Raw genomic sequence first — 57,671 nt, 5'->3', positions numbered from 1 at the left:
CGCCTTCGGCGCCGATACGGTGCCCGGGACCTATGAGGATATCGAACTTGCGGATCTGGTGATCCTGACCGGCTCCAACCTTGCCTGGTGTCATCCCGTCATCTACCAGCGGCTTGCCGCCGCAAAGACGGCGCGGCCAAATATGCGGATCGTCGTCATCGATCCGCGCCGGACGATGACCTGCGACATCGCCGACTTGCATCTCGCCATCCGTCCTGATGGCGACGTTGCACTGTTCATGGGGCTGCTTGCCCATCTCGTGACAAGTCCGGCAATCGACCAGAATTATATCGGCGCCCATACCGAAGGTTTCGGCGACGCTTTTGCGGCCGCCGCCGCGCTTGATATCAACGATCTCCTGGAACGGACCGGCCTGCCCGCCATGCAGATCAGGGAGTTCTTCCGCCTGTTCGAGACGACGCCGAAGGTCGTGACCTGCTACAGCCAGGGCGTCAACCAATCCTCCTCCGGCACCGACAAGGTCAATGCGATCCTCAACTGCCACCTGGCGACCGGCCGCATCGGCCGCCCCGGCATGGGACCGTTTTCGCTGACCGGACAGCCGAACGCCATGGGCGGGCGCGAGGTCGGCGGTCTCGCCAATATGCTTGCCGCCCATATGGCAATCGAGAATGCCGAAGACCGGGATCGCGTGCAGCGCTTCTGGAACTCGCCCGTCATCGCAGCAAAGCCCGGCCTGAAGGCGGTCGACATGTTCCAAGCCGTAGCCGACGGACGCATCAAGGCGCTGTGGATCATGGCGACCAATCCCGTCGTCTCGATGCCGGATGCCGATAGCGTCGAAAGCGCGATCGCCGCCTGTCCTTTCGTCGTCGTGTCGGACATCCTGAAAGAGACGGATACGACCCGGCACGCAGATGTGCTTTTGCCCTCGCTCGGCTGGGGCGAGAAGGATGGCACCGTCACCAATTCCGAACGGCGCATTTCAAGGCAACGGCCGTTTCTCGACATCCCCGGCGATGCAAGGGCCGACTGGTGGCAGCTTGCGGAGGTCGGACGCCGCATGGGATTTGCCGCCGCCTTCGATTTTGATGCGCCGGACGCAATCTTTGCGGAGCACGCCGCGCTTTCCGCCTTCGAAAATAACGGCAGCCGCGATTTCGATATCGGCGCGCGCGCAGGCATAAACGGCAGCGCCTATGACGAGCTGTCGCCCTTCCAGTGGCCGCAGGCGGCAGGGACAGAACCCAGCATCACCCGCTTCTTCGCCGAGGGTGGTTTCTTCCATCCTGATGGCAAGGCGCGGTTCGTCGCGGTCAAACCGCCCGCAACCGATCGCACCAATGCCGAGTACCCCTTCACGCTAAATACCGGACGCATCCGCGACCAGTGGCACACGATGACCCGAACCGGAAAGAGTGCGCGGCTTTCCGCCCATATCGCCGAACCCTTTGCCGAGATCCATCCGCGCGACGCGATCGAGACCGGCATATCAAGCGCGGGCCTGGTCGAGATCGACAGCCCGCACGGCAAGGCAATCGTCAGGGCGCTGGTCACCGATCGCCAGGCACGCGGCGGCATCTTTGCGCCGATGCACTGGAACGACCAGTTTGCTGCAAAAGCGCGGATCGACGCGGTGGTCGCGCCGATAACCGATCCCGTTTCCGGTCAGCCGGCGTCGAAGAACGTTGCCGTCGCCGTCCGGCCCTTCCGCGCCACCCATTACGGTTTCGCCGTCTCTGCCACAAAACCCGCCGCGCCTGATGCCGCCTATTGGGCGCTGGCGAAAGCCGCCGGCGGCTGGCGGCTGGAGCTTGCCTTCGGCGAAACCGTCGAAGACTGGACGGCCTGGTGCCGCGCGGTTTTCGCCATTCCGGCCGAGATCGAACCGCTTGGTTATGCCGACCGGCAATCCGGCGACCTCAGGCTCGCCTTCTTCGACGGCGAGGTCCTGCTTGCGGCGCTGTTTCTGGCACGCGAGCCCGTCGCCGTCGCGCGCAACTGGGCGATCTCGCAGCTTTCAGCCTCGCATGGCGACCTCAGGAAACGCTTTGCGCTCGTTGCGGGTCGTCCGGGAGCAGGCAGGCCAGATCCGGGCGCCACCGTCTGCTCCTGCTTCAGTGTCGGGGTCAACCAGATCGCGGCTGCCGTGCGCGGCGGATGTCACAGCGTCGAGGCGGTCGGCAAGGAAACCAGCGCTGGAACCAATTGCGGCTCCTGCCGCAGCGAAATCGGCAGCATCATCGATCGCTGTCTTGCCGCAGCCGCGGAGTGAACCGCGCAGAAGCAAGCGGGGGAGCACTGTCAGGCCGCGTTCGGGACGATCAGCATCCTGTGATCGGAGGAGATGCGGACCGAGATCTCGTCATAGGATGAAAGCGTCGGGTGCGGCGTCTCCATCTTTTGGTGATGTGTTGCCGTGATGACCATGACATCGGCCCCCGCCGCCTCGCCGGCGGTAATGCCGGCTGCGACATCTTCGAACACCAGGCAATCCTGGGTACTGACGCCGAGGCGCTCGGCGCCCAGAATATAACATTGCGGGTCTGGTTTTCCGACCTTCACGTCCTCCGCCGTCACCATGAATCTCGGCACCGGCAGACCTGCTGCCTCCAGTCGCCGGTGAGCGAGGCGCAATGGCGAGGAGGTGACGATCGCCCAGCGATCCGGGGGCAATGAACTCAGAAAGGTCGCGGCGCCGGAAATGGCAACGACGTCGCCGACATCGACGATTTCGGCTTCGGTCACCAGCTTCGATTCATGTTCGGGATCGACTCCCGGCAGGTTCAGCCGGGTGATCGTATCAATGCCGCGCGACCCATGCATCTTCGGCAAAAAGGTGGCGACATCGAGCCCATGGCGCCTTGCCCAGTCACTCCAAACACGCTCGGCCGCATGGATCGAATTGAGGATGGTGCCGTCCATATCGAACAGGAAGGCGGCATAGGGCTTCTCGAAGCCACGGGGCATCGGCATAGACAAAAGGCTGAATCCTTCAGGGAAAGAGTCGGACGGTGGTCGCTATCGCGATGAAACGGCAAATCATTGGGTTTTGCAAGCTTTCGGGGATGGCGGTGACGCCTCCCGACCGCCTTCACCTAAAAAGCCGCCGTACCGGAGGTCACGATCAAGTCGCAGGAAAGCCGCAGGCCGATCGGGTCGTGGCAGAGGTCGTCGGCACCATCGGCGAGTTCCAGTGCGGCCGAAACATCGGCGCGCAGGTAGGCTTGCGTCGCCGGATCGACGCGCATCGGAGCGGCGGTCCAGAGTGAGGGACGGCTGACGTCGATTGCCGAAATTTTAGCCTTGTCATTCCTGACGGCGTAGGAGGCGACCGCCATGCCACTCAGCGTCAAGGTGAGTGCAAGTACGATCTGGAGACCGAGATCTGCGGCTTCGCGAAAGGAGATGAACATAGCGGCCTCATGCCACGGTTTTTTAGTATCTCCGCATGCAAGTAGGGCATGCGCCGGCGCCGATCCAGCGACATCGCCCGTTAAGGTTTACGCATAACCATGCCGTACAGGCCGCGCGTGAATGCAGGTTTTTAGCAAATTCGGAACAATGATTCCATCAGGCAGTTACCCCAGGGTCATCCAAGATGAAAATCCAAGGAGGATATCCCATGTCTAGATCCCTTATTGCCGCTTCGCTGCTCGCGATCGGCATGGCGTCGTCGGCTTTTGCCCAGTCTAACCCGAGTCCCATCGGGCCAACGAATGGCGGCTCGACCGATCCCGGTTCCGGCACCTATTCATCCGACTACACCAACGATGACAACGGCATTCGTCCGGTACCCGCCTCGCCGGTCGATCCGACGACGACACAGAGCATCGGCCGACCGCAGACGATGGAATGCCCCGGCATGCCGCAACAGATGTCCGGCGTCGACACGCGCGGCGGTCAGAGCGGCGCATCGATCAGCGAAGCCTGCCGCGAATACGACAACTAAGCGACAGACTTCCGCTTTCAGAAAAAGGCCGGTTCACACCGGCCTTTTTCATGCCGCCGACAGCCGTGAAAGCTTTTTTCCACCGGATGAAACTTTTGATCCGGGCGTTCCGTACATGCGTAGCGGGTTGAAAAGAACACAAGCGGGGAACGGCTTCATTGGCAAAGGACGCGGCAAAACCGGTCATCCTCTGGTTTCGCAAGGACCTGCGCCTTGACGACAATCAGGCACTCACCGCCGCCCATCGCTCCGGGCGGCCGATCATCCCGCTCTATATTAGAGAACCGGCGGCAGCAGGCACCGGTCCGCTGGGTGCTGCACAGGCCTGGTGGCTGCATCATTCACTGGAAGCGCTCAACAGGTCGCTGCAAAAGCTGAATGGACGGTTGGTGTTGGCAAGCGGCGAGGCGCTCGAAGTGCTTTGCGCCTTTATCAAGGAAAGCGCTGCCGAAGCCGTCTTCTGGAACCGGCGCTACGATCCAGCCGGAATCTCCATCGACGCCCGTATCAAGCACGAACTGGAAAAGCAGGCGATCGAGGCAAGAAGCTTTGGCGGCCAGCTGCTGCACGAACCTTCCCGGCTGATGACCGGCAACGGCACGCCCTATCGCGTCTACACGCCATTCTGGCGCGCGCTGGAGGGCGGCGGCGAACCGGAGCCGCCGCTGGACGCGCCGGCAAAACTGCGGCTTGCGTCGCAACCGAAATCAGAAGTGCTGGGGAGCTGGAAGCTGCTCCCGACGAAGCCGGACTGGGCAGGCGATTTCGTTGATCTCTGGACACCCGGCGAAGAGGGTGCCCAGCAGAGACTCCACGTCTTCGTTGAAGACGCGCTCGAGGGCTACAAGGGAAACCGAGACTATCCAGCGAGGCCGGCGACGTCGATGCTGTCGCCGCATCTGGCGCTGGGCGAGATATCCCCTGCCCGCATCTGGGATGCCACACGCGGCCTGTCGCAACGCGTGCCGGCGGCTGACATCGTGCATTTTCGCAAGGAGATCGCCTGGCGCGAATTTTCCTATCACCTGCTTTTCCATTTCCCGCGTCTTGCCTCTGCCAACTGGAACGATCGTTTCGACGGCTTCGAATGGCGCAACAACAGCGGAGATTTCGAGGCGTGGCGCCGCGGCATGACCGGCTATCCGATCGTCGATGCCGGCATGCGCCAGCTCTGGCGCCATGGCTGGATGCACAATCGCGTGCGCATGATCGTCGCCTCCTTCCTCATCAAGGATCTGATGATCGACTGGCGCCGGGGCGAGGCCTGGTTTCGGGATACGCTCGTTGATGCCGATCCCGCCAACAATGCCGCAAGCTGGCAATGGGTGGCGGGCTCGGGAGCCGATGCCTCGCCATTTTTCCGCATCTTCAATCCGGTGCTGCAGGGCGAAAAGTTCGATCCCGACGGCGACTATGTCAGGACCTACGTGCCGGAGCTTCGAGAACTCGGGCCAAAATACATCCACCGGCCGTTCGAGGCGCCGAAGAGCATGCTCGACGAGGCCGGCATCACGCTTGGCCAAACCTATCCGAAACCGATCGTCGATCACGCGAGCGCCCGCAACCGGGCGCTTGCCGCCTACAAAGCAATAAGGGATGCCGCATGAACGCGCACTTCTGTCCCGCTCCCCGCCGGCTGAGGATCGCCGTCATCGGCTCTGGCATCTCGGGCGCCTCCGCAGCCTGGGCACTGTGTCAGGTGCATGACGTTACGCTGTACGAAAGCCAGGCGCGGGCGGGAGGCCATACGGCGACGGTGGACGTGGAATACGACGGGGTTCAGATTGCGGTCGATACCGGCTTCATCGTCTATAACGAACAGAATTACCCCAATCTGACGGCGCTCTTTGCCGAACTCGGCATCGCGACGCATGCAAGCGATATGAGCTTTTCGCTCTCGCTCGACCGCGGCAGACTGGAATGGAGCGGCGGCGGGCTGTCCTCAGTCTTTGCGCAAAAGCGCAACCTGCTGCGGCCCTCGTTCTTGTGGATGATCCGCGAGATCCTCCGCTTCAACCGCACCTGCCTCGAAGATCGCACCGCCGGTCATCTCGCCTCGCGCTCGATCGGCGATTATCTCGACTGGCGCGGCTTCTCGCCCGGTTTCACCAACAACTATCTCGTGCCGATGGCGGCGGCGATCTGGTCGACACCATCAGCCCGCATGCTGCAGTTTCCCGCCGAGCAGTTCGTCAATTTCTTCGATAATCACCGGCTGATCTACCGCCGGCAGCACCAGTGGCGCACAGTGACCGGCGGCAGCCGCACCTATCTCGACCGGCTGCTTCAGCCGCTCGGCGAACGCGTGAGACTTTCCTGCGGCGTGCGCGGGGTCATCCGCTCCGAACGCGGCGTCACGATCATCGACGAAACGGGCGGCGAACACCCGTTCGACAAGGTGATCTTCGCCTGCCACAGCGATCAGACAGCCCGCTTGCTTGTCGATGCCACCGATCGGGAAAGCAGGCTGCTCGCCGCCATCCCCTATCAGCCGAACCGCGTCGTCCTGCACCGCGACCAGTCGCTAATGCCGCAGCGACGCAAGGTTTGGGCCTCATGGAATTATCTCCGTTCCAGCCGTGAAGATGGAAAGGCCGACGTCGCCGTGACTTACTGGATGAACCGGCTGCAAGGCATCGACAACAGATTCCCGCTGTTCGTGACCCTCAATCCCGACCGCGAGCCGGACCCCCATAAGATGTTTGCCGAATTCACCTACGAACATCCGCAGTTCTCGGCGGACGCCATGGCTGCGCAACAGGCGCTTGTCACCATTCAGGGACAGAACAATTGCTATTTCGCCGGTGCCTGGACGGGATACGGATTTCACGAGGATGGACTGGTTTCCGGTCTGGCGGCGGCAGAAGCCTTGGGCGGGATCATACCCTGGCGGACGGCCCGAACCTGGGAACCTCAACCGGACGTGGCGGCATGACAGGGCTCGGCGAAAAGCGTGGCATGAACGCGGTGGCCAACGGCCCTCCACCGGATGCCGCCGCAGGTCTCTATGTCGGCGAGATCATGCATCAACGCATGAAACCCTTCGGCCATCGCTTCCGCTACCGTGTCTTCTCGCTGCTTGTCGATCTCGACAGGCTGGACGAGGCTGGCCGGCTATCGATGCTGTTTTCCGTCAACGGGCGCAATCTCGTCTCGTTCCAGGAAAAGGACCACGCCGAAACCAGAAATACGTCGCTGCGCGCCTATGCCGACCGGCTGCTCGCCGAGGCGGGGCTCGACCGCGCCGACAGGATCCTGCTTGTCTGTTATCCCCGCATTCTCGGCTATGTCTTCAATCCGCTTTCCGTCTATCACGCCTATGATGCCGCTGGCGCAGTCATCGCGATGATCTACGAGGTGCGCAATACTTTCGGCGAGCGGCACAGCTATGTCTGTCCCGTCGGCCGTGGCGAGATGTCGGAAAGCGGGCTTCGCCAGAGCTGCGACAAGCTCTTTCACGTCTCGCCCTTTATCGGCATGGCGGCGCGCTATCATTTCCGCATGCTGCCGCCCGGTAAAGAGATCCGCTGGCGCATCCTTGAAACAGATAGTGAAGGACCGCTGCTCTCGGCGACATTTTCCGGACGGCAGGTGCCTTTGACAAACGCTTCGCTGCTGGGCTTGACGGCGCGCATACCCATCCTCACTTTCAAGATCATGACCGGAATTCATTGGGAAGCACTCAAATTGTGGCTGAAGGGCGCGCGGTATGTCAGGCGTCCTGCGCCCCCACCTGAAGTCAGCGTCCGCCAAACCCGCCCGCTTGCGGAAGCGGCGGAATGACATTAGCGTTCGATGCAATGGCCGGGGGGCGGCTGCGTGTATCATCAAGGGTGGCTTCGTCCCTAACCGGCAGGAAAATGCTGGAGGAGGAAGAGAAATGAGCAAGGCGCAGGACTGGAATCTGCTGGCTCGTGATGCTGTGACGCTGACGGCCGAAAACATGTCCCGCATGGTGAAGGGTCTGCCCTTCAAGGCAAAGCTGGCGCTGCGCGGACTTCTGCATATGCAGCACGGTTCGCTTGCCGTTACCCTTCCCGACGGCCGCAGGCTGCTGGTCGAGGGCAAGAAGGCCGGGCCAAAGGCGGCGCTCAGCCTCCACAACTGGAACCTTGCCTATCGAGCGCTGACGAGCGGCACGATCGGGGTCGCCGAAACCTATATGGACGGCGATTGGGACAGCCCTGATATCGCCGCCTTCCTCGAACTCTTCCTCGTCAACGGCGAGGCCGTATACAGCTATGCGCATGGCAAGGGCGGTCTTGGCCGCCTGTTCGAGCGCGTCCGCCATTGGATGAACACCAACACCAAGACGGGCTCGAAGCGCAACATTTCCGCTCATTACGATCTCGGCAACGATTTCTACAGGGAATGGCTCGATCCGAGCATGACCTATTCTTCTGCACTCTATTCGACCGGCGCCAACGATCTGCAATCGGCCCAGAACGCCAAATACCGGGCGCTTGCCGAGGCGACCGGCATCGGGCCCGGCGATCATGTGCTGGAGATCGGCTGCGGCTGGGGCGGGTTTGCCGAATTTGCGGCGAGTGAGCTGAACTGCAAGGTGACGGGGCTGACGATCAGCCGCGAGCAGCTCGCCTTTGCCGAGGAGCGCATTCGCAAAGCCGGCCTCGATGACCGCGTGGAATTCCGCTTTCAGGATTACCGCGATGAGGCAGGGCTCTACGACCGGATCGTCTCGATCGAGATGTTCGAAGCGGTCGGCGAGAAATACTGGCCGTCCTATTTCTCCAAGCTCAGGCAATGTCTGAAGCCGGGCGGCAAGGCTGGGCTGCAGATCATCACGATCAAGGACGAGTCCTTCGACCAGTATCGCAGCAACCCCGACTTCATCCAGAAATATGTCTTTCCCGGCGGTATGCTGCCGACGCGCAATCATCTGGCCGAACTTGCCGGCAAGGTCGACCTGTCGCTGGTCAAGGACTTCGGCTTCGGGCTCGATTACGCCCGCACGCTGGCCGAATGGCGCGAGCGTTTCTGGTCGGTCTGGGAACGCATCCGCCCGATGGGCTTCGACGAGCGTTTCAAGCGGCTCTGGGAATTCTATCTGTTTTATTGCGAGGCCGGCTTCCGTGCCCGCAATATAGATGTGCGCCAAGTCGTGTTCTCGCGCCGTTGATCATTCCGCCGCATGCGGTGTCACCGGGTGGCGACCAGCCGATGGCGGTCGCTCCCGCCAGCCGGTCACGCGGTTCACCAGCGTGAAATAAGCGCTGTAGGGGAGCAAGCGCGCGAGCTTCAGCATGGTGGTGAAGCGCTTCGGAAACGTGATCTCGAAGGCCTGCGATTTCAACCCGGCGGCAATCTCCCGGGCGGCCTCCTCGACCGATACCAGCGACGGCATCGGAAAGGCATTCTTCCTCGTTGCCGGCGTATCGACAAAGCCCGGGCAGACGAGCTGGATGCGGATGCCCATCTTGTCGAGATCGAATTTCAGGCTTTCGGCCATATTGATCAGCGCCGCCTTGGTAGCACCATAGGCAGCCCCCGTCGGCAGGCCGCCATAACCGGTGACGGAGGAAACGATGGCAATTTGTCCCTGCCCCTTCGCCTTCATATGGCGGATCGCCGGCAGCAGACAGTTGACGACGCCGGAGAGGTTGACGGCAAAGCTCTTCTCGAAATCGGTGCGATTCAGATCCTCGGCATGGACAGGCAGGTAGACGCCGGCATTGAGGATCGCCATGGCGAGCGTGCCGTGCTCATATTCGATGGAGGCCATGACATGTTCCATGTCCTCGGCATCGGTGACGTCGCCGTCGAGCACAATGATACTGCCCGAGAGGCCATTGGCTTCGGCTTGCAGTTCGACAAGCTTTTCGTGGCTTCTGGCCGTGACGGCGACCTTGTATCCTTCGCCGACGAGCCTCAGTGCAAGCGCCCGGCCGATGCCTGAGCTCGCGCCCGAAATCCAGACGATTCCATGTTCGGGATGGGCAATGAAGTCACGCATGACATGTTCCTCCGGGCTGCCTGATCAATGCGAAAACAGGTCCGGAAGTTCCTCAACCCCGCCGGATTTACGGCTCTATCACACCATTGTGGCTGCTTTCAGCCGATCAAGTCGCCGATCATCTGACGAAAGGATCCGGTGAGCTTGACCGGTCCATCCGAGACGGCAAAGGCGATGCAAGGCCTGTCCTTTTCGGCTACCGGCCGGTGGTCGACCGTCTCGTCGGCAATGGAGATGTCGCCGGGACCGAAACGGCCGCGTTCATCGTTGAAGGCGCCGTCGAGAATGAGGATCAGTTCCATGCCTTTGTGGGTGTGCGCCGGCAAGGCTCGGCCCGGCCGGATCCACATCAGGCTGACCTCGCAGCCGTCCATGTCGAGCGAATATTCCCTGAAACCGGGCAACCGCCGACGCCAGCGAACGTCCTCGGCCTCGAAGCCCAAGAGATTGCGCAACGCTTGGGGAAACAGCGCGTTCTCTGGCCGCGCGGCCGTCTGCGGCGCCTTGACGGGAGACGCAGAGGAAAAGATCGCCGCAAGCCGCCCGTCGCGATCGGCAATGGCGACTTCAGGCGCGTTTTCCAGAGCTTCGCCGGCCAGCAGCTCGAGGCTGTTCACCAGGCTGCGATTATCCGGTTTCATTTCGAGATGAGACTGCACCAACACACGCGCCGGCTCGGGCAAGGAGCCGGCAACATAATGCGCCATCAATGCATCGATCGTGTCGATCTGCTCGTGAACCATGTCGGTTTTGGTCACGCCCTGTTGCCGCGCTCCGTTTTCGCTTTGTCGTCATCCGTACGGGGAAAGTCAATCTTCGGATCACCTCTCACACCGCTGGATTGCCAGCCATGCGTCATTTCGGGGGAGGAAAGCCAAATTTTATCGCGTCCGACAGAGGTGTGGAATAGCTTTTCTTGCCAACTCAGCCTTGTGAAGGGAAAAGACCGTTCCTAAAGTAAGAGTTTGAATAGAGGCAGATTCCATGACCTTCCACCCCTCCGTCCTTGAAGCCATCGGCAACACGCCCCTAATCAAACTCAAGGGCGCCTCAGAGGTGACCGGCTGTACCATTCTTGGCAAGGCGGAGTTCCTGAACCCCGGCCAGTCGGTGAAGGATCGGGCCGCGCTCTACATCATCCGCGACGCAGAGCGGAAGGGATTGCTTCGTCCGGGCGGCGTCATCGTCGAGGGTACGGCCGGCAATACCGGCATCGGGCTGACGCTGGTCGCCAAGGCGCTCGGTTATCGTACCGTCATCGTCATCCCGGAAACGCAGAGCCAGGAAAAGAAAGACGCGCTGAAGCTGCTCGGCGCCGAACTCGTCGAAGTACCCGCCGTTGCCTACAAGAACCCGAACAACTACGTGAAGGTGTCCGGGCGGCTGGCAGAGCAACTGGCGAAGACCGAGCCGAACGGGGCAATCTGGGCAAACCAGTTCGACAACGTCGCCAACCGTCAGGCGCATATCGAAACAACCGCCAAGGAAATCTGGAAAGACACCGACGGCAAGGTCGACGGCTTTGTCTGCTCGGTCGGCTCCGGTGGCACGCTGGCAGGTGTGGCGGCCGGCCTCAAGGCTTTCAGGTCTGCCGTCAAGATCGGCATCGCCGATCCCGATGGCGCTGCTCTCTATGAATTCTACCAGAACGGCGCGCTGAAATCCGAGGGATCCTCGATCACCGAGGGCATTGGCCAGGGCCGCATCACCGCCAATCTCGAGGGTTTCACGCCTGACTATGCCTATCGGATCTCGGATGCCGAAGCGCTTCCCTATCTCTTCGACCTTGTCGAGAACGAGGGCCTCTGCCTTGGCGGCTCGACGGCGATCAACATTGCCGGCGCGGTCAATCTCGCCCGGGACCTTGGACCTGGTCACACGGTGGTGACGATCCTCTGCGATTACGGCAACCGCTATCAGTCCAAGCTCTTCAACCCGGACTTCCTCACCTCGAAGGGGCTGCCCGTTCCGGGCTGGATGGCCAAGTCGCCCGATATCCACGTTCCCTACGAGCCCGTGTGAGACCCCATGTCCGTCAATGCCCTCTATCGTGACGACTTCTATCTCTCGACGTGCGATGCGGTCGTCACCGCCGTTCACGAAGACGGGGGCATCGAACTGGACCAGACCTGCTTCTATGCGACATCAGGTGGCCAGCCTGGTGACACCGGAGAGCTCGAACGCGCCGACGGCAGCAAGATCGCGCTCGGCCAGACGAAGCATGGTCCAAGCAAAGATGTCATCATCCATGTGCCGCTCGAAGGTGCGCCGCGGCCCGTGGTCGGCGAGACGCTGGTGCTGCATGTCGACTGGCCGCGCCGCTACAGGCTGATGCGCATGCACACGGCCTGCCACCTGCTTTCCGTCGTCTGCTCCTATCCGATCACCGGGGCTGCCGTCGGCGAAGAGGAAAGCCGCGTCGATTTCGACATGATCGAGACGATCGACAAGGACGCGGTGACGGTCAAGCTGATGCAATTGGTCGAGCAGAATCATCCGGTCACTCTGCAATGGATCACCGACGAGGAGCTTGTGGCCAATCCCGATATCGTCAAATCGAAGAACGTGCGCCCACCGATGGGGCTCGGGCGCGTCAGCCTCGTCTGCATCGGCGAGAACTCCTCGATTGACAGCCAACCCTGCGGCGGCACACATGTCTCCGAGACTCAGGAAGTCGGCCGGATCCATATCGCCAAAATCGAGAAGAAGGGCAAAGAGAACCGGCGCTTCCGCATCCGCTTCGGCACGCCCGGCGACGAAGCCTGACCATCAAGGGAGACCATCATGAGTGAGACCAAGAGCCGTTTCGTCGTTTCGGCCGACTGGCTGCAGTCCGAGCTCGGCAAAGCTGACCTTCGGGTGCTGGACGCCTCCTTCTATCTGCCGGCGCAGAAGCGCGATGCCGATGCCGAATATGCTGCCGGCCATATTCCCGGCGCCATCCGCTTCGATCAGGACAAGATCGCCGACCATTCGACATCGCTGCCGCACACGATCCCCTCGCCCGATTATTTCGCCGCCGAAGTCGGCCGGCTCGGCATCAGCGAGAATGATCGGATCGTCGTCTATGACGGTATCGGTCTGTTCGCCTCGCCCCGCGTCTGGTGGCTTTTCCGGGTGATGGGCGCGAAAAACGTCTTCGTGCTCGATGGCGGTCTCGACGGCTGGAAGGCCGAGGGCCGTCCGCTGGAAACCGCAGCACCCAATCCTGCGTCGGCGACCTTCACGCCCAATTTCGATGAAAGCCGCGTGGTGACGCTCGATAGGATGCGCGACATCGTCTCCAGCGGCGCGATGCAGATCGCCGATGCCCGCAGCGCCGGCCGCTTCGCAGCCGCCGAGCCCGAACCGCGCGCCGGCATGCGCTCCGGCCATATGCCCGGCGCCCGCAGCCTGCCCTCCGGTGTCTTCGCCAGTCAGGGCCGTTTCAAGTCGCTGCCCGAACTCAGGCAGACGATCGAGGATGCCGGCATTGATCTTTCAAAACCCGTCGTCACCTCCTGCGGCTCGGGAATCACCGCCGCGATCATCACGCTGGCGCTGGAATCGCTCGGCCATCACGACAACAAGCTTTATGATGGCTCGTGGAGCGAATGGGGCAGCCGTGACGATACACCCATCGTTACCGGTCCGCCGACGCCGGTCAAAGCCTGATCGCCATGGGAAAGGCACCCGCTTCGCTGAAAGCTCACATCACCCGGCTCGAAATGACGGCGCCGCCAAAGGCAAGCATGCCGGTGCCCGTCAATATCCAGACGGCGATCATGCGCGCTCCCGAGATCCCGCTGCCCTTCTACCGCTATCTCTACCGGCAGGTGGGTGCCCGCTGGCAATGGGTGGATCGGTTGCGCATGAGCGACGAGCAGCTTGCCGAGACGCTGAACGACAAGCGCAACAATATCAGCGTTCTCTACGTGAACGGCGCGCCCGCCGGCTTCTACGAATATTTCTGCGAAGACGAGGATATGATCGAGCTCAGCCATTTCGGCCTGATCGAACATGCGCTCGGTCTCGGCATCGGCAAGTGGTTCCTGCTGCAGGCGCTCTATGCCATCTGGTCGCTCAATCCGAAGCGGGTCACCACCACCACCAACAACCTCGACCATCCGCGCGCGCTGCAGCTCTACCAGATGTACGGCTTCTCCCCCGTCTCGACCGGCACCGGCATCGTCCGGCCGCTCAGCGACAAGGAGCTTCTGGAGATTGCGCGGAAAAGCTGACGGCTTCTTTCCCTGACGTAGCCAGAGGCAACTAACGCTGCGTCAGGCTGTTCGGGCGGCGTGGGTCGTTGCGGCGCTCGAAATCGAGCGTGCGGCCCGACTGCTCCTTCAGTTCCGCCACTTCCCGGCGCAGAGCCCTGAGCTCTTCCAGTATTTCCGCATTCTGTTGCGCCAGCAGCGCGAGATCGATGTCGGGCAAGGGCTTCTCCTTTTCGTCATGCAGTTTTGCGGAATTCGATAGCAAATGCCAGCAATGTCGGCTTGACCCAAAGCCGACATTCACGCTGAGCGGAAATCACATAACGCACGAGGGACTGTCGCCGTACCGGCGGCCGCTGATCAGCCATGCGCGCGAATCGAATTGAATTCCGTGGGGTGTCTGGTGCGCCTCCAGCATGTCGAGCAGCCGCGCCCGTATTTCGGCTGTCGCGACGGAACGATCGAGGGCGTTCTTCACATTTTCAAATGTCTGAATCGTCGCCAATGCAGTCTCGGGATCTGGACCGTAGAACACAGGCTCGTTGATTTCACGAAACTCGATGGTAGCGAACCCTGCCGTTTCGAGCAGTCCAGACGTAACCGAGGGTTCGCTCAGCGAAAAGGCTTTGCTGGCCGCAACCGGACCGGTTGAATCCGGGTCAAGCGCCTCATGTATGGCGGTCGCCCACTCATTGCGGTCTCTGTCCTGCCAGACCATGAAAATGAAACGCCCACCCGGGCGTACGGCGTTGGCGATGTTGGCGAAAGCCACCGCCGGATCGGCGAAGAACATGACGCCAAATCGACTGATGCAAAGGTCGAATTCCCCTTTTGCGAAGTGGTAGTTCTGTGCATCCGCCACTTCGAACGTCGCATTGGGTAATCCCTCCTCGGCGCTGCGCCGGCGGGCAATCTCCAGCATCGTGACGGACAAGTCTATTCCGTGCGCTCGTCCTGCTTCAGCAGCGCGCGCGGCGTCACGTGTGGTTTGTCCGGCGCCGCAACCGATATCGAGAACACGATCAGACCGCCCGACCGCGGCGGCGACCCGAAAATGCGCGTTATGGAGAGCAAGCTCGGCATCATAGAAGTCCGCGAAGTTCAATGCTGCTTCTTCAGCCATCATCTGTCCCTCCAAACCGAAATTCGTGAGGCCGCCAGCCAGCGCACCCTCTCAAAACCGAACAGCGGCCCGACCCTGTGCCACCCGATCGTGTACCACGGTATGAAGACGCCAGACATACCCGGCGCAGCGACGAGAGACACGATCGAGCCGACGAGCAGCGAGAAGAAAGCTGGTCCATGACAGGCGTCGACCCGCTTGGGGGCGACCCGTGGTGACCCGCTTTTGGCGCACTCCCGCAATGTCTGAGGTTACGCGGAGGGTGGAAGCGTGCGCTTTGAGGACGAAGCATATTCCGCGTTTCACTCGATCGCCCAATGCCTGCGGCGCGCAAGAATCGGGTGGCTTGCGCGCTCGTCGAGGTGCATTTCATGGCAATACAAAGGAGATCTATCGTGACCGCCATTCGTTTTGTTGCCATGCCGACGACCGACGCCGAACACCTCTGGAACGGCGGCCGCGACGCCTATGACAGGCTGCCTGAGACGATCGTTTCCGATGGTCCCGGTCATCCCTGCCGCCATTGCCTCGAAAATATCGATGCGGGCGAGGCGTTGCTGGTCTTCGCCTACCGGCCCTTCCCCGAACTGCAGCCCTATGCCGAAACCGGCCCGGTCTTCCTGCACAAGCAGCCTTGTGCACGCTATGCCGCCGAAGAGATCATGCCGCCGGTGCTGACGACGAGCCGCGACTTCATCGTCCGCGGCTATAGTGAAAACGACCGCATCGTCTACGGCACCGGCGCGGTGACCGCTATCGGCGATATTCCAGCCTATGGCGAAGAGCTGCTGGGACGATCTGGTATCGCCTATGTGCATGTGCGCTCAGCGCGCAACAACTGCTTCCAATGCCGGATCGACAAAGTAAAGGCGCCGGCCCTGGTGGAGGCCGGCGCCTGACCTTGAGTCAGCAAGCTTACGCTACGTTCAGTACGCTCTCCGGCGCAAAGGCTTCGTAGCCCAGCGCGTCGGCGACGGGCTTGCTGGTAATGCGGCCCTTGTGCACGTTGAGGCCGTTCCTCAGGTGCTTGTCTTCGGCAATAGCGCGCAGGCCGCGATCGGCAAGCGCCAGGCCATGAACCAATGTGGCATTGTTCAGCGCGTGCGCCGAGGTGACCGGCACGGCGCCCGGCATGTTGGCGACGCAATAATGCACGACGCCGTCGACTTCATAGGTCGGATCGGAATGGGTCGTCGCATGCGAGGTCTCGAAGCAGCCGCCCTGGTCGATGGCGACGTCGACGATGACGGAGCCCTTCTTCATGCCGGAGAGCATCTCGCGGGTGACGAGCTTCGGAGCGGCAGCGCCGGGAATCAGCACGGCGCCGATAATGAGATCGGCCGAGAAGACTTCCTCCTCCAGCGCCTGGATGCTGGAATAACGGGTGTGGATGCGGCCGGCGAAGATATCGTCAAGCTGGCGCAAGCGCGGCAGCGACTTGTCGAGGATGCTGACATCGGCGCCGAGGCCGGCGGCCATCCTGGCGGCATGCAGGCCGACAACGCCGCCGCCGATGACCGCGACCTTGGCCGGCAGCACACCAGGTACGCCGCCGAGCAGGACGCCGAGGCCACCATTGGCCTTCTGCAGCGCGGTCGCCCCTGCCTGGATCGACAGGCGTCCGGCGACCTCCGACATCGGCGCCAGCAACGGCAGACCGCCGCGCTCGTCGGTCACCGTCTCATAGGCGATCGCGGTAACGCCGGAGGCGATGAGACCCTTGGTCTGTTCAGGATCCGGCGCCAGATGCAGATAGGTGTAGAGAAGCTGGCCGTCACGGAGCTGCGCCCATTCGGCGGGCTGCGGCTCCTTCACCTTGACGATCATACCGCACTTTTCGAAGATATCCTTGGCGGAGGCGGCGATCTTGGCGCCAGCCGCGGCATAGGCGGCATCATCAGCGCCGATACCGACGCCTGCCTTGGTCTCCACCCAGACATCGTGGCCGTGGGCAACATATTCTCGCACCGAAGCCGGCGTCAGACCGACGCGATATTCATGATTCTTGATTTCCTTCGGGCAACCGACACGCATGCGCGTTCCTCTCATTTTATCTCCGCGGCCGCGGATTTTTTCAGATGAGGAATCCAACCATCAAGACAGTGAAATGTCCTTGCAAAGACGATTTGCGAAGACGCGATTTTTCGGCGATTATTGCATTTATCCTATCTTTTTTCGAAGGTTCTTCGAATGGCCGATCTCGACACCATCGATCTTGCGATTCTCCGGGCATTGCAGGCCAATGCCCGCATGACCAATGCCGAGCTTGCCGAAAGGATCGGACTGTCGCCTTCGGCCTGTTCGCGCCGGCTCGACATCTTGGAAAGAAGCGGCGTCATCGGCGGCTACCACGCGCGGCTTTCACACAAGGCGCTCGACTACAAGATGATCGCCATCGTGCATATCTCGCTCTCCGGCCAGTTCGCCAAGACACTGGCGGAATTCGAGGCAGCGGTGAAGCTCTGCCCGAACGTGCTCGTCTGCTACCTGATGTCGGGCGAATACGATTACATCCTCAGGGTCGCCGCCCGTGATCTCGAGGACTATGAGCGCATCCACCGCGACTGGCTGTCGGCCCTTCCCCATGTCGTCAAGATCAATTCCAGCTTCGCTCTCAGAGAAATCATCGACAAGCCGAATGTCGGCCTTTGAGGCCTTGCATCTTTGCCGAAAGCCTGCCCAGACTTTCGGCGCGCGCGGGCGCTTCCCCACTACAGCGCTGCGCGTCTTTTCAGACGCGCAGAGGACGCTGTAACACTTTGGACTTCTGCATAATTTCACCCTTAAATCGGAATCGATTTAAGGGTGAAATTATGCAGTAATGGCAAGTCATGACATCGAAGACCCAAGGCTATATCTTCGTTCTGCTGGCGCTCACCATCTTTTCACTGCAGGACGCCATCTCGAAACATCTGGCGACGGCCTATCCGCCGATCTTCGTGACGATGATCCGCTATTGGGCCTTTGCGCTTTTCACGATCATCCTCGCGTCGAAGATGCGCGGCGGTATCAAGGCGACGGCCCGCACCAAACGCCCCTTCCTGCAGGTGACGCGCGGCGTTCTGCTTGCAGTTCAGGTGGTTCTGGCCATCACCTGCTTTGCCGTGATCGGCCTTGCCCGTTCACAGGCGATCTTTTCCGCGACGCCGATCCTGATCGCGCTGCTGGCGATGCCGATCCTCGGCGAGCGGGTCGGGTGGCGGCGGTGGGCAGCGATCGGCGCCGGACTGTTCGGAGTGCTGCTGATCCTGAAGCCGGAAGGCGAATTTTTCGACCTTAAGCTGCTTCTCGCCGTCCTTTCCTGCTTCAACTTCGCCTTCTACGTTATCGCCACCCGCTTGGTCAGCCGCGACGATTCGTCGATGACCAGCTTCTTCTATACCGGCGTCGTCGGTGGCGTTACGATGACGCTGGTCGGACCGTTCTACTGGAGCTGGATGTCGCCGGGCGATTGGGGCTGGATGGCGCTCGTCTGCGTCACCAGCATTTCCAGCCATTATTTCCTGATCCGCGCCTATGATATTCTCGATGCCGCCGCCGTCCAGCCGCTGACCTATCTGTCACTTGTCTACGCCTCTGTCATCGGCATGGTGATCTACGATGAAACGCTCAGTCTCAATATGATCGCTGGCTCGATCATCGTGGTTGCCGCCGGGATCTTCACGGTCTGGCGCGAACATGTGGTGGGACGCAGGGCCGCTGCTGCCAATTGACGTTTCACTGCAATTTTAGCCAAGCCCCTAAAACCATTTCAATTTTCCGGCGCTATGCTCCCTGGCTATATCAAGGGAGACAGTATGACCCGCAACTTGAAAATCACGGCTCGAAAGGCCGACCGAAAAAACTGCCGCGTGTTCGGCCATGTCAAATATCTGAACAGCCAGGTGGATGCCCGCATCCTCAACCTATCGCCAACTGGTGCCGCCCTGGAGATGAAGGGGCCGCTCCATGCCGCCTCCGGCAGCAAGGTGCGCATCGAGGCCGAAAACCTCGGGCTGCTCGAAGGCATCATCCGCTGGAAGCATAATGGCCGCGTCGGCATCCAGTTCGACGTGAATTCGAATGCGCGGGCGCAGATCTCCTCCTATTTCCGCTTTTTCCATAAGGAGATGCGGCCGGTGCTGGCGGTGCGTCCGCTGGTTAGAACCGCCGTCAACGTCGAGCGGACGCCTCACTTAACAACATCGGCACCAAACTCGTAAGGTGCCCGGCCTTTGCGCCGAAGGAGCGGCTGAGATCGCTCCAGCAACTGCGGTTGACACCGACGCCGAGGGTGACCGCGCCTTGCGTCTGTGGCAGCCTGGCGCTGAGGGACTGCACCATAAATTGCATTTCGGAGCGATGACGCTTTTCCGGCGGATTGTTTTGACGTCCTGTCATTTTCGCAGTGTACTCCTCGCCAAATCGTCCTAATTCTGACGGGCCGGACGATGCATGATCCTGAAGGAGAGTTTCCATGTCTTCCATTTTCGATGTTGGCGTAATGAGCCGCCGTTCCCTGCTCGGCGGCCTCGCCGCCACTTCCGCCCTGGTGCTGCTGCATCCTTTCAGCGCGCGCGCCAGCGCCAACCAGGCGCATCTGAGGCTGATGGAAACGACTGACATTCATGTCAATGTCTTCCCCTATGACTATTATGCCGACAAGCCGAACGACACGATGGGCCTGTCGCGCACCGGGACGATCATCGACGGCATCCGCGCCGAGGCCGTCAACTCACTGCTGATCGACAATGGCGACGTGCTGCAGGGCAATCCGATGGGTGATTACATGGCCTATCAGCACGGCATGAAGGACGGCGACGTCCATCCGGTGATCAGGGCGATGAACACGCTCGGCTATACTGTGGGCACGCTCGGCAATCACGAGTTCAACTACGGCCTCGACTTCATGTTCAAGGTACTATCAGGCGCAAACTTCCCCTTCGTCTGCGCCAACCTGACCAAGGGCCAGCTCGCCTCGGACCCGAAGCAGGACAATCTCTTCTTCAAGCCCTACATCATCGTCGAAAAGCAGATCAAGGACGGCGCCGGCAATGAGAGCCCCGTCAAGATCGGCTTCATCGGCTTCGTGCCGCCGCAGATCATGCTCTGGGACATCAAGAACCTCGAAGGCAAGGCGCAGACGCGCGACATCGTCGAGGCCGCCAGGGCCTGGCTTCCCGCCATGAAGGAAGCCGGCGCCGATATCGTCATCGCCCTCTCGCATTCCGGCATCGACGGCAGCGCGCCCTCCGAAAAGATGGAAAACGCCTCGCTGCATCTCGCCGCCGTCGATGGGATCGACGCGATCTTCACCGGCCACCAGCATCTCGTCTTCCCCGGCCCGAAGAGCTGGGACGGTGTGGCCAATGCCGACGCCGTCAAGGGCACGCTGCATGGCAAACCCGCCGTGATGGCTGGTTTCTGGGGCTCACATCTCGGCCTTATCGACCTGCTACTCGAGAAAGACGGCAATAGCTGGAAGATCGTCGATTTCACCTCGGAAGCACGGCCGATCTATCATCGCGACGACAAGAAGAAAGTGGTTGCCGACTACGCCGACAAGAAGGACGTGGTCGAGGCCGCCAAGGCCGAGCACGAGGCGACACTTGCCTATGTCCGGACCCCGGTCGGCAAGACGTCCGCACCGCTCTATTCGTACTTCGCGCTGGTCGCTGACGATCCCTCCGTGCAGGTCGTCAGCCAAGCCCAGACCTGGTACATCAAGCAGATGCTCGCCGACACCGCGTTCAAGGACCTGCCGGTGATTTCGGCGGCGGCCCCCTTCAAGGCCGGCGGCCGCGGCGGCGCCGATTACTATACCGATGTTCCGGCCGGCGATATCGCCATCAAGAACGTCGCCGACCTCTATCTCTACCCAAACACGGTGCAGGCTGTCGCCATCACCGGCGCCCAGGTGAAGAACTGGCTCGAAATGTCGGCCGGCATGTTCAATCACATTAAGGCTGGCTCGAAGGATACAGCACTGCTCAACAACGATTTTCCGTCCTACAATTTCGACGTGATCGACGGCGTCACCTACCAGATCGACCTGTCGCAGCCGCCGAAATATGATTCATCAGGCAAGCCGATCAATCCGGACTCCAACCGCATCCAGAACCTCGCCTTCAACGGCAAGCCGATCGATCCGGCCCAGAAGTTCGTCGTCGTCTCGAACAACTACCGCGCCGGTGGCGGCGGCAATTTCCCTGAGATCACCGCGGACAAGGTGATCTTCCAGGCGCCTGATACCAACCGCGACGTCATCGTCCGCTATATCCATGATCAGGGCACGATCAATCCGTCGGCCGACGCAAACTGGACCTTCAAGCCGCTTCCGGGCACGACCGCGACCTTTGAAAGCGGCCCGAAGGCAAAGCAGTTCCTCACCGAGGTCAAAAGCGTCAAGATCGAGGATGCCGGCGAAGGGGCCGACGGTTTCTCGAAGTTCAGGCTGGTTCTTTAGGCCGAAGAGGATGCCGGCGAAGGCGCGCCCGCCGCGCCTTCGTCATTCGGCCGCGAGCGGTGTCGCGGGTTCCTGGAGTTCCGCCATCTGAGCATGGAAATCGGCCTGGTTCGGGCAATGGGAAAGCCGCGTGCGGAACGCGTCGATCATCCAGGTGGCGGCAGGTCCGGGCGGGTTGGCGAGCTGGCGCACCGAATATATCGGATACTCCCCCTGTTCGTAGGCATCCAGATCGAGATGGACGAGCGTGCCGCTGACGAGATCGCCATGAATCACGGAAGCCGGAAGGCCGCCCCAGCCAAGGCCGGCCTTGATGAGCTGGTGCTTCGTCGCGATATCGCTGACACGCCATGTCTTGTAGGAGAGAACGTTGAAATCGCGCCCCTTCGTCCGGCCCGACGCATCGGTGACGACAAGCTGCACTTCCTCGCGGACGTCGCCAAGCGTCAGCGGCCGGCCGATCCCGGCAAGCGGATGGTTGCGCGCGGCAACCGGCAACATGAAGGAATGACCGATCCGCTCCGTGACGATCGAATCGTCCTGCTGGACGACCGCGCCACCAATCCCGATCGTCGCCTTGCCGCTGAGGACGAGATCCATGACCATTCCGAGCTCGCCGACATTGAGGCTCAACGAAACGGATGGAAACATCTCGCGGAATTCGTGGAGTACATCCACCAGGGCTCGTGAAGGCACCATGACACTGATGGCGACGGATACCTCCGCTTCGAGCCCTTCCCTCAGGCTCTTCACGCGCGCCCGCATGACTTGCAGGTCGCCCAGAATGCGCCGCGCATCCTCCAGCATCGCCTTGCCCGCCTCCGTCAGCTTCGGCTGGCGGGCGCCGGAGCGCTCGAAAAGCGGCACTTCAAGCTGTGCCTCCAGATTGCCGATCGTATAGCTGACGACCGACTGCGCACGGTTCAGCGCCCGCGAAGCGGCCGAGAAGCTGCCGGTCTCGGCAACGGTCAAAAACACCTGTAATTGGTCCAGAGTCGGGTTCGGCAGCATCTTCTATCCATTCCATCGATAGTTTCGATCGACATTATCACCGTTTTTTCGATAGCAGGCCAGATCTATTTTCCTCATCGAGACTGCGGCTCACCTCCCAGCAACGGGCCGTCAAATCCCATTCGAAAGGAAATGCACCATGTCGTCCATCCTTCTTCTGACGTCCAGCCCGCGTGCCGAATCGCTCTCGACGCCGATCGCCGTTGATCTCGCCGAAAAGCTGAAGAACCAGAATCCGGGCAGCGTCGTCGTCCGCCGCGACCTTGCCGCCACCCCGCTGCCGCATATCGATGACCTCTTCACCGGCGCGATCCGCAAGCCGGCCGAGGCCCGCACCGCTGAGGAAGCCGTGGCCGTCAAGACTTCCGACGAACTCGTCAACGAACTGCTCGCTGCCGATACGATCGTCATCAGCACCGGCCTCATCAACTTCAACATCTATTCGTCGCTGAAGACCTGGATCGACAATGTCGCCCGCGCCGGCCTGACCTTCAAGTACACGGAAAGCGGCCCGGTCGGCCTCGCAACCGGCAAGAAGGTTTATGTGGTACTCGCCTCGGGTGGCGTCTACTCGCAGGGACCGGCCGCCGCCTTGAACCATGCCGTGCCGTACCTGAAGTCGGTTCTCGGTTTCCTCGGCATCAGCGATATCGAGACCATCTATGTCGAAGGCCTGGCCTTCGGTCCGGAAGCTGCCGAAAAGGCGATCGACGCCGCCAAGTCGCGCGTCCAGGAAATCGCGCTGGCGGCCTGATCGGCTCTCAAATGCTGCATGGAACGGCCGGCCTTGCCGGCCGTTTTTCATTTGTCGATATCGGCGACAAAATCCCGGACCGTTGCCAGGATCTCGGCCGAGAGTTCTTCGTCGGACGAAATCCTGGCAAGGCCGACGCCGCCGGCCATCATCGCGAAGGCCATGATCGCCTTGCGCCGCCTTTCTCCTTCGTCCGCTCCCGCAGCCTTGCCCGCCAATGACGCGAAATTACGCCTGAGCCCGTCCGTCGCGATCCCCCGCGCCTTCTCACCGCTGCGTGATATATCGGAGGTCAGCGCGGCAAAAGGGCAGCCCTCACCCGGATTGTCGCGGTGATAGGCGCTCACATAACGATCGGCGACATCGGCGGCCGTCATCTCCGCCGGGTTCACCCCCTCGGCCTCCAGCTTGCGCCCCCATGAATCGAAAGCGGACTGGATCGCCTCGGCGACCAGATCGTCACGGGAGGCGAAATGCTTATAGAAGCCGCCGACGGTCAGCCCGGCTTCCTTCATCAGATCGGCGACGCCAATACCTTCGAGCCCCTCTTCGCGTAGTCGCTTCGACGCGATCTCGATAATCTTCTCGTGCGTCTTCTGTTTTTCCAGCTGCGAACGGCCCATCGGACATCTCCCCGGCACTGCCTATTGACTCATGTAGATTATTATCATAATCCTTATAGATAACGATCATAATCTATATCATTGTCAATTCCAAGAGGAGCAGAATCATGCGTCTAAGAAACAAGGTTGCCCTGATCACCGGCGGAAACAGCGGCATCGGTCTTGCGACCGCCAGGGTCTTCATCGACGAGGGTGCCAGGGTGGTGATCACCGGCCGCAACCCGGAAACGCTCGCTGCCGCCGAAAAGGCGCTGGGAGCCGGCGTGTTGGCGCTGAAGGTCGATGTCACCGATGCCGCCGCCACCGAGAAGGCCTTTGCGGAAGCCGCCGGAAAGGTCGGCAAGTTCGACATCGTCTTCGCCAATGCCGGCATCGGCGGCGCGACGCCGCTCGGCGAGACATCACTGGAGCAGTTCAACCAGATCATCAGCACCAATCTCACGGCGGTTTTCTTCACCGTGCAATCGGCCCTGCCGCACCTCAATGACGGCGCTTCGGTGATCCTCAACGGTTCCGTGCATGCCGTGCTCGGCGCTCCCGGCTGGACAGCCTATGCGGCGACCAAGGCGGCAGTCCGGGCCATGACGCGCAATATGGCATCCGAGCTCGCACCGCGCGGCATTCGCGTCAATCAGGTAACGCCCGGCGGCACGAAAACGCCGATCTGGTCGCCGATGGCCCAGACGGAAGACGCCATGTCGGCGCTCGAGGCGCGCATCGGCGGCATGAGCCCGCTCGGCCGCATGAGCGAAGCCGACGAAATCGCCAAGGCAGCGCTCTATCTGGCTTCGGATGATTCGGCCAATGTCACCGGCATCGAGATCACTGTCGACGGCGGCATGACGAGTGCTCCCTCCGGCGCCAAGATCTTCCGCGCTGCCTAAGTGAGCCGGGCTGGGCAGGTCAAACTTGCCCGGCCCCTTCGCCGGCCTCGGCCACCCGTCATAGAGTGCTTGTATTGTCTCCTACGGATGCTTTGTTTCGTTCTTGCGTCGCACGGTGGGCAACACGAAACAGGACGATTGCAAAATTCAGGACGGCAAGCAGAAGCACGACGTACAGCATGGTCTGCACGCCGGAGGAAACGATCAGATTGCCGGCGATCAGTGGAAAGCCGAAGACGCCGATGGAATAGGCGAGCGAAAATAACAGCAGCGATTGCGGCATAAGGCCGGCGGGAGCCTCATTGGCCGCCAGGCCGTTGATGACGGAATAAGTCAAGCCATAGCCCACTCCCAGCATCGCCGCGCCTCCCAGATAGGCAAACTGATTTGATGTCAGCATCAGGAACAGCACGATCGATGCCAGCGTCAGACTTGTCAGGACCACAAGCGAATAGAGTGGGTCTTTCTTGACCACATATCCCGCCACGAACAGCCTGCTCAGAATCGCGGCGGACATGAAGCCGATGAAGAACAGGGAGTAGTCGAATCCGTGCGCCTTGGCGTAGCTGGTCTGAAAGCTGGACAGCCCGCCGAAAATCGCGCCGCCGATGCCGACCATGACGATGGAATAGATGGCCCGCGAGCCGATCACCTCGCGTGCTGAGCCAAATGAGATCTTGTTAACATGGGGCAAAATCTTGCCGGCATTGGTCAGCCGGATATGGAGCAAAAAGTAAAGCGCACCGCCGGCGAGACTGGCAAGGAACGCAAATGCGAAGGCCGCCTCGATCGGCATCGACCAGCTGGTAGCAATGCGGCCAATGATCGGTCCGGCTCCGATGCCCGACATCATCGATCCCGAAAGCAGGGCAAAAAACCGGATCCGATGTTCGGGTTCGACGATCGCGGCGACCAGAATAGGGCCGAGCGCATAGAAGGTGCCCCAGCCTATGCCGAGGATGAAACCGACCACCATCAGGCTCAGCCCAGCTGAGGGAACCATGGCGAATCCCAGCGCTGACGCGGCAAGAAACAATCCCGAAACAGCCACCGCCCGCGCCGAGCCAATGGCATCCGCGATGTGGCCGGACAGGATCACGAGAATGACGGTGCTGACAGTCGCAGCCGAAATGATCAGGCCGGCCAGCGCCTCGTCGCCACCACGCTGGCCAACCAGCACCGGGATCAGAAAGGTCACGCCATAGGCAATCGAAAGAAGAAACCCTCCGATGCACAAAACGGCAAACTCGCCGCCATCGACTTTCTGTGCTGCAACTGAATCACTCATGTCCACGCCCCTCGCAGGAAAGCTCATCCGGAATGCTGCGGCAATGGAGATCACGTTTGTGTTATGCTAACAAGCCGTTTTTATGGCTCTCATAACATGTTGAAAATACGTAAATATACGGGAATGTGTTGCTGTTTACGCAACATCCTAAACACCCGCGGCCGACCGCGCTGCGCTGATCGACGAGCCCACCAGGTCTAACTGAGTTTCACCACGCCGGAGCGGCCGACGACACAGTTGCGGCCGCTCTTCTTGGCCACATAGAGCCTGCCGTCGGCAGCCGTCAGCACGGCGGTGAAATCGACGCCGTCCTCATCGGCAGTCGCAACACCGATGCTGACCGTGATCGGCCTGTCATCCGGCGTCTTGACGCTGGTTGCAATCGTCCAGCGCAGGCGCTCGGCAAGCAGCAGACCTTCCTCGTGGTCAGTGCCTGGACAGACGGCAACGAATTCCTCGCCGCCGAAGCGGAAGACGCGATCGCTCGAGCGCAACGTCGTGCCCAATCGGGCGGCGATCGCCTTCAGCACCTCGTCGCCCTGGAGATGGCCGTAGCCGTCATTGACATCCTTGAAGTGATCGGCGTCGAGAATAAGAACGGTGGCGTATAGCCCCTGCCTCAGCGCCTCACGCAGCATCAGCGGCGCTTCAACCTCCATGCGCGTCCGATCGTAAACGCCGGTGAGCATGTCGCGGCCGGTGCGCTCCAGAAGGTCGTTATAGCGCTCGCGGAACGTCAGGTCGCCGAACACGTCGCTGATGGAGCGTGCGGACCCGCCCGCACCGACACGGCGAATACGATACTCATAGAATGCGAACATCGCCGCGTAGAGGCAGACGGCAAGCATTTTTGCCTTCCATCCGCCCCAGAATGCGGCGATCGGCACATCCAGGAAGTAATGCAGCGCGGCGAAGAAGCCGATCTGGTCGAAGGTCAACAGCGCGAACCCCGAAATCAGGAAACGCAGGACGACCCGGCGGCGGAAGAAATCGCCGAGTTTTTCGTAAAGCAGGATGATGCCGAGCGAATCGACATAGAGCAGCGCCGTGCCCCAGACCATCAGCCAGCCCATCTCCTTGAGGAAATCGACGTCGGGTGTGAGGTTGGTCGATATCTGCAGCGGCTGATGCAGTTGCAGCACCCAGGCAATACCGACGGTGAGCAGGTTGCCGAGGAAGAGACCGTAGATCGGCTGGCGCACCGTCGCGGCATCCTCCTGCAGGTAAAGCATCAGGATCATCATCAGCTTGCCGGAGAAGAAGACGGATGAGCCCGGCGACACATCCCCGAACGGCAGCGAAACATAAAACACCGCCGCCAGATAGGTCTCCATGAAATGCATGACGCCGAGCGCCGTCAGGAAAACCCCGAGACCGAGCCGGTGACGGAAATGCAGAAGCGTCACCATCAGCACGAAATAGGCGATGGCTTCGACGACGAAGAGAAGGAGGTTGAGTGTCTCCATCATGAGACCTCGGCTCCGGACGTTCGGCCTCCTGCTGGCGCGGTGATCGCGACAGAGAATCCTTTGGTCAATCGTCCGAAACAGTCAAACACGGGGGTGTCCTGCAAATCCTGCAGGCGATACCTTTCACCGCAATCCTTTAAGATTGCGTGAGTGAGAACGCGCTCGCTGGAGAGCACCCCGGTCACACAGGAATAGTTACAGCCGGTATCAAGGACCCATCCCCGGATCCCGATTTCAGACCTGACGAAGCTTCTCGCCGTCGCCAAAGAGCGACGAACCATGCTGATCGATGATCTGCTGCGCCTTGCGCACCGTGCATTCGAGCGCGTCATCGGAGGAGGAAAACAGATCGGCGCGGATGAAATTGCGCACCAGTACCTCGTCGCCGACCTTCTTTTCGATGCGGCCGGCAAGGCGATACTGGCCGCCTTCCTTGCGCGGCTCGGCATAGATCGTGCAATCGCCGTAAAGCTGCGGCTCGCCGGAAGGGCCTGCTGCCTCCGAAGCCGGTTTGCCGCCGCCGGAGAACATCGAAAAGATATTTGAAATGAACGAAGCCATGCTCCGCCTTTAGCACGACGATATCGCTGTCGCCAAGTCAAATGATCAGGTTGGCGAGGATCTCGTTTTCGGTGATATCCTCGTAACCCATGCCGGCTGCTTCGAAATTTCCGATCAGCCGGGCGAAATTCTCTGGCGCCTTGGTTTCGATTCCGATCAGGATGGAGCCGAAGTTGCGCGCCGATTTCTTCAGATATTCGAAGCGGGCGATATCGTCGTCGGGGCCGAGCAGATTGAGGAAATCCCGCAGCGCGCCGGGGCGCTGGGCGAGGCGCAGGATGAAATATTTCTTCAGCCCTGCGTAACGCATGGCTCTTTCCTTTACGTCAGGCAGGCGCTCGAAATCGAAATTGCCGCCGGAGACGACAGCAACGATGGTCTTGCCGCGGATCGCTTGGCCGTCCATCGCGGCGATCGCCGTCAGCGACAGGGCGCCGGCCGGCTCCAGCACGACGCCTTCGACATTCAGCATTTCCTGAATGGTGACGCAGATGGCGTTCTCCGGCATCAGTTGCACTTGGCTTGCCGGGAAATCGCGAAGAGCGGCGAAGTTCAGGTCGCCGATGCGCCCCACCGCCGCGCCGTCGACGAAATTGTCGACCTTGGCAAGCGTCGTCACCTTGCCCGCCTCGATGCTGCGCTTAAGGCTCGGCGCGCCGGCCGGCTCAGTGAAGACGAAAGCCGATTTCGGCACGGTGCCGTCGAGATAGCCGGTGATGCCGGCGGCCAGTCCACCGCCGCCAACCGGCAGGACGACCATGTCGGGCACTGTTCCTTCCGGCAGCTGCTGCATGATTTCGGCGGCCACCGTCGCCTGGCCCTCGATGATGTCCGCATGGTCGAAGGGCGGCACCATGACGCCGCCGACCGCTTCAACATGTTCGCGGGCGGCCTGGTAGCACTGGTCGAAGAAGTCGCCGAACAGCCGGATAGTGATGAATTCGGCGCCGAACATACGGGTCTTGTCGATCTTTTGCTGCGGTGTCGTCACCGGCATGAAGACGACGCCCGGTACGCCGAAATGGCGGCAGACGAAGGCAAAGCCCTGAGCGTGATTGCCGGCCGAGGCGCAGACGAAGGTCTTGCCGGCCGCACCCTGCCCGATCGCCTTGCGGAAGAAATTGAAGGCGCCGCGGATTTTGTAGGAGCGCACCGGCGACAGATCCTCGCGCTTCAGCCAGATATCGGCGCCGTAGCGGGCCGACAGATGATCGTTGAGCTGCAGCGGCGTTGCCGGAAACAGGCTACGCATTGCCTCTGCGGCACTTTCGACATCAAGTTTCGTCACGGGCGTGGTCCATTCTCTCAATTAGCCACCGCCGCTATGGCACAGGCCAACCGGCAAAAGAAAGCCCGTTTCGGCCGTTTCCGGTTCGCGCCCGGACCGGTTCGCTCCGAGGAAGGCTTTCTTAAGCCAATCGCGAAATTGGCGGCACATGAACTGATTTTAACTGTCAATAAAAAGGGCGGCCACTTATATGAAGCTATGATGATCTTCAAATTCGCAAAACCGCTCGCCTGGCTGCTGCTTGCCTTCATCATCTTCGCTACGGTTTCCCCGATCGGAGAGAGGCCGGACACGGTCACCACGGTCGATGTCGACCGTGCGGCCGCCTATCTTCTCGTCGGCTTGGCCTTTGCGCTCGGTTATCCCAAACAGTGGAAGATGGTGGCGGTGCTGCTGATCGTCGGCGCATTCGCCATCGAATATCTGCAATATCTCGCGCCTACCCGCCATCCGCGCCTGCATGACGCGAGCATCAAGGCGATGGGCGCAGCCCTCGGGCTGCTGGCTGGCTGGGTGATCAACAGGTGGCGCGAGACCAAAGCGCCAAACGCGCTTCCTTTCGCAGAACGCTGATTATCTCGAGTTAGAAATCGCTCAACTGCACTGCCCAGAAGAACAGTGGTATCGCAGCTATCGCAGTTCCGAGAACAAGTGCGACGCTGGTCTTGAAGATCCGGATGCGCCGAACCCTGGTCCCATTCCAATCGTAAACCATCGTCTTACTCCCACAAGACAATACTTACTCAACCGCCTTACTGTCGCGGCGCAATCCTTGCATCGAAAATGTCATTGTCAAGCAAAAACACGCTTTCACGCGCAGATGCGGGCAAATTCAAAGTGGATAGTTGTGGTGCGGGCGACGGGGGTCGAACCCGTACAGCCAAGGCCGAGGGATTTTAAGTCCCTTGCGTCTACCAGTTTCGCCACGCCCGCTTGCGGCATTTTCAATATCTTGCGTCATGGGCGATGGGAAGAGCCGGGAGGCGTAAAAATCGTGCCCGTTTTGGCCGGCAGCACCGACGAATGATCGGCCAAGCATTTCCGCTCGAAAGCCGCCACTGATCAAGGGCCGCCAGTCTGTGGACCAAAAGAGGCGCGGCGAGCCCCATGCCCGCCGCGCCTTCATTATTTCAGCATCAAAGATCAGGCGAGCTTGGCAGCAAGCTTGGCGACATGGGCGCCCTGGTATTTCGCGCCTTCCAGCTCGATCTCAGAAGGCTGGCGCGAGCCGTCGCCGTTGGTGATGGTGGAGGCGCCGTAAGGCGAGCCGCCCTTGACTTCCTCGGTGCCCATCTGGCCCTGGAAGGCGTAAGGCAGGCCGGCAACGACCATGCCCTGGTGCAGGAAGGTGGGGATGAAGCCGAGGATGGTCGATTCTTGGCCGCCGTGCTGGGTTGCCGAAGAGGTGAAGACCGAACCGAGCTTGCCGACAAGCTTGCCGGCGAACCAGAGGCCGCCCGTCTGATCCCAGAAATTGCGCATCTGCGAGGCGACCGTACCGAATCGGGTGCCGGCGCCGACGATGATGGCGTCATAGTCCGCCAGTTCATCGACGGTGGCGATCGGAGCGGCCTGGTCGACCTTGTAATAGGAAGCCTTGGCGACGTCTTCCGGAACCAGTTCCGGTACGCGCTTGACGGTGACCTCGGCACCGGCCGATTTCGCGCCTTCGGCGACGGCATAGGCCATGGTTTCGATATGGCCGTAAGCCGAATAATAAAGAACGAGAACCTTCGCCATCTTCTATCTTCCTTGAAACATCGTTGAATTTCGTGCCCGACGTGACTTCTATCAGCGCGCCTGGTTGAACAAAGCCCCGCCCTCAAGAACTCAGTGTTCAACACCCGGAGACGAAAATTCGCTTGCGGTTTTCATTTCGGCAAAAATGACGCATCGCCCGAATTTAAAAGTTAGAGCATCATGTCGTCCGAACCCGCCTGCACTTTTCGGCATCATGCTCTTGGTGTTTGCAAAGCGACCGAACGGCGCTACCTATTCCCCAGCCTCACATCACGGAACATCCTATGAGCCAAGACATCGTCGTCACCGCCGCCATGCTCGCCATCGGCGACGAACTTCTCTCCGGCCGCACCAAGGATAAAAATATTGGCCATCTCGCCGATTTGCTGACGCTTTCCGGCATCGATCTCAAGGAAGTGCGCATCGTCGCCGACGACGAGGACGCGATCGTCGAGGCGCTGAACGCGCTTCGCGGCAAATATGATTATGTCTTCACCTCGGGCGGTATCGGGCCGACGCATGACGACATCACCGCCGACGCCATCTCCAAGGCTTTCGGCGTGCCCTGCGAATATGACGAGACGGCGATGACGCTGCTTGCCGAGATGTATCGGCGCCGTGAAATGGAATTCACCGAGGCGCGCCAGCGCATGGCGCGCATGCCGCGCGGGGCTGCCCATATTCCCAATCCGGTCTCGACCGCGCCCGGCTTCATCATCGGCAACGTCTACGTCATGGCCGGTGTGCCGCAGGTCTTCCAGGCGATGGTCGACAATGTGCTGCCGACGCTTCGAACCGGCACGCCGGTGCTCTCGCTCGCCATCGCCTGCCCTTACGGCGAAGGTGAGATCGGTACGCCCTTGACCGCGATCCAGAAGGCACATCCGGAAACCAGCATCGGCTCCTACCCGCGTTATATCGGCCAGAAATTCTCGACCGAGATCGTCGTACGCGGCCGCTCCCAGGCGGTTATCGATGCAGCCGGCACCGAGGTGCGGGCGATGATCGACACTATCCGCCAAAGGAAGGACATTGCCGAAAACCATTCCGCCGAGGCTTGAGGGCAACGCCGGAACCTGGGGCATCCTTGATCCCTATCAAGGAACAGGAGAACGGTCCGGCGCATTCCTTCCCTCGCGCAAGCCATTCAGCGCAAGGAGAATTGATATGTCTTACAAAACCATTCTCGCCATTCTTGATACATCAGACAATAGTACCGCGGTTGCCGATTTCGCATTTGCCATCGCTGCTGAAAGCGGCGCCCATGTGATCGGCCTGCATGCCGAAATCATCTCCGCCGTGCCGCTGGTGGCGCCGATGGAAATCCCCGATCCCGTTGCCGTGCAGGCGCTGCAGGACATGGCGCATAGCGAAACGATTGCGGTTGAGCGCATCTTCAGGGCGAAAGCGGAGGCATCAGGCGCCTCCTCCGAGTGGCGCAGCTTTGCCACATCGACCGGATACGGCTCCGCGCCGCTGATCGAAAGTGCGCGCAGCGCCGACCTCTTGATCGCCTCGCAGGCCGACCCGGCCAGACCTTCCGACAGCCACGTCGACGTCGACAGCTTTCTCTTCGAAACCGGTCGGCCGGTGCTGATGATCCCCTATATCATCCGCCAACCGAAGCCGATCAAGCGCGTGCTGATCGCCTGGAACGGTTCGAAGGAGGCGGCGCGCGCGACCTTCGACGCGCTGCCGATCCTCAAAGCCGCCGACGAGGTGGAGATCTTTTCGGTCGATCCGGCCGACACGGCGCTGCAATCGCCGCTGACGGCAGGCGCCGACATCGCCGCGACGCTTGCGCGTCATGGCGTGAAGACGACGCTTTCGACGGCACAAAGTGTGGACAAAAGCGCATCGCATGTCATCGAGAACCGGCTTTCGGACAGCAGCATCGATCTTCTCGTCATGGGCGCCTATACGCACTCCTGGCTCTGGCAGATGATCTTCGGCGGCACGACCAAGACCCTGCTGCAATCGATGACGGCGCTGACCCTGTTGTCGCGTTGATTGGCTGCTCTTGCCTTTTGCCGGCAAATCCCGCTAATTGCGGCGACCGATGACAGCTTCGAGCTCGGCCCCCTCTCGCGCAGTTCCGGCTGCGCGATTTGCGTTTTGCCAATCGCCGCTTCAAGCCTGTCCGGTCGCCGGCCAACGGCGTGTCGTTTTTTCATGCCGCGGAGCAGCCCGATGTCCCTTCCCGATAAAGCCTTTCCCGTTTCCTGGGATCAGTTCCACCGCGATGCGCGCGCCCTTGCCTGGCGGCTTGCCGGCTTGAATCAGACATTTAAGGCGATCGTCTGCATCACCCGCGGCGGCCTCGTTCCGGCCGCGATCATCTCGCGTGAACTGAACATCCGGCTGATCGAGACCGTCTGCGTCGCGTCCTATCATGACTATGTGAACCAGGGTGACATGGTGCTGCTCAAGGGAATAGCGCCCGAACTTATGGAGAATGGCGGCGAAGCCGTGCTGGTCGTCGACGATCTGACCGATACCGGCAAGACCGCCGCACAGGTGCGCACTATGCTGCCGAAAGCACATTTCGCCTGCGTCTACGCCAAGCCGAAGGGCGTGCCGACGGTCGACACTTTCATCACCGAGGTGAGCCAGGATACCTGGATCTATTTCCCCTGGGACATGGGTTTCACCTATCAGGAGCCGATCGCCAAGGGCGCGGGCTGATCGTTACAGACCAAAGCGCGCGACAATCGTATTTACTACTTGAAATTGTTCCAGATTTTGTCAGCGAGGTCTTCGGAATCCGCTATCGGGATCTGCACATCTATTTTATCTTTTGCTCATAAAATCGACAGATGCGAATCGTGTCGGGTTGCGCCTCAAGCGTGCGGCGAACAATACGGGTATAGGGAAGCAAGATGGCTCGATGGGGGCATATAGGAGCGGTTGTGACTGTCGGGCTGGCGACCTTTCTGTTGCCGCTGGCGCGCGTCCACGCTGAGCCTGCCTACATTCCCCTCGTGCACGACTATGTCGAGAAGCGGATCCGACCAATTGTGGAAACGCCATTGGTGTTGAAGGCCATTGCCGAGCAGAACGCGAAATTCGGCAATGTCAGCGAAATGGATATGCGGGTACTCGATGAGACCTACCGGTCGGAAGTCAATCAGCACCACCTGCAGATGGTCAAGCTGCTGCTCGACAAATCCGTGTCGCAGTACCTGAGGGAAAACCAGGACGCCTCGCAGGGCGCGATTCTCGAATTTTTCGTCACGGACTCGCATGGGCTGAATGTCGGGCAGAGCACCATCACCGCCGACTTCTGGCAGGGCGACGAGGAGAAATATCTCCAAACCTTCGCCAGCGGCTCCCGCGAGATCTTCATCGACCGGGCGGAACGCAATGAATCCACCCAGAATCTCGAGACGCAGGCGAGCTTCGTCGTCATGGACGAAGAGAACAGGCCGATCGGCGTCGCCATCGTCACCATCGCCATCGATGCGCTCTAACAGCATGTCGCGCAAAAGTTTGCGCTTTTGCGATAACGACGTGCTTTAGGAGCACTGATTTCACCGGCGAATCGGCATGCTCATTTGCGCCGGAAATGCCATCATAAGATTTGCCGGAGGATGGTTTTTTGCCATTCCGAGGTTTTCCTTAGCCGGCAACGCCTGCAAGCCATTGTAATATCAGCGCTCCCCGGCTTTCCCCAATCTCCACAGGCGCATCCACAACATGTTGTGGTTAGCAATCAATTAAAAGCCAGCCCTTGACGGAATCAGCTGTTTCAAACTTACTGTCCCTGATGTTGCGGCGGCGACAGAACCGGAGGTAACGAGCCCGGTTCCCTTTTGAAAATTAGGACGCGGAATCAGGGCGATGGACCGAAAACGGTTCAGGCCCGACAGGATTTTTGCGCGGTTTTCAGCCTCCAAAAAAAGCGGCATTGGGACTGGCGATAATAAGCTGTTAATACTATATTTAGCGTTTGCAGCCACCATTACCACAAGATACAGGAAGGACATCTCCGGATGACACCCCTGTCACAATACGGAAACGAGACTGGCTGCGCGACGACAAAGTGCCGCCGGATAGGAATTTTGCGCCGAGGTCGCGGGGACCAGGCGCCAACACGAGGTCAAGACAATGCGCATCGAACGTCGTTTCACAAAGGCCGGCCAAGGCGCCTATGCGGATATCGAATTCCGCAAGGCGACGAGCGAGATCAAGAACCCTGACGGTTCGATCGTGTTCCGCCTCGAGAACATCGACGTTCCCGCGCAGTTCTCCCAGGTCGCGACCGACGTTCTGGCGCAGAAGTATTTCCGCAAGGCCGGCGTTCCCACCCGGCTGAAGAAGGTCGAGGAAAACGATGTTCCTTCCTTCCTGTGGCGCTCCGTTCCCGACGATGCTGCGCTGAAGACCCTGTCTAAGGACGAACAGACCGGCTCCGAAATCGATGCGCGCCAGGTCTTCGACCGTCTTGCCGGGACCTGGACCTATTGGGGCTGGAAGGGCGGCTATTTCTCCTCCGAGGAAGATGCCTCGGCCTTCAAGGACGAGCTTGCCTATATGCTAGCCACCCAGCGCGTCGCCCCGAACTCGCCGCAGTGGTTCAACACCGGCCTGCACTGGGCCTACGGCATCGACGGCCCCGGCCAGGGCCATTATTATGTCGATCCCTTCACCGGCAAGCTGACCAAATCCAAGTCGGCCTACGAACACCCGCAGCCGCATGCCTGCTTCATCCAGTCTGTCGAGGACGATCTCGTCAACGAAGGCGGCATCATGGACCTCTGGGTGCGTGAGGCGCGCCTGTTCAAATACGGCTCCGGCACCGGCTCCAACTTCTCGATGCTGCGCGGCGAAGGCGAAAAGCTTTCCGGCGGCGGCCGCTCCTCCGGCCTGATGAGTTTCCTGAAGATCGGCGACCGCGCCGCTGGCGCCATCAAATCGGGCGGCACGACGCGCCGCGCCGCCAAGATGGTGGTCGTCGACATCGACCATCCCGATATCGAGGAATACATCAACTGGAAGGTCAAGGAAGAGCAGAAGGTCGCAGCCCTCGTCACCGGCTCCAGGGTCGTCGCCAAACATCTGAAGGCGATCATGAAGGCCTGCTTCAATTGCGAAGGCGGCGACAATGGCGATTGCTACGATCCCAACAAGAACCCTGCCCTGAAGCGCGAAATCCGCGCCGCCAAGAAGGACCAGGTTCCGGAGAACTACGTCCAGCGCGTCATCCAGTTCGCCCGCCAGGGCTACAAGGATCTCCAATTCAAGACCTACGATACGGACTGGGACTCGGAAGCCTACCTCACGGTATCAGGCCAGAACTCCAACAACTCCGTCTCGATCAAGGACGACTTCCTGCGCGCCGTCGAAAATGATGGCGAATGGAACCTGACCGCCCGCAAGGACGGCCGGGTGATGAAGACGCTCAAGGCGCGCGACCTCTGGGAAACGATTTCCTACGCTGCCTGGGCCTCGGCCGATCCCGGCATCCACTTCAACACGACGATGAACGACTGGCACACCTCGCCGGCCGGCGGCCCGATCCGCGGCTCGAACCCGTGCTCGGAATATATGTTCCTCGACGACACGGCCTGCAACCTTGCCTCGCTGAACCTGCTGCAGTTCAAGGACAAGGCCACCAAGCGCATCAACATCGCCGATTACGAACACGCGGTTCGCCTGTGGACCGTCGTGCTCGAAGTCTCGGTGATGATGGCGCAGTTCCCGTCGAAGCGCATTGCCGAACTCTCCTACGAATACCGCACGCTCGGCCTTGGCTACGCCAATATCGGCGGCCTGCTGATGTCAACTGGCATTCCCTATGACTCCACTGAGGCCCGCGCCATCGCTGGCTCGCTGACCGCGATCATGACCGGCATCTGCTATGCGACCTCGGCCGAAATGGCTGCCGAGCTTGGGCCCTTCCCGAACTTCGCGCCGAACCGCGAGAGCATGCTCAAGGTCATTCGCAACCATCGCCGTGCCGCGCATGGCGAGAGCTCCGGCTATGAGGCGCTGTCGATCAACCCGGTCGCGCTGATCCATTCGGAAAACCCGGACCAGGATCTAGTCGCCCACGCCAAATCGGCCTGGGACAAGGCGCTCGAGCTTGGTGAACAGCATGGCTACCGCAATGCCCAGGTCTCGGTCATCGCGCCCACCGGCACGATTGGTCTCGTCATGGATTGCGACACCACCGGCATCGAGCCCGACTTCGCCCTCGTCAAGTTCAAGAAGCTCGCCGGCGGCGGCTACTTCAAGATCATCAACCGCGCCGTGCCCGACGCGCTGCGCACGCTCGGCTATTCGGAAAGCCAGATCGCCGAGATCGAGGCCTATGCCGTCGGCCACGGCAACCTGAACCAGGCGCCGGCTGTCAATCCGTCGACGCTGAAGTCCAAGGGCTTCACCGACGAGAAGGTCGAAGCGGTCAACGCCGCGCTGAAGAGCGCCTTCGACATCAAGTTCGTCTTCAACCAGTGGACGCTCGGCGCCGACTTCCTGAAGGAGACGCTGAAGGTTTCCGACGAACAGCTCGCCGACATCAGCTTCAGCCTGCTCGACCATATCGGCTTCTCGAAGAAGGACATCGAAGCCGCCAACATCCATGTCTGCGGTGCGATGACGCTGGAAGGCGCGCCCTTCCTCAAGAATGAACATCTGCCGGTCTTCGATTGCGCCAATCCCTGCGGCAAGATCGGCAAGCGCTACCTCTCTGTGGAAAGCCATATCCGCATGATGGCGGCGGCCCAGCCGTTCATCTCGGGTGCGATTTCCAAGACGATCAACATGCCGAACGAGGCGACCGTCGAGGATTGCAAGAACGCCTACATGCTCTCCTGGAAGCTTGGCCTCAAGGCCAACGCGCTCTATCGCGATGGCTCGAAGCTGTCGCAGCCGCTCAACTCCTCGCTGATCGAGGACGAGGACGATGAGGATGCGCTGGAGGAACTGCTGCAGGCGCCGCTGGCCGCCCAGGCCGTCACCGTCACCGAGAAGATCATCGAGCGGGTGATCGAACGAGTTTCGCGCGAACGCGAGAAGCTGCCGAACCGCCGCCAGGGCTATACCCAGAAGGCCGCCGTCGGCGGACATAAGGTCTATCTGCGCACCGGCGAATTCGGCGACGGCCGCATCGGCGAGATCTTCATCGACATGCACAAGGAAGGTGCTGCCTTCCGTGCGATGATGAACAATTTCGCCATCGCCATCTCGCTCGGCCTGCAATATGGCGTGCCGCTCGAGGAATATGTCGAGGCCTTCACCTTCACCAAGTTCGAGCCGGCCGGCATGGTCATCGGCAATGATGCAATCAAGAACGCCACCTCGATCCTCGATTATGTCTTCCGTGAGCTTGCCGTCTCCTATCTCGGCCGCCACGACCTGGCCCATGTCGATACCTCGGACTTCTCGAACACGGCACTCGGCAAGGGCATCCAGGAAGGCAAGACCAACCTGCTCTCCACCGGCTGGACCCGCGGCTACAAGCCGACGCTGGTGTCCGGCACCGGCGGCGAACGCCAGGCAGGCGAACCCAAGGGTGCGGCCACCGCCGCCCCTGCCCGCGCCACTTCCACCGGCACAGTGACCGCCTTTGCCGGCGCCGCTGCCCGCAAGCTGGAGACGACGATTGCCGTCTCCACCTCCGAAATCGTTGCCTTCAAGCGCGACTACGAGGAGCGCGCCAAGGAGTTGGCGGAAGAGATCGCCGAAGAGGTGACCGAGGAAATCACCAGCGACGCAACGGCCCTCTTCTCCGACAAGGCGGCAGCCGACGCGGCAACGGCGAAATCCGAAGCCAAGAAGCGGGAAGCAGAACGCCGCCAGCGCTCGATCATGCAGGGCTATACCGGCAACATGTGCTCGGAGTGCCAGAACTTCACGATGGTGCGGAATGGCACCTGCGAGAAGTGCGATACGTGTGGTGCTACGAGCGGGTGCAGCTGAGTAGGCGCTGGTTGAGTTCTGATGAATGGGCCCCGTACAAATGTCGCGGGGCCTACATTCAGCGACAGCTTGCTCTTCAACGGAAACCCGACTTGGCAACGTGTTGAAACGCAACGAAAACTGTCCGGAAACTGAATAATGGAACAGACCATTAACTCAGGAGGTAGCATTCGTGGGGAGCACAAGCTCGCTGTTCACTAAGAGGACACGTATGTCTCGGACCCCAAAGTTCGATTTTTAAACTCATTAACGCCAACCCAACGCGGTTGGCTCTGGCATAGTACCTCGGCATGACAGGTCGCCCGGAGCATTTGGCATCAAACTGGGGGATGAGATGGGACTATTTGATGGACTACTAGGGCATGGTTCGAAGGTCGATCCAGCGGAACTTCGCAAGCGCCTCGACGGCGTGTTGATCGATGGCGAAGACGCCCAACTGGCTTACAAGGTCATTCGCGACTTTTTCGTCTTCACGCAGTGGCGCCTGATATTGGTTGACGTCCAAGGCTTCACCGGAAGCAAAGTGGACTACATGTCCGTTCCGTATAAGGCAATCACGCGGTTTTCCGTAGAAACTGCCGGGACGTTCGACCTCGATACCGAGCTGAAGGTCTGGGTGTCTGGAACTGCGACACCCATCGAACGAACGCTTAAAAAGGGCACCGACGTCCGTGGCATACAGCGAGCGTTAGCCACAGGGATATTCGGTAGATAAAACACCACTTTCCGGCTCCATTGCTATTTCGCTGTAAGCTTCGCTCACGTCCCGGGCCTTGGTCAGTTGCTGAACCAACGGCACGAGATCCGGGTCGGCCGTTTCGAAATAGCCTTCTTCTTGGCGAGCTTCGTCGCCGAAACGGAGCATCGAAGGACGATGCCCTCACCGCGCGGTTCCAATACAATTGCCCGTTCCCTGCGTCCGATCACGAGCTTTGAAACCCCGCGACGTTATCGGAGGTTCGCGAATCACGGCAGAAGCCTCCTGCGCGGTTGGATTGCAACCAAGGGAGGCCTATTCGTCAGGATCCCCGCTGTCAGCACCGCCATAAATGTCGAGCAGCAACTCGGGATTAGACCCCTCGCCGCGCAGCTCCTCCAAAACCTGTTCAAGGATGCGGCCGTATTTTACGAGCGGCCTTGCACGATCTTTGTGCCGGAGGTCGACTATCGTCTTCTCGACGGCTTTGACCAATTTGTCAGCAAGGGGGTCTTGGCCCTCTACGAGCGCAAACGGCTCGACCACGCGCCAGCGCAAAAGTCCAACCAACAGCATGGGGGCGTATTGGAACCTGGTATAGGTTGAGCCTAAGTTTTCCTCGAACTCACGAAGGACGCGCTGGGCTATCCGCTCGACATCTTTCCTGGTGAGCAGTCGCGGAGCCGTCTCAGACCGAGAAAGCAAGAACGCCATTGCGGCGGTTTCCCTTTGCCACTTCCAGGTATCAATCGTCCTTCCAAGTACCTTGTGGATGGCCTGGAGCTCGAAATTCCGGTTGCTTGCGACACGACCAAGGCCCTGGTATGCGAGTTTCCAGTGCGCGCCCTGTGTGAAGATCGGATGCCCACGAACCTCCTTGTCCCACGCTTCGATCAGCAAGCTCGACACCTCGGCAGGGCACCTCCGGAACTGCCACGTCAGGAAGCGGAATGACTGAGTGCCGACTCCTCCTCCTTTTAAACCCCGGCGAACCTCGTCAAGTGCCCTTTCGACGAGACGGTCCAGCCGTGAGATGGAAGCGGCGTCGACTTCCGAGGGGATCGCTCCGTCGCTTGAAATCGCATACTTCCCTCCGGGGCGAGCAGAAAGGCGGTTTGCTAATGCAGTCCAATCGACGACAGCACGATCGACGTTCTTTTCCAGCAGAGTTGCAAAACCGTCTCCACGGGAGCTGTCGTTCCAAGCATCGACACCGCATGCGAGCACAAGACGGCCCGGTATCGTCGGCGCAGGCTTCTTGAAGCCTTCGAGCAGGTCGTCCCATGATCGATCGAGTTCAGTCGCCCCATCCCAATCCACATGGAAATGATGACCCAACTTCCGTGAATGGACCAGAATTTTGGCACGCCCGGAAGCCGGGCTCTGCTCAACCCAAAGCTCAACGGGAACGGTCTGGTCGACTTTGACGCCGATGTTCACCTCGGCTTTGCGCGGATATTCAGCCGTTTCCTTACGAAGAAAAATCGAAAAACGATCCTGCCCCGCTTGGATTGCCAGCCGTGCAGGCTTCGGGCTTCTGTACACCTCTCCTGCAGGAAGAGTTTCCTCGGAATCGACGAGATCAAAATTCTCGGCCGCGTCACGACGTTGAACGATCGTCGATATCTGCGGAAGAAAATCGAAATAGATCGGGTCGCGTTTGCTCATGCGACGTGCTGCGTATAGCGCGCCCTCAGCCACGGATTTCTCGACAAGCATATGGACGCCTCGCCCGACGCTCTTCACCATTGCTGAATGAAAAGCCTCTCTCACAGCGCCTTCCGAGAGCGTTTCCAACAAGAGAATATCGCAACCCGAAATATCGGCACGGAGGTTCGGCAATTCAGGGAAACGACCGAAATCGAGAGACGCTGGCGGCGTCAAAATTTCCCAGTCGCCATTGCTCTGTCGAAGAACTTCGGTTTCCGCCGAAATACCAAGAGCGAGGTGACCGTTAGCGCGCGCCCACGCAAGATGATCGGTGCGACCGCTGGAGGACGCGGACAAGACCGCCTCTTTCGCCCGCTGCGCCAGGCCTAGATAGCCCCAGTTCGATCTTATTAACTTTCCGACCGATTTGCGTTCGGGTGCCAGAACAGTATCGCCATGGCTGCGTTCCCGCCGGATACGGAGGCGCTGGACGGTGATACCGTCAGCAACGTGCGAAATCACTCCTACGGTTTGGCCCTCTAAAATCGTGCCGTCCTCGATGGCAAAAAGGGTCGCCAACACCGACCGCCAAACAAGAAGCGGAGTCGATATTTTTGCTTTTCGTAAGGCAGTTAGAAGGCGTTCTTGAAGCAGTTCGCCAGTGTCTGCGTGGTCATCCAGACTAGCTACGCCAAATCCTGCCAAGGATGACATTCCCTTCAACGCGGCCGTCAAATGTGCGACCGATGGATCGCCTGCAAGCAATTCGGTTACCTTAACGCGCCTCTCTGAAGCACCGATCGCTCCCCAGCCCGAGCCAAGACCATGAGGGGAAATTGCGGCCTGGGCGCCCCCGACCAACCCGCTATCGGACTTTGCCGCAGTCTCAACTACCACGCCAAAGATGCCTCCCTCTACGATAGCGGAGGGAACCTCTTTTTCCTCGCCGTCAGGAAGAGTAACCCAGTTCCTGGCCGCTGTGTCTCGCCATCCGTTGAGGTCGTAACCGCACAGCTTCTTCATGACGGATTCGCGTAAATTTCGCCGCGGGCGAACGTCCGAATTGCATCCAACCCCTTCCGCAGCCCTTCACCCGACGCCTCCAACGCGATCCCGTCAACCCGAGTTCTAGCGCCGTCCGCCAAACAGAACTCGAACTCACCGTGCGACGGCGTGAGGATCAGGCCGTTGCGCAAAACCTCGGTCTGGCTGAAAGGCTGGATCTCAACCAAGCGCTCATTCGCTCGCTGAACAGCATCACCAAGGTCCAACCTTGCCATCGAGTGGGGCGTCCAGACTGCGACGCGTCGCGGCATTCCGCCTGTATGTATGTCGGAAATTCGCAGTGACACATGCGCACGCGTCAACGCAAGCAGTCGACCCGGAGCCTCTGGTCGGGACTGCACCTCGACGATGCGCCCAGTGTTTTTAAGCCAGAATACAGCAATGGGGCGATCCTGCTCAAACCATCTGCCGAGAGAAGCCTCAGAACGCCAAACTATTGGCGACTGTGCGACCAGTTCTGCTTCCTCCAGTTCGCTCAATGCGAGCACAACAGCAAGGACAGAGAAGTCCGTCCAAGTTTCTGCTTGCCACGCCCATAGGTCGTCGAGAACCTTGTCTTCCTCAAGGAGACGACGCCATGCTTCATAGATCGCGTTGTAGCTAGGGTCCTGCATCAGGACGTAGTTCGGAATAACGCCTGCGTCCGCGGTGCTGATTTCAAGATCGGCGAGCATCTTGGCAAAAGTCTTACAGAAGCGTCCGAAGTGCTCGACCTCCGCATAGCGACGACTGGTCTTGGCTCGCGGATGTTCCAGCATCCATTCACGGGCGACCTGGAAAGCCAGCCTGGAATATGAGTGAAGCACCCTGTTTTCTGGGGTGTCGAAGTTCTCCCGTCGAACGGTGGCCAATATTCGCTGACTGGTGCCAGCCCTCTCCGCAATGGTCCGTCCAGGCTGGCGAACCAACCATCGCATAGATGCTCGGTCCATCTCCTGGACGCGATCCAGCGATGTCAGTTCGCGGGAGCGGCGCAGAACACGCCTGATCCTTGGCTCCAAAGCTTTCAAACGAGGAAGAACGTCCTGCGCTTGGCGGACGATCTCGGCCATTCGAGGATCTTCTTCATTCTCAGCACGCTCCCAGGCGTCGCGCAAACGTGGCCAGACATGCAGCGGATCCTCAAGCGCCTCTCCAAGCTCCTGCACCCTTGCGAGAACTTCGTTCATTCGGCGAAGGAGTTCCCTCGCCCGCACGTCCTCCGGCGTCTCATGCTCTTTCACGCCACGAGGACGCACAGGAAATCCGATCCTGTTCGGGCGCTGAGCATTTGCACTCTTAGGATACGGGTGAAGGATGAGCTCGATCGGACCGTCTTGCAGCTTGGCTGACATGAGCCGCGAGTGGCCGCCGTTCTTAGGTGCCTCACCGCGCACCTCGCTGACCAAGCAATCGTTAGGCCCGAACTTGCCCTCAGCGATAGCTCTGCGGTCCCAAGGCCTGCCGAGATGGAGCATTAACGGGAAACCCCGTTCCAAACGAATTGTCCCGAGCCTTCTTTCGCTGAGCGTATCGAATCCTCAATGGCCTTCGCGAGCTGGTCATCTCGCAATTTCTCATCGACGAAGCTCATAAGTTCCGAGAAGGCATGATCGTTTCCGTCTTCGACCTCGATGCCGCGTAACTTCGGCAATAGACGCATCTCGACTTGATCCGCAAGCGGCACACGCAAATCCCCCGCCTGGTCGAAGGATGAATAGTTGGCGACGTAAGCCATGATCGCGCGACCAAGGCGGTGGCCAAACGGCCGCTTAAAGCCCTTCATCAGGTTGACCATTCGATCAACGCTTTCAATGACAGTCTGCTCGTTTTCCACGGCGGACACCGGCTTAATCCACGAACGCCAGCGAATAGCCGACAGCGCCTCCGGTTCGGCGATTGTGCCTTTCTGCGATGTCGTACGGATCGTCTTTGGGGCAGAGAAACGCAAGACGTTGGCGCGGTCAACGACCTTGTCGGAAAGGGACTGGGTGCTTTCATCCTCGTTCATCGTTCCCGCGAATAGCAAATTGTATCCGGGGAAGATGCGTGGAGCGTCCATACCCCGAGGCATTGGGATTTCGAGTTCGATCTCCGCGTCTTTGCGCAGAGATTTGTCGGACACTCGATTTACGGGCGGTCGACTTTCAAGACGGCTGAGGAAGTCAGAGAAATAGTATTCGACGCGAGCGAGGTTCATTTCATCCAAGAGGATCATCATCATCTGATCCTTGAACTCGCTCTTATGATTATTCAGCACATCGAGGTGGTAAAGCGCTCGCGCCATGTCGGTCGGACGATACCGCTTCTCGATGTAATTGTAGAAACCCATCAAATCTTGGGGGCTGTCCCAACGAGGCTGTACCGGAACTTGCAAGAACCCAATCCCCATACCCGCCGCGTACTGTCTCGGCAGCTGGCTCTTACCTGTGCCGGAGATACCCGCAAGGACTGCCATCTGGGTCGTGTCGTTGGTTTTCATAGCAGTGTGGAACGCGTAAACGATGCGACGATCGTAATGCAGCCCGTTCTGATCCAATCGCTGCAACACACGCTGTATGGCATCGACTTCGTTCTCGGCAGCGCGATCGTTCCAGGTCCGCATCTGGGCGAGCACCGGTGGTAGGGTAGTCAGCTCCTTGAGACGCTCGGCAATCGCCTCTTCACCGTCTGGCGCATCCTTGCCTCCTGCCTCGGCGACATCGTCTTCCATCCGTGCGACCTGCGCCATAAGCGACGAACGGCGCTCTTCCAAAGTAGTGATCTCGCTCTCCACCGAGCGTGTCCGCTCCTCCGCGGCAGCGATCTTTGCAGCCGCTTGAGTGAATTCGGAGTGCGCGGCGGCCGTCGCCTGTCGCTCGGCCCCGAGAGTTTCCTGAACTTGAGCAAGCTGCGCCGTCGCGGCCTGCTGAAGCCCCTCGGTTCGAGCAATGTCCCGACCTAGCTCATGCGACAGCGTATCTAGGCGTTGAACACGCTCTTGAGCCTCGGTGAGTTCCATCGCTTCGGATCGCATCTCGGCGATCTTGGCTTCGAGCGCAGCCTGCTCCCGCTTCATCTCATCGTTCAGAGCGAACAGGCGTTCGGCAGCAGCAAGGCGGTCGTGAACGGCATCCAGGTCTGCGCGTGCCGAAGCTAGCTCTGCATCGATCGCTTGCTTCTGAATAATCTCGGCCTCGATTTCCTCCCTTATCGCCCGGATTTCGTCCCGCCGCTTGCTCTTCTGAAGCCACTCCGCGTTCAGCTCATCAAGCTGACGTTTGGTGGCGTCATAGTCCGCCTGCACGTCAGCAATGTTCGCAAGAGCTTTCCGGCGCTCGCCTAGTTCATTTTCGATATCGCTCAATGCCATGCGCTTGTCGGCAATGGCCGTCTCCAACGATTCCAAAGAACGCGTTGGACCTGCGGCGGTCACCGCGCGGTCGTGGAGGACTGCGAACCCTGTCTGCACGCCGATCAAGGCAACTACGGCCAGTGCAGCGAAAAGCAGGATCAAGATATTTCCGGTCAGCATATCGAGACTTTCTGATTATGGCTTAGCGGGCTGAGTCGGAGCACTTAACTGGCCATCCGCGGCTGGCTGGTCTGGCACCGCTACAGTGGGCTTCGATGGCGTAGTTTCGGACATCGCAGCAATTTCCTGAACAAGAGCACCCTTTCTGCCATTGAGATCAGCGAGTTCAGCCTTGACCCCGTTTAGGTCGCTCTGCCTAAGTTCCAGCTCCTTCGCCAACTCAGCGTGGCGGCCCGTAAGCTCGGCAACAGCCTTGTCAAGTGCGGTCTTCTCGGAAGACGCGCGATCGGCATCGGATTTATCAATGCCGACCTTTGCCCTTACCCCTTGCATATAGGCGAGTTCCGCCATCAGGGTATCGCGCCGGGTTGCCGCGGCTGCGATCTCCGACTGCACATCGCTCAGTTGGGCTTTCAAGACCGGCAGTGCCTTTTGCGCCTCTGCGACTGCACCTTGAGCGGCTTTGGCCTTGCCTTCAGCCGACGCAACGTCCGATCGGGCGCGTTCAGCTGAGGAAGCCAAACTCGCCAAATCTCCGGTCAGAGATGCCTTTTTGGTTTCGAGCCCGCTTATTTCCTTGGCTAAGTCAGCCCGGCTGCTTTCCTGACGGGCCATGTCAGCGTCCGTTTTGACCGCAGCGACCTTCGCCTTTGCCGCCTGATCTTGCAGTTTGGCGATATCCGCGTCCAAATCCTGCGATTCTCGTTGTTTGTCACCCAGATCCTTTGTCATTTTGGCGATCTGCGAAGCCAGCGCTGCTTGGCGAGCGCCCAGGTCAGCAACCTGGCGCTGCTTGTCATCGAGGTCCTCGATCTGGCCGTTCAACCTTGTAATCTCGGCTTCTCTGTCGCGTCGGGTTTTCTCGATCAAGGTTAGCGCCTCATCAGCGGCACGTTTCTTGTCTTCTGTCTGCGCGACGTCCTCGTTCGTTTGGTCAACTCTCGACTGATTAACTGATATCTTTTTCTCCAGCTCGGCACTCTGGGACCGGAAGGTCTCGAACGTCTTTTCAGCTTGCGACGCGGCCGCGATCACGTCTGCAGCCGTATTAGCCTGCTCTTGGCCCGCCCGTAGCCTCTGGGCACCGTCGGACAAAGACGCGGTCTGCTGCTTGATCTCGGCAGTAAGGCGATCGCGTTCTGCAGCTAGGTCCGCGATCGTCTTGCGTAGGCCATCAACGTCGACGCTTCGCTGGGAAATCTCCGAAAGAATGCCATCTCGTCGGCCGAGGGCCTCCGTGCGCTCGTTATTGAACCGCTGAATGTCAGACCGGACTGCACCATAGTCACGCTCTAAAGCATCGACCTGGACCAGCGTGACGCATATTGCGGCAGCCGAGAGCAGCCCAAGAGTCAAGGCGATATAGGTAAACCGCCGCGATCTACGAAAGTTGTTCTGCGACGCGCTCAATGCATTTCTCCAGGTCTCTTTCTAGTTCATCCACCCAAAAGCGCTGGACCTTCCAGCCAAGGGATTTCAACTGATGATCTCGCCAATAGTCGGCGAGCTTTCTTTTGCCGTCTGTGTCTGCGTGCCAATGACGGCCGTCGACCTCCAGGTCGAGTTTGATGTCTCCGCTGCCAAAGAGCGCGAAATCCAGACGACGACCAGCGACTTCGTACTGAGGGATTGGGTTAAGACCTCGCTTCCTGAGCGATGCATCGACGATACGTTCCCAGTTGCTGTCGAAGGTGCCCTCGCCCACGCGGCCTCTGGGCTCGGTGGCCGCAGCGGCCAGTCTTTGCAGACTTCGTACCTTGCCCGAGCGAGCGTAAGAGAGATCGCCGAACACATGTGCCACGGCTCTTGCGCGGCTGATCGCCACATTGAGGCGGCGCCAGTCCTTTTGCACAAATGTGACGGCGCTTGTGGCGCTCGAATATCCGAGACATGGAGAGAAAAGGATGAGGTCTCTTTCTTGGCCTTGGAAACTGTCGACGGTTCCGACACGAAACTCCGCTTTTTCCAGGAGCTCCTGACGTATCTCAGCGAGGATCGCCTGCTCCAGAGCATAAACTTGCGGTCTGAATGGAGCGATCACGCCGATCGATCCGGCATACGACTGCTCCTCCAGAAGCGCTCGCAGGTGCTTTGTGATTGCTGCGACCTCCGACCCATTAACATTTCCAACCATCGGCGCAGTTGGTGACGGGATGTCACTCCAGGCGATCCCGGGCTTCGTCCCTTTGGGAACCTTCAGCTTGTCCTGGTCGCCTGCAACGCGAAGCTGGCCGCCGTAGAAGTGCTCGTTGATGTAACCAACGATATCAGCGGCAGAGCGGTATTGATCTCGAAGCATCACTTTGGCCGCGCCTGGGGTAAGGTCCGCCAAATCGAAAAGGGAGCGACGGCTCTGCGCGAACCGCCCCATCTTCGATATCGGCAAGTCCTGTGCCTGCATAAGGTTTCGGTCGTGAGCGATCCCGAGCTGGCTGATGAATGACAGCTGGCGATTGTCGCCAACCACCACGGCGCGTTTGGCGCGAGCAAAAATCGGAAGGGCTGACGCTATGTCGCACTGGCTCGCCTCGTCGAAAATCGCGAGATCGAAGAGGCTGTCGGACAATGGAATTCTCCGTGCGGCTCCAAGGACCGAAACCAGCCAAAGGGGACGATGCCCCACGACGTCCCCAGCGAGTGACGGAGACAAAGGGCCTGAGCTTTGAGCAAGCTGAAGATTGGCTAGTTCTTCTCCAAGACGACGCCTGTCGGTCCCAGAAAGATTGACCTTGGAAGCAAGGACCTTCGGCAAAAACTCCCGAGCAAGCTCTCCGATCTCTTGCGTGATGGTGACCGGATCACCCTTGACCTCGATTGTCGCCAGTTCCGAACGAAGCCGTCCCAAACGCTGCTTTAGTGTGGCGAGCGTCGCGGCCTCACCGGAAAAGTGATTTGGGGCCAAGACATTCCTGCGGAATCTTAAAGATCGCAACAACGCATCAATAAGACGGGTAAATAACCCGGGTCTTGGACGAGTTTCGATCTCAAGCGCCGGTTCTACAACGCTTGATTCCTGGGCCTCAATCCGTTCCAAAAGCTCGGCAACGGCACTGTGAAGCCGTGACTGTTCATCGATCTGATCCAGGACACGGGTTCGGTTTTGGGCGAGCGACGAAAGTTTTGAACGCAGAACAAGATCGGGATCGGCGGCACCCCTTGTAGGCTCACCGACCAGTTGGCCGAGCACCTCATCGAATGACTGGTCAATATCTCTGGCCGGATCCAGCGTCCTTACCAAAAATGGAGATTGTGGAGCGATACCGCCAAGTCGGCTCTCGACGGCATCAAGCGCCTGATGGTTCTTTGATGCGACAAGGACGCTGCCACCGTCCGCGAGCACCGATGCGGCAATCGACACGATCGCTTGGCTTTTACCCGTGCCCGGCGGACCTGTTACGACCGTAAGGGGCGCAGCAAGAGATTGTCGCACTGCATCGATCTGCTCTTTGTTCAGATCGCCTGTGTTGATCACCGGAGTTGCCCTCACCGGCACAGGTGCTTCCAACCCCAGGATTGGTGCAAGCGCTGTGGTGGCTAGCCGTTCCTGAGACCATGCCGCGATCGCATCTAGATCGCGGACCGCGCCGGCAGTGAAGGTCGTGTCTGTTGGCAAGAAGAGAGCGGCAATATCATGAATACCGACATTATTTGGATCCAGCTCGATCCGCATCTGTTGTCCAGAGATGCTTCCGCGAAACGCTCCAGCAACGGCCTCTTTTAACCTCGATAGAAACTCATCTCTGCGAAACCCGAAGCCCTCGGCTTGCGTGAATACCTCCCGAAGGCCCGCCTCCTTCCAGTTTGCGCTTCGAGCAACTCCCTTGATCCAATCAGGGTTTACAACAATGTCATCTGTGTCAATGGATACCTCAAGATGGGTCGCAGAGCGCGTCCATTCTGCACTGATGAGTCCGACGGGCCAAACAACTGGAATCCCTTGCTTCTTTCCCACTCCCATCGGCCAGCCCACGGCCAGGGTCTGTTCATTGGCTTCACGCTTTACGAGCGCCTTTCGGAATTCGTCAGGCAAGTCTTCCAGAAGGATTGAAATCGTCAGAGCTTGGCCATCATCGGGCGTCAAGGGACCTAGCCCGGTGAATAATTGCCACGCCACCGCATGGCGGTCTTCGACTTGGGAAATGGCCCCCCGGGGGTCAGACCTAAGGGCAGATCGATAATATCGCAGTAGCGCATTGGGGTCGAAGGAGACGGCACTCTCTGTTACCTCGACGTCAATGGTTTTTGCCGTCGAGCTTCGGAAAGCTGCGTGGACTGGGCGGAGCAACTGTTCATCGGTTGCGACGGAATCATGCCCCGTCTTAGGCGCTAGCGTGCCGTCTTGTTTCTTCGCAGTAGCGAGGAGCCTCCAGCGCCCATCGCGGCCCTTACTGACCTTACCAGCTTCACTGAGAGCGGAGAGCTCAGCATAAATCTCTGTGCGCCTGCGCGGGTCGAAATCAATATCGAGCAACGCGAACAGTTCGTTTGTCGTTCGACCTGTTGGGAACGCCGAAATTGTGCGCAGCAGTACCGACATTGAATGTTATTGCCCCACCTGCGTAAACAACGCGGCCTATCAAGATAAACGACCCCTGACTTGAAATTGCAATTGCTGAATTTCGAGTCAACTGGCTACAACCTCGAATACTCACCCTTTTTTGGACGAAGACAATTATGCCTAAGGAAAATGGGTGTGTTATTCTGGTCACCGTCGAGTTTGCAGAGACCTTCCAATCTATTGTCGCACACTTTTCAAGCGACTCGGGCGCCACATCGCCACTGTGACAATTAAAATTACCACACCGTAAGCTTGCAAACGGCACGAATCTGAATAGTTTTCGCAGCCAGGGGTAGTTTGGGGGTATGCAGAGTGACCGGCGGTCAATTTATCGTTCTTGCTTCAGTGATTGGATTTCCTCTCTGGGCGATCATTGCATCAGTCATCGCGTGGAAGCGGTCATCAAAGAATAAGGCTTTGGAGGGCAACCTTAGTGCCTTAGAACAGCGCTACAGCTCGATAGCGAGCGAGGAAGCGGAAGTTCAACGCCTAAAGGAAGTCGCAAATTCGATTTCCATCGACATCTCGACACTGCGCAATTCCTACAGTGAGAAGAAGGCGATTTTCGACCGACTTGCAAAAGAGGTCGCGATCTTCGACGAGAAAATGGCCTTCGCGGAAATGGGCGTCTACGAGCCGCATTTCGACTATACGGACAGTGAGCAGTATAAGAACGCTGTCCTCTCGAACAGAGAAGTCCAGAAGGGAATGGTATCGAACAAGAATGCCGCCATCGCGAAGACGGAGTGGACCGTCAGTGGCAGCAAGGCCAAGGGCCAAACCATGAACAATCGCAACATCAAGTTGGCGCTCCGTGCCTTTAACAACGAGTGCGACGCAGCCGTCGCGAATGTCCGATGGAACAACGCCAATGCGATGGAAAAGAGGATTATCAACGCGCGTCAGCAGATCGATAACCTCAACGCCACCAACGACATCCATATCACCGAAGAATATCTCCGCCTGAAGCTCACAGAACTACACCTGACCCACGAATATCGTGAAAAGCTAAAGGCTGAGCGGGAAGAACGCGCTGAGATGGCTCGGGCCGCCAGAGAGGAGCAGAAGCTTATTCGCGACATGGAAAGGGCCGAAGAGGAAGAGAGCCGGTATCAGCGGCTGCTTGATAAAGCAAAAACAGATGCGAGTAGGGCAGCCACAGCGCAAATGGGCGCCTACGATGAAAAGATCCGCCTGCTCGAGCGTGATCTGGCTGAGGCCCACGCAAGGGTCGAGCGAGCACAAGCTATGGCCGAGAAGACACGCTCTGGCTACGTTTACATCATCTCGAACATTGGGTCCTTCGGCGAAGAAGTTGTAAAAATTGGATTAGCGCGCCGTCTCGATCCGGCCGATCGCGTGCGCGAACTGGGCGATGCCAGTGTTCCGTTCACGTTCGATACTCACGCCATCATCTACAGTGATGACGCGCCGACGCTTGAACGAGCGCTACACAACGAGTTCCAGAAGACTCGTATTAACGCCCAGAACTTCCGAAAGGAGTTCTTCCGGGTATCAATCGACGATGTAGAGGCCGCGGTCACGCGGCTGGCGCCCGGGGCACCTTTCTTCAAGGACATCGAAGCACAAGAGTACCGCGAAACGCTTGCGAGGCGGAATGCAATGTTGGCGGCGGCTGAGCCGCCCGAACTTGTCGCATTTCCTGCTTCCCTGTAGTTGAGGTCAGGAGGAGCCTCACCTTTCGACAGCTCACCCGATCTTCTTTGTTGTCCACATGAGCCTGTTCACAACAAGCCGCCCTCGGCTGAACAGACGCAAACTGCCGCACCTCGCCGGCGCACCGCGATCCTTACTTCTAATACCTACGGGAATTGGCATCGCATTTGTGCCACTCCCAATTTATTCCGGCTTCGTCCTTATGGCCATAACACCAGTCCGCGCGATTGAGCAGCGGACCGAGTTCGTCGCGCCGTTTGCATGCCCGTAGCGTCTCGGCCCCCTCGCGATCGACACTCGTGCGGCAGATATCGTCCAATCCTGTCCACTGATGGATCAACCGATCCGGTGCCTTGGCCCCCTTGTCCGTGGCGAGCACCTTTCCGGTCTCGGACTCGATCTGCAGAGAGGCCGTGTTCCACACGAAAGAGAATTCCGCCATCCCGGAGGACGTCTTACCCGTGTCCCTGTTTCCGGCAAACCACTCGACAATTCCCGACATTTCGCATTTTCCGGCACAGCTGGCAGTCACGGAGCCCGGCTTGATGCTGTAGATGCGCTCCGGCCAGCGTTGGGCGAAGGCTGCCTTTTCCTTCAGGACGGCGTCTTTGTCGACCGAGTTTCCGAAGAAGGAGACCTCGTCGGCATAGACGCCCTTCATAAAGGCCAACGCCGAGGCACTGTCTTTCGACCATTCGTCATTGTATCGGTTGACGAAATCAACCGCCTCCGTGGTCAGGTCGCCGGGTTCGGAGGCGGCCACCTCCTCGGAAGCGCTGGGGTCTGACGGCATGTCGGCGGGTGTTGCGCTCTCCTGCGGTGCGGCGCCTGGCCGGGGCGGCGCGCTTTCCTGTGCCGAGGGCATATCCTCGGGCGTGTTGATGTTCCAGTCTCGCATTTCCGCAGCAGTGAGATACCGTATATCGGCGCTGTCGATCGACAGGCTGAGCTGCAGCAGATTGGGGCTTACTCCCATGTCGGTGAGGTAGCCGATAATCTCGCCGGTCATTAGTTGAACGGTCGAGACTGCCAATTTTTTGTCCATGGGGACATCGTCGGATAGGGAAATCCGATGCACGCCGATCGAGCCCGGCTCGGCGAACCTTTCGACGCCACCGACGAAGGCGAAGGCGCAAGCCGATGCACATTCCATGGCTCTGATCTGGAGCGTTCTTGCATTCAGTGCGCGGATGGCGCGGCCGAACATGATCGCGGTGACCACGTTTCCGCCGGGCGAGTCAAAGCTGATGTAGTCCGCTTGATACTGCCTGTATTCGTCGACAAGCTGCATCGGATCGTCGGAGAATTCAAACACGCCCTTTATCACCAGACCACGTCCCGGGGCGCCGTCCACACGTTGGTAGGAAATTGCTGCATGCCCCTCTCCGGCCATGGCGACGAACGCCAGCAGCAGCGATATCAACGAGACGAATTTGCGCATTCTTACCCAGCCTTCGAGCACGTGGTACTTCTCCTGTCGTCACTCGCAGCATATCTTGCGCACCTATTGTCGGGCGATCATCGAATCCGTGCGATGAGCGTCAGCTTTCAATGCGATCAAGCCCTTGGCAAGGACGGGTGCGACGATCAACAGCTTTTACGAGAACATTTCACCCCTACCCCAAGCATCTGATCAATGCACAAGGGACAATCTTCTGACAAGCGGCACAATCAGAAGTGTTGATACAAGGTAAACGCCGGCTCCTCGCCGCAATCGGGAGATCCCAGTCCACTCGATCCGGTGCGTGCCGGCCATTGATGCGAGAGCCACAGGAAAAAGAGAACGCTTCTTCGGATTTCGTTCCGGGTCCCACTCCGCCGTTACGGCTTCACCCGATCGGGATGCGCCGCCTGAAATGCCGGCAGTTCGGCGCATCTGGCGTCGATATCGACGATGCGCTTGAAAGCGGTCATATCCACGCCCCAGCGGCGGGCGTTGTAGACCTGGGGAACGAGGCAGAGGTCCGCCATCGTCGGCGTATCGCCAAAGCTGAACGCACCATCGGTTTCGCCGATCATCGCTTCCAGTTTGCCCAGCCCGTCGGCAATGAAATGCTTCATCCATTCCTCGCGAGCGCCAGTCTCGTCGGTCATCGTCATGAGGTGGGTTACGACATGCATGTTGCAGATCGGATGGATGTCCATGGCGACAGCATATGCGAGGGCGCGGACTTTCTGGCGATCGGCGATATCCGATGGCAGCAATCCGCATTTCGGCCGTAGCTCGGCGAGATATTCGACGATCGCCAGCGACTGCGTCAGTGTTTTTCCGTCGATCACCAATGTCGGCACCAGTCCCTGCGGGTTGAGGGCCAGATATTCCGGAGTCTTGTGTGCGCTCTCCAACAGGTTGATGGACACGGTCTTGTAATCGATGCCCAGGAGATTGAGCGCGATGCGGACGCGATAGCTCGCCGATGATCGCCAGTAGTCGTAGAGAACCACCTCGTTCATTGCGGCCCGGCCCCTTGGTATTTCTCGACCCTCTGCTCGATCGCCCCGAAGATCGAATGGCCAGCCCGATCCTTCATCTCGATGCGGACCTGGTCGCCGAACTTCATGAAGGCGGTCTTCGGCGATCCGCTCTCGATCGTCTCGATCATCCTGAGTTCGACAATGCAGGAGTAGCCGTTTCCGCCGTCTCTCACCGGCTTGCCCGGGCCGCCGTCGAGCTTGTTGGAAACCGTTCCCGAGCCGATAATCGTTCCGGCCAGGAGGTTACGGGTTTTGGCGGCATGGGCGATCAACTGGCCAAAATCGAACGTCATGTCGATGCCGGCGTTCGCCTTGCCGAACGGCTTGCCGTTCAGGCTGACGAGCAGAGGGAGATGCAGCTTGCCACCGTCCCAGGCATCTCCGAGCTCGTCCGGCGTCACCGCGACCGGAGAAAATGCCGATGCCGGCTTGGACTGGAAGAAACCAAACCCCTTCGCCAATTCGCCAGGGATCAGACTGCGCAGCGACACATCGTTGACGAGCATCAGGAGACGGATGGCGCCGCGCGCCGCTTCCGGGCTGCAACCCATGTCAACGTCGCCGGCGATGACGGCGACCTCGCCCTCCATGTCGATCCCGTAAGCCTCGTCGGCCACCAAGATCGGGTCGCGTGGTGCCAGGAAAGCGTCCGAACCGCCTTGATAGATCAGCGGATCGGTCCAGAAGCTTGCCGGCATCTCGGCGCCGCGCGCCTTGCGCACCAGTTCGACATGGTTGACGTAAGCGGAGCCGTCGGCCCATTGGTAGGCTCGCGGCAAAGGTGATGTAGCGTCATGTTCGTGAAACCGGATCGTCGGCTGGGCGCCAGTCTCGAGCCCTTCGGCAATGAGCGCGAGCCTCGGAGCCACATGCGCCCAGTCATCGAGTGCTGCCTGTAGGGTCCGGGCAATGTGACCGACTTCGGAACAGCGGGTCAGGTCGCGGGAAACGACGACGAGCCGGCCGTCCCGCGTGGAGTCTTTTAACGTCGCAAGTTTCATGTCCGAAATCCCGTGTCGGAGGATGAGTTCACTTGATGCATCACTTGATGCATCATTTGATACCGGGGGTTCCGTCGAACTTGCGTTCCAGGCCATCCCAGCATTCCAGGTAATTATCCTGCAGCGTTTCGAGCTCGGCTGCGTATTTCGTCAGTTGCTGCGGGTACCGGGTCTCGAACATGAAGGCCATGGTGTGATCGAGCTTCACGGGCTTGAGCTCAGAATTGGATGCCTTTTCGAAGGCGAGCGCGTCCGGCCCGTGGGGAAGCATCATGTTGTGCAGGCTCATGCCACCAGGCACAAAGCCCTCCTCCTTGGCGTCATACTGGCCATGGATCAGCCCCATGAATTCGCTCATGATGTTGCGGTGGTACCAGGGCGGACGAAACGTGTGTTCGGCGACCAGCCAGCGCGGCGGAAAGATCACGAAATCGACATTCGCCGTGCCCGCATCTTCGGTCGGCGCGGTCAGCACCGAAAAAATCGACGGATCGGGATGATCGAAGCGGATCGCTCCAACCGGCGAGAACGTCCGCAGGTCGTATTTGAACGGGGCGTAGTTGCCATGCCAGGCCACCACATCAAGCGGCGAATGGCCGATATCCGTGACATAGAACTTTCCGCACCACTTCACATGCACGCGGCAGGGCGTTTCCTTATCCTCGAATGCGGCGACGGGCGTCTTGAAATCGCGCGGGTTTGCCAGGCAGTTGGCGCCGATCGGTCCGCGGTCCGGCAGGGTGAATTTCGCGCCGTAGTTCTCGCAGATATAGCCACGCCAGACCGTCTGCTCGCCGCCCTTCAGAATCTTGAACATCATGCCGCGCGGGATCAGGCATATTTCCAGGGGCTCGACATCCATGATGCCCATTTCGGTGAACACTCTGATGGCGCCGAGCTGCGGCACGATCAGCAGTTCACCATCGGCATTGAAGAAGTAATCGTCGACCATGTCCTCATTGAAGACATAGGCATGGGCTGACATGCCCACCTGGGTGGTGGCATCGCCTGCCGTGGTGATGGTCCGCACCCCTTCGAGGAATGTCAGCCTTTCCGAGGGTGCGGGGATGGGATCCCAGCGAAGCTGGCCGAGCGGAAGCGAATGTTCGTCGAGGCAAGGCGCGGTTTTCCAAAGCGGATAGGATGCGTTGGAGAAGCGGCGGGTGTGACGCACGCTCGGGCGGATGCGGTAAAGCCAGGACCTTTCGTTGGTGCCGCGCGGCGCGGTGAACGGCGAGCCGGAAAGCTGCTCCGCATAGAGACCATAGTTGCACTTCTGCGGGCTGTTCTGGCCTTGCGGCAAGGCGCCGGGAAGCGACTCGGTTTCGAAGTCGTTGCCGAACCCCGGCATGTATTTCAGCGTGTTTGCCGTCGCGGCTTCGCCATCCGACGCCTGGATCGATGTCTGGTCCATGCTCACTCCTCCCCGAACACTCCGGCGCCGCGCGTCTGAAAGATGCGCGGCGCTAGTGAGTTTACTCCGCTGCAGTCCCGATGACACCACGCTTGATCTGATCGGCCTCGATCGACTCGAAAAGCGCCCGGAAGTTGCCTTCACCGAAGCCTTCGTCGCCCTTGCGCTGGATGAACTCGAAGAAGATCGGGCCGATGACGGTCTTGGAGAAGATCTGCAGCAGAATTTTCGTCATGCCGCCATTCACCACACCTTCGCCATCGATGAGGATGCCGTGCTTCTTCATCCGTTCGACAGGTTCACTATGGCCGTTCACGCGTTCATAGGACATGCCGTAATAGGTCTCCGGCGGACCCGGCATGAAGCGCAGGCCGTTGTCGGCAAGTCTGTCGGTGGCGTCGTAAATATCCTCCGTTCCAACGGCGATGTGCTGAATGCCCTCGCCC

50 protein-coding genes, 1 tRNA gene and 1 pseudogene (2 of these 52 cut by a window edge) are annotated in these 57,671 nt (G+C 59.7%); 25 read left to right on the top strand and 27 right to left on the bottom strand.

The window, feature by feature from the left end; translation table 11 throughout:
- Positions 1-2,236: the 3' portion of a nitrate reductase gene (locus AC244Q_RS07890; protein WP_012757186.1), read on the top strand. Its footprint begins 422 nt before the window's first position; the window shows 2,236 of its 2,658 coding nt (coding positions 423-2,658); its start codon lies beyond the left edge, outside the window; its stop codon occupies positions 2,234-2,236.
- Positions 2,237-2,265: 29 nt separating this feature from the next.
- Here AC244Q_RS07890 and AC244Q_RS07885 read toward each other — a convergent pair whose 3' ends face one another.
- Both AC244Q_RS07885 and AC244Q_RS07880 read right to left on the bottom strand, forming a co-directional pair.
- On the bottom strand, positions 2,266-2,943 hold the full coding sequence (locus AC244Q_RS07885) for an HAD family hydrolase (RefSeq protein ID WP_017993725.1): 678 nt from the start codon (positions 2,941-2,943) through the stop codon (positions 2,266-2,268).
- 116 nt (positions 2,944-3,059) lie between these two features.
- A complete protein-coding gene (locus AC244Q_RS07880; protein ID WP_012757184.1) occupies positions 3,060-3,377 on the bottom strand; it encodes a hypothetical protein in 318 nt (105 codons plus the stop codon).
- Between the two features lie 209 nt (positions 3,378-3,586).
- Here AC244Q_RS07880 and AC244Q_RS07875 point away from each other — a divergent pair, with 209 nt between their 5' ends.
- The 5 genes from AC244Q_RS07875 (at position 3,587) to AC244Q_RS07855 (ending at position 9,053) form a co-directional block, all read left to right on the top strand.
- Positions 3,587-3,913 (top strand): hypothetical protein, encoded by a 327-nt coding sequence (locus AC244Q_RS07875; RefSeq protein ID WP_012757183.1) that lies wholly within the window; start codon positions 3,587-3,589, stop codon positions 3,911-3,913.
- A gap of 158 nt (positions 3,914-4,071) precedes the next feature.
- Entirely contained in the window at positions 4,072-5,520 is a 1,449-nt protein-coding gene (locus AC244Q_RS07870) for a cryptochrome/photolyase family protein (RefSeq protein ID WP_128405743.1), read from the top strand.
- Complete coding sequence (locus tag AC244Q_RS07865; RefSeq protein WP_012757181.1) at positions 5,517-6,848, top strand: NAD(P)/FAD-dependent oxidoreductase; 1,332 nt, start codon at positions 5,517-5,519, stop codon at positions 6,846-6,848. Before AC244Q_RS07870 ends, AC244Q_RS07865 begins: the two co-directional genes overlap by 4 nt.
- The gene (locus AC244Q_RS07860; RefSeq protein WP_113547044.1) at positions 6,845-7,696 is read left to right on the top strand and encodes a DUF1365 domain-containing protein; all 852 of its coding nucleotides are present in this window, start codon (positions 6,845-6,847) and stop codon (positions 7,694-7,696) included. The genes AC244Q_RS07865 and AC244Q_RS07860 overlap by 4 nt, the downstream gene beginning before the upstream one ends.
- Before the next feature lie 97 nt (positions 7,697-7,793).
- On the top strand, positions 7,794-9,053 hold the full coding sequence (locus AC244Q_RS07855) for an SAM-dependent methyltransferase (RefSeq protein WP_017993721.1): 1,260 nt from the start codon (positions 7,794-7,796) through the stop codon (positions 9,051-9,053).
- Here the strand turns inward: AC244Q_RS07855 and AC244Q_RS07850 are convergent, their stop codons facing one another.
- Entirely contained in the window at positions 9,054-9,887 is an 834-nt protein-coding gene (locus AC244Q_RS07850; protein WP_012757178.1) for an SDR family NAD(P)-dependent oxidoreductase, read from the bottom strand.
- Positions 9,888-9,985: 98 nt separating this feature from the next.
- Positions 9,986-10,645 (bottom strand): ChrR family anti-sigma-E factor, encoded by a 660-nt coding sequence (locus AC244Q_RS07845; RefSeq protein WP_206641036.1) that lies wholly within the window; start codon positions 10,643-10,645, stop codon positions 9,986-9,988.
- Between the two features lie 226 nt (positions 10,646-10,871).
- Between AC244Q_RS07845 and AC244Q_RS07840 the strand changes: the two genes are divergently transcribed.
- The 4 genes from AC244Q_RS07840 to AC244Q_RS07825 are packed head-to-tail and all read left to right on the top strand — an operon-like array spanning position 10,872 to position 14,107.
- The gene (locus AC244Q_RS07840) at positions 10,872-11,909 is read left to right on the top strand and encodes a cysteine synthase A (protein WP_012757176.1); all 1,038 of its coding nucleotides are present in this window, start codon (positions 10,872-10,874) and stop codon (positions 11,907-11,909) included.
- Between the two features lie 6 nt (positions 11,910-11,915).
- Complete coding sequence (locus tag AC244Q_RS07835; RefSeq protein WP_012757175.1) at positions 11,916-12,653, top strand: alanyl-tRNA editing protein; 738 nt, start codon at positions 11,916-11,918, stop codon at positions 12,651-12,653.
- A gap of 18 nt (positions 12,654-12,671) precedes the next feature.
- A complete protein-coding gene (gene sseA / locus AC244Q_RS07830; protein WP_012757174.1) occupies positions 12,672-13,541 on the top strand; it encodes a 3-mercaptopyruvate sulfurtransferase in 870 nt (289 codons plus the stop codon).
- A 5-nt stretch (positions 13,542-13,546) separates the two neighbouring features.
- The gene (locus AC244Q_RS07825; protein WP_012757173.1) at positions 13,547-14,107 is read left to right on the top strand and encodes a GNAT family N-acetyltransferase; all 561 of its coding nucleotides are present in this window, start codon (positions 13,547-13,549) and stop codon (positions 14,105-14,107) included.
- Positions 14,108-14,138: 31 nt separating this feature from the next.
- On the opposite strand, the gene AC244Q_RS07820 is transcribed toward AC244Q_RS07825, so the two are convergent.
- Complete coding sequence (locus AC244Q_RS07820) at positions 14,139-14,306, bottom strand: hypothetical protein (RefSeq protein WP_003558735.1); 168 nt, start codon at positions 14,304-14,306, stop codon at positions 14,139-14,141.
- A gap of 96 nt (positions 14,307-14,402) precedes the next feature.
- Entirely contained in the window at positions 14,403-15,212 is an 810-nt protein-coding gene (locus tag AC244Q_RS07815) for a class I SAM-dependent methyltransferase (protein WP_017993717.1), read from the bottom strand.
- A gap of 392 nt (positions 15,213-15,604) precedes the next feature.
- Here AC244Q_RS07815 and AC244Q_RS07810 point away from each other — a divergent pair, with 392 nt between their 5' ends.
- Entirely contained in the window at positions 15,605-16,108 is a 504-nt protein-coding gene (locus tag AC244Q_RS07810; RefSeq protein WP_012757171.1) for a DUF1203 domain-containing protein, read from the top strand.
- 16 nt (positions 16,109-16,124) lie between these two features.
- Here AC244Q_RS07810 and ald read toward each other — a convergent pair whose 3' ends face one another.
- Entirely contained in the window at positions 16,125-17,243 is a 1,119-nt protein-coding gene (gene ald, locus AC244Q_RS07805; RefSeq protein ID WP_113547046.1) for an alanine dehydrogenase, read from the bottom strand.
- Positions 17,244-17,399: 156 nt separating this feature from the next.
- Here ald and AC244Q_RS07800 point away from each other — a divergent pair, with 156 nt between their 5' ends.
- The 4 genes from AC244Q_RS07800 to AC244Q_RS07785 all read left to right on the top strand — a co-directional run bounded on the left by AC244Q_RS07800 (position 17,400) and on the right by AC244Q_RS07785 (position 21,654).
- Positions 17,400-17,861 carry an Lrp/AsnC family transcriptional regulator gene (locus AC244Q_RS07800; RefSeq protein WP_017993715.1) on the top strand — a complete coding sequence of 154 codons (462 nt, stop codon included), beginning with the start codon at positions 17,400-17,402 and terminating at the stop codon, positions 17,859-17,861.
- A 179-nt stretch (positions 17,862-18,040) separates the two neighbouring features.
- A complete protein-coding gene (locus AC244Q_RS07795; protein ID WP_012757169.1) occupies positions 18,041-18,922 on the top strand; it encodes a DMT family transporter in 882 nt (293 codons plus the stop codon).
- 84 nt (positions 18,923-19,006) lie between these two features.
- The gene (locus AC244Q_RS07790; RefSeq protein WP_012757168.1) at positions 19,007-19,411 is read left to right on the top strand and encodes a PilZ domain-containing protein; all 405 of its coding nucleotides are present in this window, start codon (positions 19,007-19,009) and stop codon (positions 19,409-19,411) included.
- Between the two features lie 254 nt (positions 19,412-19,665).
- A complete protein-coding gene (locus AC244Q_RS07785) occupies positions 19,666-21,654 on the top strand; it encodes a bifunctional 2',3'-cyclic-nucleotide 2'-phosphodiesterase/3'-nucleotidase (RefSeq protein ID WP_113545398.1) in 1,989 nt (662 codons plus the stop codon).
- A gap of 42 nt (positions 21,655-21,696) precedes the next feature.
- On the opposite strand, the gene AC244Q_RS07780 is transcribed toward AC244Q_RS07785, so the two are convergent.
- A complete protein-coding gene (locus AC244Q_RS07780) occupies positions 21,697-22,665 on the bottom strand; it encodes a LysR family transcriptional regulator (RefSeq protein ID WP_012757165.1) in 969 nt (322 codons plus the stop codon).
- A gap of 139 nt (positions 22,666-22,804) precedes the next feature.
- Between AC244Q_RS07780 and AC244Q_RS07775 the strand changes: the two genes are divergently transcribed.
- Positions 22,805-23,419, top strand: a complete 615-nt coding sequence (locus AC244Q_RS07775; protein WP_017993710.1) for an FMN-dependent NADH-azoreductase — start codon at positions 22,805-22,807, stop codon at positions 23,417-23,419.
- A 47-nt stretch (positions 23,420-23,466) separates the two neighbouring features.
- Here AC244Q_RS07775 and AC244Q_RS07770 read toward each other — a convergent pair whose 3' ends face one another.
- The gene (locus tag AC244Q_RS07770) at positions 23,467-24,042 is read right to left on the bottom strand and encodes a TetR/AcrR family transcriptional regulator (RefSeq protein WP_113545399.1); all 576 of its coding nucleotides are present in this window, start codon (positions 24,040-24,042) and stop codon (positions 23,467-23,469) included.
- Between the two features lie 107 nt (positions 24,043-24,149).
- Between AC244Q_RS07770 and AC244Q_RS07765 the strand changes: the two genes are divergently transcribed.
- Positions 24,150-24,926: an SDR family oxidoreductase gene (locus AC244Q_RS07765; RefSeq protein WP_113545400.1), complete on the top strand. Its 777-nt coding sequence runs from the start codon at positions 24,150-24,152 to the stop codon at positions 24,924-24,926.
- A 58-nt stretch (positions 24,927-24,984) separates the two neighbouring features.
- On the opposite strand, the gene AC244Q_RS07760 is transcribed toward AC244Q_RS07765, so the two are convergent.
- From AC244Q_RS07760 to ilvA, 4 genes are all read right to left on the bottom strand, one after another.
- Entirely contained in the window at positions 24,985-26,214 is a 1,230-nt protein-coding gene (locus AC244Q_RS07760) for an MFS transporter (RefSeq protein WP_113545401.1), read from the bottom strand.
- A 197-nt stretch (positions 26,215-26,411) separates the two neighbouring features.
- The gene (locus AC244Q_RS07755; protein ID WP_017993707.1) at positions 26,412-27,683 is read right to left on the bottom strand and encodes a GGDEF domain-containing protein; all 1,272 of its coding nucleotides are present in this window, start codon (positions 27,681-27,683) and stop codon (positions 26,412-26,414) included.
- A gap of 234 nt (positions 27,684-27,917) precedes the next feature.
- Positions 27,918-28,244 (bottom strand): HlyU family transcriptional regulator, encoded by a 327-nt coding sequence (locus AC244Q_RS07750; RefSeq protein WP_003538786.1) that lies wholly within the window; start codon positions 28,242-28,244, stop codon positions 27,918-27,920.
- A 37-nt stretch (positions 28,245-28,281) separates the two neighbouring features.
- Positions 28,282-29,532: a threonine ammonia-lyase gene (gene ilvA / locus AC244Q_RS07745; protein WP_128406305.1), complete on the bottom strand. Its 1,251-nt coding sequence runs from the start codon at positions 29,530-29,532 to the stop codon at positions 28,282-28,284.
- 138 nt (positions 29,533-29,670) lie between these two features.
- Between ilvA and AC244Q_RS07740 the strand changes: the two genes are divergently transcribed.
- Positions 29,671-30,105: a VanZ family protein gene (locus tag AC244Q_RS07740; protein WP_206641070.1), complete on the top strand. Its 435-nt coding sequence runs from the start codon at positions 29,671-29,673 to the stop codon at positions 30,103-30,105.
- Between the two features lie 10 nt (positions 30,106-30,115).
- Here AC244Q_RS07740 and AC244Q_RS07735 read toward each other — a convergent pair whose 3' ends face one another.
- The 3 genes from AC244Q_RS07735 to wrbA form a co-directional block, all read right to left on the bottom strand.
- Positions 30,116-30,247: a hypothetical protein gene (locus AC244Q_RS07735; RefSeq protein WP_017993704.1), complete on the bottom strand. Its 132-nt coding sequence runs from the start codon at positions 30,245-30,247 to the stop codon at positions 30,116-30,118.
- Between the two features lie 133 nt (positions 30,248-30,380).
- Positions 30,381-30,465: transfer RNA gene (locus tag AC244Q_RS07730), tRNA-Leu, on the bottom strand.
- A 210-nt stretch (positions 30,466-30,675) separates the two neighbouring features.
- Positions 30,676-31,272, bottom strand: a complete 597-nt coding sequence (gene wrbA, locus AC244Q_RS07725) for an NAD(P)H:quinone oxidoreductase type IV (protein WP_003538774.1) — start codon at positions 31,270-31,272, stop codon at positions 30,676-30,678.
- Positions 31,273-31,556: 284 nt separating this feature from the next.
- Between wrbA and AC244Q_RS07720 the strand changes: the two genes are divergently transcribed.
- From AC244Q_RS07720 to AC244Q_RS07695, 6 genes are all read left to right on the top strand, one after another.
- Positions 31,557-32,333 (top strand): competence/damage-inducible protein A, encoded by a 777-nt coding sequence (locus AC244Q_RS07720; RefSeq protein ID WP_017993702.1) that lies wholly within the window; start codon positions 31,557-31,559, stop codon positions 32,331-32,333.
- 106 nt (positions 32,334-32,439) lie between these two features.
- Entirely contained in the window at positions 32,440-33,282 is an 843-nt protein-coding gene (locus AC244Q_RS07715; protein ID WP_064648899.1) for a universal stress protein, read from the top strand.
- A gap of 180 nt (positions 33,283-33,462) precedes the next feature.
- On the top strand, positions 33,463-33,957 hold the full coding sequence (gpt, locus tag AC244Q_RS07710) for a xanthine phosphoribosyltransferase (RefSeq protein ID WP_017993700.1): 495 nt from the start codon (positions 33,463-33,465) through the stop codon (positions 33,955-33,957).
- 194 nt (positions 33,958-34,151) lie between these two features.
- A complete protein-coding gene (locus AC244Q_RS07705; RefSeq protein ID WP_113545403.1) occupies positions 34,152-34,742 on the top strand; it encodes a hypothetical protein in 591 nt (196 codons plus the stop codon).
- Between the two features lie 637 nt (positions 34,743-35,379).
- Positions 35,380-39,195 (top strand): vitamin B12-dependent ribonucleotide reductase, encoded by a 3,816-nt coding sequence (locus AC244Q_RS07700; RefSeq protein WP_113545404.1) that lies wholly within the window; start codon positions 35,380-35,382, stop codon positions 39,193-39,195.
- 334 nt (positions 39,196-39,529) lie between these two features.
- Positions 39,530-39,910 carry a PH domain-containing protein gene (locus AC244Q_RS07695; protein ID WP_113545405.1) on the top strand — a complete coding sequence of 127 codons (381 nt, stop codon included), beginning with the start codon at positions 39,530-39,532 and terminating at the stop codon, positions 39,908-39,910.
- A gap of 51 nt (positions 39,911-39,961) precedes the next feature.
- Here AC244Q_RS07695 and AC244Q_RS07690 read toward each other — a convergent pair.
- From AC244Q_RS07690 to AC244Q_RS07665, 6 genes and pseudogenes are all read right to left on the bottom strand, one after another.
- Positions 39,962-40,148, bottom strand: a pseudogene (locus AC244Q_RS07690) (non-homologous end joining protein Ku); the annotation flags it as partial.
- A 59-nt stretch (positions 40,149-40,207) separates the two neighbouring features.
- Positions 40,208-42,565 carry a hypothetical protein gene (locus AC244Q_RS07685; protein ID WP_113545406.1) on the bottom strand — a complete coding sequence of 786 codons (2,358 nt, stop codon included), beginning with the start codon at positions 42,563-42,565 and terminating at the stop codon, positions 40,208-40,210.
- Entirely contained in the window at positions 42,562-43,776 is a 1,215-nt protein-coding gene (locus AC244Q_RS07680) for a DUF2357 domain-containing protein (protein WP_245460443.1), read from the bottom strand. Before AC244Q_RS07680 ends, AC244Q_RS07685 begins: the two co-directional genes overlap by 4 nt.
- A gap of 287 nt (positions 43,777-44,063) precedes the next feature.
- Positions 44,064-46,100: an McrB family protein gene (locus tag AC244Q_RS07675; RefSeq protein ID WP_206641068.1), complete on the bottom strand. Its 2,037-nt coding sequence runs from the start codon at positions 46,098-46,100 to the stop codon at positions 44,064-44,066.
- Positions 46,101-46,115: 15 nt separating this feature from the next.
- Positions 46,116-47,510: a coiled-coil domain-containing protein gene (locus tag AC244Q_RS07670; protein ID WP_206641069.1), complete on the bottom strand. Its 1,395-nt coding sequence runs from the start codon at positions 47,508-47,510 to the stop codon at positions 46,116-46,118.
- Entirely contained in the window at positions 47,482-50,637 is a 3,156-nt protein-coding gene (locus AC244Q_RS07665) for an AAA domain-containing protein (RefSeq protein WP_128406306.1), read from the bottom strand. Before AC244Q_RS07665 ends, AC244Q_RS07670 begins: the two co-directional genes overlap by 29 nt.
- Before the next feature lie 333 nt (positions 50,638-50,970).
- On the opposite strand from AC244Q_RS07665, the gene AC244Q_RS07660 reads away from it, so the two are divergent.
- Positions 50,971-52,335, top strand: a complete 1,365-nt coding sequence (locus AC244Q_RS07660) for an SNIPE associated domain-containing protein (RefSeq protein WP_128406307.1) — start codon at positions 50,971-50,973, stop codon at positions 52,333-52,335.
- A gap of 139 nt (positions 52,336-52,474) precedes the next feature.
- On the opposite strand, the gene AC244Q_RS07655 is transcribed toward AC244Q_RS07660, so the two are convergent.
- From AC244Q_RS07655 to hppD, 5 genes are all read right to left on the bottom strand, one after another.
- Positions 52,475-53,797 carry a COG3904 family protein gene (locus tag AC244Q_RS07655; protein WP_113545409.1) on the bottom strand — a complete coding sequence of 441 codons (1,323 nt, stop codon included), beginning with the start codon at positions 53,795-53,797 and terminating at the stop codon, positions 52,475-52,477.
- 359 nt (positions 53,798-54,156) lie between these two features.
- Positions 54,157-54,789 (bottom strand): maleylacetoacetate isomerase, encoded by a 633-nt coding sequence (gene maiA / locus AC244Q_RS07650; protein ID WP_113545410.1) that lies wholly within the window; start codon positions 54,787-54,789, stop codon positions 54,157-54,159.
- The gene (locus AC244Q_RS07645; RefSeq protein ID WP_113545411.1) at positions 54,786-55,811 is read right to left on the bottom strand and encodes a fumarylacetoacetate hydrolase family protein; all 1,026 of its coding nucleotides are present in this window, start codon (positions 55,809-55,811) and stop codon (positions 54,786-54,788) included. The genes maiA and AC244Q_RS07645 overlap by 4 nt, the downstream gene beginning before the upstream one ends.
- 52 nt (positions 55,812-55,863) lie before the next feature.
- Positions 55,864-57,225: a homogentisate 1,2-dioxygenase gene (gene hmgA / locus AC244Q_RS07640; RefSeq protein ID WP_113545412.1), complete on the bottom strand. Its 1,362-nt coding sequence runs from the start codon at positions 57,223-57,225 to the stop codon at positions 55,864-55,866.
- Between the two features lie 61 nt (positions 57,226-57,286).
- Positions 57,287-57,671, bottom strand: partial view of a 4-hydroxyphenylpyruvate dioxygenase gene (gene hppD / locus AC244Q_RS07635; RefSeq protein WP_113545413.1) — the 3' portion only. It continues 725 nt past the right edge of the window; 385 of the gene's 1,110 nt are visible here — the last part of the coding sequence; the start codon falls outside the window, past its right edge; its stop codon occupies positions 57,287-57,289.

Source organism: Rhizobium sp. CB2179 (assembly GCF_057653455.1).
Note: the sequence above shows the minus strand (reverse complement) of the source record. Positions and strands in the feature narration are given on the sequence as shown.

Coding starts and splice junctions, on each gene's coding strand:
- ald (WP_113547046.1), bottom strand. CDS start 17,243: ATGCGTGTCGGTTGCCCGAAGGAAATCAAGAATCATGAATATCGCGTC.
- AC244Q_RS07795 (WP_012757169.1), top strand. CDS start 18,041: ATGACATCGAAGACCCAAGGCTATATCTTCGTTCTGCTGGCGCTCACC.
- AC244Q_RS07720 (WP_017993702.1), top strand. CDS start 31,557: ATGAGCCAAGACATCGTCGTCACCGCCGCCATGCTCGCCATCGGCGAC.
- AC244Q_RS07700 (WP_113545404.1), top strand. CDS start 35,380: ATGCGCATCGAACGTCGTTTCACAAAGGCCGGCCAAGGCGCCTATGCG.
- maiA (WP_113545410.1), bottom strand. CDS start 54,789: ATGAACGAGGTGGTTCTCTACGACTACTGGCGATCATCGGCGAGCTAT.
- AC244Q_RS07835 (WP_012757175.1), top strand. CDS start 11,916: ATGTCCGTCAATGCCCTCTATCGTGACGACTTCTATCTCTCGACGTGC.
- AC244Q_RS07800 (WP_017993715.1), top strand. CDS start 17,400: ATGGCCGATCTCGACACCATCGATCTTGCGATTCTCCGGGCATTGCAG.
- hmgA (WP_113545412.1), bottom strand. CDS start 57,225: ATGGACCAGACATCGATCCAGGCGTCGGATGGCGAAGCCGCGACGGCA.
- AC244Q_RS07865 (WP_012757181.1), top strand. CDS start 5,517: ATGAACGCGCACTTCTGTCCCGCTCCCCGCCGGCTGAGGATCGCCGTC.
- sseA (WP_012757174.1), top strand. CDS start 12,672: ATGAGTGAGACCAAGAGCCGTTTCGTCGTTTCGGCCGACTGGCTGCAG.
- AC244Q_RS07880 (WP_012757184.1), bottom strand. CDS start 3,377: ATGTTCATCTCCTTTCGCGAAGCCGCAGATCTCGGTCTCCAGATCGTA.
- AC244Q_RS07685 (WP_113545406.1), bottom strand. CDS start 42,565: ATGAAGAAGCTGTGCGGTTACGACCTCAACGGATGGCGAGACACAGCG.
- AC244Q_RS07680 (WP_245460443.1), bottom strand. CDS start 43,776: ATGAACGAAGTTCTCGCAAGGGTGCAGGAGCTTGGAGAGGCGCTTGAG.
- AC244Q_RS07825 (WP_012757173.1), top strand. CDS start 13,547: ATGGGAAAGGCACCCGCTTCGCTGAAAGCTCACATCACCCGGCTCGAA.
- AC244Q_RS07860 (WP_113547044.1), top strand. CDS start 6,845: ATGACAGGGCTCGGCGAAAAGCGTGGCATGAACGCGGTGGCCAACGGC.
- AC244Q_RS07645 (WP_113545411.1), bottom strand. CDS start 55,811: ATGAAACTTGCGACGTTAAAAGACTCCACGCGGGACGGCCGGCTCGTC.
- AC244Q_RS07760 (WP_113545401.1), bottom strand. CDS start 26,214: ATGAGTGATTCAGTTGCAGCACAGAAAGTCGATGGCGGCGAGTTTGCC.
- AC244Q_RS07705 (WP_113545403.1), top strand. CDS start 34,152: ATGGCTCGATGGGGGCATATAGGAGCGGTTGTGACTGTCGGGCTGGCG.
- AC244Q_RS07775 (WP_017993710.1), top strand. CDS start 22,805: ATGTCGTCCATCCTTCTTCTGACGTCCAGCCCGCGTGCCGAATCGCTC.
- AC244Q_RS07750 (WP_003538786.1), bottom strand. CDS start 28,244: ATGGCTTCGTTCATTTCAAATATCTTTTCGATGTTCTCCGGCGGCGGC.
- AC244Q_RS07855 (WP_017993721.1), top strand. CDS start 7,794: ATGAGCAAGGCGCAGGACTGGAATCTGCTGGCTCGTGATGCTGTGACG.
- AC244Q_RS07770 (WP_113545399.1), bottom strand. CDS start 24,042: ATGGGCCGTTCGCAGCTGGAAAAACAGAAGACGCACGAGAAGATTATC.
- AC244Q_RS07735 (WP_017993704.1), bottom strand. CDS start 30,247: ATGGTTTACGATTGGAATGGGACCAGGGTTCGGCGCATCCGGATCTTC.
- AC244Q_RS07665 (WP_128406306.1), bottom strand. CDS start 50,637: ATGTCGGTACTGCTGCGCACAATTTCGGCGTTCCCAACAGGTCGAACG.
- AC244Q_RS07840 (WP_012757176.1), top strand. CDS start 10,872: ATGACCTTCCACCCCTCCGTCCTTGAAGCCATCGGCAACACGCCCCTA.
- AC244Q_RS07785 (WP_113545398.1), top strand. CDS start 19,666: ATGTCTTCCATTTTCGATGTTGGCGTAATGAGCCGCCGTTCCCTGCTC.
- AC244Q_RS07755 (WP_017993707.1), bottom strand. CDS start 27,683: ATGATGGAGACACTCAACCTCCTTCTCTTCGTCGTCGAAGCCATCGCC.
- gpt (WP_017993700.1), top strand. CDS start 33,463: ATGTCCCTTCCCGATAAAGCCTTTCCCGTTTCCTGGGATCAGTTCCAC.
- AC244Q_RS07790 (WP_012757168.1), top strand. CDS start 19,007: ATGACCCGCAACTTGAAAATCACGGCTCGAAAGGCCGACCGAAAAAAC.
- AC244Q_RS07875 (WP_012757183.1), top strand. CDS start 3,587: ATGTCTAGATCCCTTATTGCCGCTTCGCTGCTCGCGATCGGCATGGCG.
- AC244Q_RS07850 (WP_012757178.1), bottom strand. CDS start 9,887: ATGCGTGACTTCATTGCCCATCCCGAACATGGAATCGTCTGGATTTCG.
- AC244Q_RS07765 (WP_113545400.1), top strand. CDS start 24,150: ATGCGTCTAAGAAACAAGGTTGCCCTGATCACCGGCGGAAACAGCGGC.
- AC244Q_RS07675 (WP_206641068.1), bottom strand. CDS start 46,100: ATGCTGACCGGAAATATCTTGATCCTGCTTTTCGCTGCACTGGCCGTA.
- AC244Q_RS07715 (WP_064648899.1), top strand. CDS start 32,440: ATGTCTTACAAAACCATTCTCGCCATTCTTGATACATCAGACAATAGT.
- AC244Q_RS07695 (WP_113545405.1), top strand. CDS start 39,530: ATGGGACTATTTGATGGACTACTAGGGCATGGTTCGAAGGTCGATCCA.
- wrbA (WP_003538774.1), bottom strand. CDS start 31,272: ATGGCGAAGGTTCTCGTTCTTTATTATTCGGCTTACGGCCATATCGAA.
- AC244Q_RS07780 (WP_012757165.1), bottom strand. CDS start 22,665: ATGCTGCCGAACCCGACTCTGGACCAATTACAGGTGTTTTTGACCGTT.
- AC244Q_RS07815 (WP_017993717.1), bottom strand. CDS start 15,212: ATGATGGCTGAAGAAGCAGCATTGAACTTCGCGGACTTCTATGATGCC.